Origin of the sequence: Arsukibacterium indicum, assembly GCF_019100565.1 — a bacterium.
In the GTDB taxonomy this organism is placed as follows: Bacteria; Pseudomonadota; Gammaproteobacteria; order Enterobacterales; family Alteromonadaceae; genus Alishewanella; species Alishewanella indicum.
The window spans coordinates 230687-288357 of record NZ_JAHRID010000004.1 but is presented as its reverse complement, the minus strand read 5'-3'; the positions used below and the strand labels follow the sequence as shown (position 1 = coordinate 288357).

The following is a 57671-nucleotide window of genomic DNA, read 5'->3' as shown; positions in this document are numbered from 1 at the left end:
AAGATGACCGGGTGCATCCGGCTCATGCCAGAAAAATGGCTTATATGTTAGAGCAGTATGGCCACAATTTTGAATATTATGAAAACATTGACGGCGGCCACTCTGCAGCAGCGAATTTGCAGGAAACCGCCAAAAGAACTGCACTTGAGTACACCTTCTTAAGTCAGCAGTTAATGAGTTCGCAAAAGTAACCGGATGCGCACGTTATTGACTGTTGCAGCTTACCTGCTGGCAGGCTATTGCCTGCTATGCTTGTTGTTGTATTTGCTGCAGCGCCAGTTAATTTACTTTCCGGTAACGGCTCAGCTGCCGCCAACTGAGCCGCTGCTATTACAACAAGCCAATGCCAGCGTGCTGGTAAGCCGGCAGACACGAGACAGCCAGCAGGCGCTGCTGTATTTTGGCGGCAATGCTGAAGATGTCAGTGTGTCTTTGCCGGAATTTGCGGCGGCCTTTCCCAACCATGCGATTTATTTAATGCACTATCGAGGTTATGGGGGCAGTACTGGCAAACCTTCAGAGCAGGCATTGGTTGCCGATGCGCTGGCGCTTTATGACAAGATTCAGAGCAAACATAGTGAGATTACGGTAGTGGGTCGCAGCCTGGGTTCCGGGGTTGCAGTGCAACTGGCGGCACAACGTAAGGTAGCACAACTGGTACTCATTACCCCGTTTGATAGCTTAAGAGCTCTTGCCGCTAAGCAGTTTCCGCTATTTCCGGTTAAGTGGTTATTAAAAGATAGCTATAAATCGGTTGAGTATGCGCCAGCGATTAACAGCCCCACCCTGCTGTTAGTAGCAGAGCAAGACGAAATAATAGGCGGCGCCCACAGCGAAGCACTGTATCAGGCCTTTGCGCCAGGTGTGGCGACGCTTATTCGTTATAGCGGCAACCACAACAGCTATTTGCCAGCCACTCAGCTTGCCGATTGGCTTAGTGTTGCAGCGACTCAATAACCAGTACTAATAGCCTGCCAATTCGGCATAGCCTGTACCGTTAAATCCGTTTGTTGCTTTTACCCGACCTTCCCAATATTGGGTCGACAGCCTATTTAAAGAATCTTTGGTGATGGTTTCAATCAGAATAGGTGTTGCGTCAGCCAGTTCAATTCTCCAGTGACTTGGATATTCTGTGCCATCGATCGTGATATGGTCTAAAACGATTACACGTATCTCGTGCCGGGGAATTTGAGTTGCCTCGCCGTTTTCGGCAATCCGGGTACCACTGCAGTAGTCATATTGTTGCATTGCATCACGGATACAAAATAACATTAAGCCTTGTCTGGGATCTTGCTCACTAACCAGGCTAAACCAATCCCAGCCGAGTTGACTTTTATCCAGTAAACTTGCCGACCATTCTCTGTCATACCACGCATTACCCGATACGTTGAATTGTTTGCCATTAAACGTCAACGTACCGCGTGTTTCTAAAAACGGGTAGCTGAAATAATAAGACGCATGGCCGCTAGCTGTTTTTTGGCTGTAACCATTTTCACCATGTAAGATGAGTGGGCTGTTACTCAGCGATACATCAATAGCGTAGCCGCCCTGCTCAGCTTGCAGTTGCAGCGGTAAAAAGCTTTGTTGTGTGCTTTTTAACGACCAATCATCTAACTGCGCAGAGAAAGGGTTTGCTGAAATCGCGGCTTGTCCTGCGCGGGCAAAGCGTTCAAAGGCAATATGGGTTTGCTGGTGTTGCAGCGCAAAATGGGCAAAATATAGCTGGTTGTCCCACCAGGTGGATTTAAAAGGTAATGGCAGCTTTGTTCTGAATAAAGTCCACTGCACACCAAATGCTTCACCAGTGTCTGCAGTGAGGTTTGCGGTGATGTACCACCATTCAATGCCTTGTTCAAAGTGAGGGCCATGATCTTGCGGAAAAACCAGCCCTGTTTTCTTGTCGACCGGCTCACCGCTTACTGTCTGTAATGCCTGCGAGTTTTTTGATGTTGCGGCAGGTTCACAGCCCAACAGCAATAACGTTAGAAATAACATGAAGAGAAGCAGAAAAGCGTACTTAATCATCGGTTAATGCCTTTTTGGATGCAAACTGGCGGTAAGTTGCTTAACAGGCAGATAGGCGCATACCACAGCAGCGAGCAGCAATAACATACAGGTACTTAGCAGCGCTGGCAGGTCTGCATACATATGGATAGTCCAGCCAAATGCGATAGGCATCACAAACTTTAATAAGGCAAACCCAAGGGCGAACCCTAATGGCAATGCGAACAGGCAGGTAAAACCCACTAACAGTGTTGTTTGCACCAACTTTAGTTTTTGCAACTGAGTGTCATCGACCCCTAAATTGTTTAAAGCGGCCAATTGCTTTGCATGCTGGGCACTCAAGCTCAGCAGGCTGATACAGAGGCTGACTAAAGCAATAGCGAGAATAAACCCATTCAATACTTTTGTGACCTTAAACGTGTCGTTAAACAGCCTGTTGGCTATTTCTTTAAAGCGTTTGTTCTCAGTGATAAAGCTGCTATCAATGTGATAATCGTTAATAAGCCGCTCGGTCAGTTGCGCTACTGTAATGTGCTCATTTAACGTGACAGACAAACCATACACTTGCCAGTGCAATGGGCTCGCTTGCAACCTTTGCTCTTCGATAATAAGGCTTAAAGCAGTGTTTCCATAATCGTAGGCAAAGGCCGAGATCCGACATGCAAAGATATGCTGGTTTTGCTTAAATGCCAGCATGTCACCTAGCTGGTGCTTATATTTTATGCTGGCTTGCTCGTTCGCAATACAGCCATTGTTGGCAAAGTGTCCGGCATTAACCGCGTCACCAGAAGTCAGATTAATGTGAGCAAATGACTGCTGCCCATTACCAAAACTAGCAAGCGTGGCAGGTACTTGATTTACATAACCATCGCCCGACATGTAGATGCCAACCTGTTTTATGTCAGGATCTGCCGCAAGACGCGCCCGAAGTTCGGGCTGATACTGTTCGATCTGAATATACACGTCTGCGCTTAATTGTTGTTCCAGATGGGCATTAAGTGTGTTACTAAAGCTTTCAACCATGATCTGCATGCCAATGGCACTGCCAAGCGCCACCAAAATGGCCACTATGGCAATACGCAATTCTTGCAACTGCAATTTACTGTCAGCATATAACCACTGCCACAACGGATCCCCGAACGGGTTGCTGCAGCTAAGTAAGCTTTGCAGGCATTTTGGTGTGATCAACACAAACAGCAAGATAATAAAGAAGCAAAGCAACAGTGCCTCAAATTCAGATTGCGCATTGAAATACAAGTAACCAATGGCCGCAATGACCGCTGCTAAACCTGAATAAAAGACTGAGCGGCTGTTATTTTGCAGATTGTTTTTTTGGGTCAGTAGATTTTGGGTTATTAGCATAAGTGCCATGGTGGCGAGATTAACCACAAAACCCAGCGCCAGAGTTTGCCATTGCCAGCTGATAGTAAGCGCTTGTTCCAGTTGATAAAGCCCCACCAGTGTGCGGTTGATATCAAGCACCAGGGCATTAGCAATAACAAATCCCAAAATGCTGCCCAGTAGTGCTGTGAAAAAGCTCATTAAGGTAAACTCAATGCCAATGGCGGTGCGAATAGCCTTTGGCGAACACCCTAAAATAGCAAACTGAGTAAGTAGCTTTTTCCGACCGGCAATAGCAAGCTTGATAGCATTAAAACTTAAAAAAGCCGCTACAATGTAGCCAAGCAATGCCAGTGCGGCGAGGTTAAAAAAGAAAGCCTCCGACAAGGCATCAAAGTCTTGCTCCTGAGCGGCGACTAATCTTGCATTGTCAGCCAAAATGGCTTCGATTTTGGGGATTTGCCCGGGCGTCAGGCCTATGAATTCGATAAAGCTGATTTTCCCATTAGCTTTAAGCAGCATATCAGCATAAGCAATATCGGTAATCGACCACATGCCAATGTCATCCACCAGGCTGAAATGAGGTGTATGCGGGCTATTGGCAAGCTGCAGCGTGTTACCACTAAACGCTAATCTGCTGCCATTGAGCGCTAATCTGGCGCCCGTTTTGCTGTCTATCATGATGGAGTCAAAAGCAAAAACTGTATCGCTATTACTGCCTGATTGCGTAGCGCTTGCCGGTAGCTGTTGTGTCAGCCAAATCAGGCTATCTATGCCTTGCAGATAAAGGGTTTTACCTGAAGCCAGGGTCAGCTTGCCGCGTAAAACCGGTTGGGCGTTGGTAATGCCCTGCTGGCGCAGTGTTATCCACAGTTTACCGTCGATATATTGCTGGCCCATTGGCGGTTTTGCAATATGACTGACTGTCGTATCGATCAGTGCAGAGGACTTTTGGTGACGATTTTTGGCTTCCTGGTTAAGCCCGGCAATTGCGGTAAGTAGCGCGCTTCCTAAGCTCAAGCCAACGATAAACAATAATAACAACCAGGGATGACGTCTGAAATAGGCAACATGCGTCATTAAAATAAGCTTAATTTCAGCCATTGAACTGCCCGTTAGCCAGAACTTTTACGCTATCAAAATAGCGGGTCAACTGGTGTGAGTGCGTCACCATAACCAGGTTAATTTGTCGCTCTTTACACAAAGTTGTCAGCATTTCGACAACCTGGTGAGAGCGGACCTGATCGAGGTTGCCTGTTGGTTCATCAGCTAAAATCAGTTTGGGTTGATTAAGCAGCGCTCGGGCAATACCGACGCGTTGTTGCTCGCCTCCTGACAGTTGGCTGGGAAATTTATTCAGCTTGTTACTTAACCCCAGTTGTTCAACCAGTGCGTCCAGCTCTGCAGGAGTTTGCCGGGGGAAATTGAGTTTATATTGAAATAAAATATTCTGTTTAACATTAAGACATTCAAGTAGTTGATAGTGCTGAAAAATAAGACCTATTTTACGGCGATAATGTGCAAGCTGTTGCTCGTTGTACGCAGAAATGAGCTCGTCATTGACCTCAATTTGACCACTATCAGGGCTGAGCAGGCCAGCTAACAAATGCAGTAACGTCGTCTTACCCGAGCCACTGTCACCAAGCAGGGCAACTTGCTCTTGTGCTGCCATGTTAAAACTAAAGCCATCAAACAGAGTGTGAACTTGATCGCCATCTTGGCGACGAAAGCATAAATCGGTCACGCTTATCACTGTAAGTCCTTATTGTACCTACTACAACTACTCAGTTAGTCCACTTAATCTGAAACTCAATTTCCTCACTATCGCCCTCACGCTCATGTTCAATACTAAACTTGGCGCGCACAGGCACATAGATACGTTCGCCTGCTATCTGGATCTCGAACTTTTCACCCTTTTCAATGGCATCGGCCAAACGCCGCAGCTTTTCGACAAATTCGTTATTGGGATAGGTTTTTTCGATATCTCTTTCAGCTTTCATTGTGGATCCTTATTTTGACTGGTAGCCAGAACTTACCTGACTTGATGCTTTATTGCACTAGAAGTTCGCTGTCATTGTATTTTGCAACGGCTTCTGGCAGGGTTTTAACATGACAAAAGTGATCCGCTCCGTCCTGCTTATTCTGTCAGCACTGCTTATTATGGCGGTCGGTTACCTGTGGCTGACTTTTGTTAGCCCCTTTGGTTACACGCCAACCGTTGAGCTGCCTGAAATAGACGACAATGCCAGCTATTCGGTGTTTGTTTATGGCACGCTAAAACAGCCCTGGGTGCGATACCTGGTTATAGGCCGTGCCGGCAAAGGTGTGCCGGCAACTCTGCCTGGTTACAAAAAACAAGCACTTGATATTAAGCCTGCGCCGGGTGAAGTAACTGAGGGGTTTGTTATTATGGTCAGCGGCACTGAGCTTAGAGCTCTGGATCGCTATGAGCGGTTGGGAGTGCGTTATCAACGGGTAGAATTGCCGCTTGAAAACGGAGAGACTGCCTGGGTGTATCAACTTATGGACCCAGTGGCGCCGGAACTCCCTGACCAACACACCAATTAAAGCGCTGAGCCGCCTGGTAATGGCCGCTGCAGCTGGCAGGTTAAGCCCAGAGTGAGGCCAGCGCTAAATAAGCCCGCTTCCAGCATGGCACTGACCGTGCCTGCGATACTAAAGCCCTGCGCCGGACTAAAACCATCCAGCGCCAGCAAGCCAGCGGCGGCTGTATCCGGAAATTCGGCAGCAAGTTGCGCCAGGCTTCCTGCCAGCAACACACCACCGGCCAGACTGATTAGCAATCCGGCCAGCAGGCCGGGTAACGCGGCTTTAAACACTGCAACATAGTTAAAACGGTGCCTGTTGGCGCTTCGCCGGGTTGTTAACAGTAACCAGTAGCTAACGGCTGTTGCCGCACCAATTGTTAAGCCTTCTGCAGCACCGGTAATATTGGCCGGGCTGCGCCCGACAAACAGCGAAAAAGCCTCCTGCAGCAGTAAACTGACAAAACCACCTACTAATAACCCTGCCAACCCCCCACCCAGCAATAAATAGCTGAGCCTTCGCGCTTGAAATGACCTTGCCGCAGCCAGGCCGAATGACACCGCCGCACCAGAGAGTATTGCAATTATCGTGGTAACCGTAAGAATTACCAGCAACACCGAGAGCGCCTGACTACCCGTCGCCAGTGCCTGCGCAGCGCCAACCAGGCCATACAGTCCACCACCAAGCAGCCCGGCTGCAGCAGCCCCTAATGCCCCCTGCCCGGTTAAATGCCAGAGCAGCTGGCGCCCGCCTGGTTGCTCCGACGCTTGTGTTGCTGTTGTAACCGGACTTGCGCAGGTAACGTCGGCAATAAAGCGATAACCATGTTTCGGTACGGTTTCAATAAAACGGGGTGCCGCCGCGCTGTCATTTAACTGCTTGCGCAGGCTGCGGATACATTGGGTAAGGGCCTCATCGCTTACTACCATGCCCTGCCACACCTCGTTGAAAAACTGATCTTTACTAATCAGCTTACCGGCATCCTGCACCAATAGTAATAACGCATCAAGATAGCGGGCATTCAGCACCAGCTGCTGACTACCACAAAATAACTGGCGCTGTGCCGGATCCAACACAAAATCGGCAAAATAATAACGCTGTGCCGTCATAAGACCAAACTACTCCCGGCTTATGTAGCCCGATGGGCTGCATTACAATGGCTTTATTATGCATCAGAAGACGCGCTTGCGGCGAGTATTGTGCCGGCATTTCGTAGTAACCCGGCCGCCAATAACCATAACAGCGCAAAAGCGGCATTGATAATCGGCGCCGCACCCAGCCCGGCGACCTGAATTACTACCTCTACTGCGATTTGCAAACCGGCAGTAAATAGCAACACATAGCTCATGCCCTTGGCATTAAACCGCACCAATAATGCCCCCAGTGGTACCGATGCCAGAACAATAAGATACAACTGGTTAGCCGGATTATCTTCGCTACCGATTATGCCCACTGCCAGGTTTATCCAGATCAGCAGCAACGAGGTTAATACAGTTACTACCCAACCCGCGCGAGCGGCGCCACTACGGCTAAAGCGACAGCCAAGTTCAATTAATAAGCCGGTGCCGCCAAGCAGAATACCAGCTGCCACAAAATCGAAGCCGGTCCAGTTTACTTCCGCGGTAAATCGCATGGCGATAAGCGGTAGCAGCAACAGGCTGAGTATTAGCCCCCAGCCTGCGATACGCCATGGGTTTTGCCAGAATAGTTTTTTAGGTGCAGATGTTTGCATAGCTTTTTTCCTTTTGATTGCGGAAGCTGCAGCATGACCTGGCCAGACTAAAAATACATGAGCAAAAGATGAGGAAGTGCTGAGATTTAAAATAAAAGCGTTGTATCCGGCATATATGCTGCCTAACCAGAACTAAGAGTTAAGTAACACCCACCAGGTCAGGCCTGAGACCACAAGCCACAGCAGCGGTATAATGATACTTAACCACAACAACCCGCCCCGGAACATAATCAGCAGCAGCCCCAGCGTAGTTAGCGCGGTAGGATCAGCATAAATGCCAAACACCGCTGCCTGATACCAGGAATCGCCGCTTAGCAGGCCAATAAAGGGCCAGCCAACCAGCCCGGTTAAGGCGAGCACCAAACCAATAATGACCGTTGGCCGTTTGTCGGGTGCTGTTTTAGCAAGACCTTTACCGCTTAGCGCGATACATAGCAGCAATACCGCCTCGCCGATAAAAGCATAGCCAATATAACTGCCAGCCCAGTTCAACTCAGCGTAGTGGCGGATGAAAAACGCCACACCGACGACCAGCCACAGCGGCGCCAACAACAGACTGCCGGCCCGGGCCTTGTGTTTTAACGCCAGTAACAGCACGATGACACCCAGCAACAGCGTGGCAAGATGCCAGGGCCAGTAGGTTTCACCTATCCGTTCCAGCAGCCGCAAATAAACATCATGGCTAAACGGAATAAACTGCTGCAGCTGATAGCCAGCACCGCTACTCATAGTTCCTCCGTCTACAATGCTGCAACATAACGCTGCATACGCTGCCGGCCTTCAGCGGTGGGCATTGGTCCATGACCTGCCGCCATATTCTCCTGCATATGAACAACCTGGGTGGTGGCAGGAATGGCGCAGGTAATGGCCGGATGGCTGACAATAAACTTCAGTAAAAAATCGGCCCAATTGCGGCAACCGCATTCAGTCGTAGCCCATTCTGGTAGCGGTTGATTGCGCCGCTGCAGGCCTTTGATCAGACTGCCGCCATCATATGGCCGGTTAGCAATTACCGCGATGCCCTTTTCCTGTGCTAGTGGCAGCAAACGCTGCTCCACCTCACGGTGCGTTATATTGTAAGTCAGCTGGATAAAGTCGATATCATGCGCTGTCATTATCTGTTCCAGCTCCTGATGGCGCCGGCCATGTGAAGTGGTAATGCCGATATGACCGATTTTACCTTCAGCTTTCATTTGCTGCAGTGCGGCAAGATGTTCGCGCCAGTCGGTCAGGTTATGTATCTGCACCAGATTAAACCGGTCAACCTGCCAGCGACTTTTCAGCTCTGCTACCTGCTCTTGCGCTGAGCCACCGGCCGGGCTCCAGACTTTTTCTGCCGAGAACAGGCTGTCAGGCTGGCCCAGCTTCTGCAGGGCATAGCCCATAACGTCCGGTGCCGAGCCATACATGGGCGAGGAGTCGATAAGGCCACCGCCCAGTTCAAAAAAGGCTTTAACTACCTGGGCCCGGGCGTCCAATAGCTTTGGGTCGCTACCGACATTAAAGGTACGCCAGGTGCCCATGCCGATAACAGGCAGTGTTTTGCCGGTGTTATCAAATGGCTTTTGCAAGATCCCGCTATCGTCAGGCTTTGGTAAGTTGGCAAATGCCGGCCAACTGAGCAACGGCACAGATGGCAATAAACCTGCTGTTACTGCTGCTCCAAGCAATTTCAGGCTCTGTCGGCGGTTTAGCCGGTTTGACATAGCAACCCTCCCCTTACTGTTATCCGGGACCAATAGCTCAATTAATCAACAAAGCATAACAGTAGCAGCGCAATGTCGCCAAACCACAAACTGGCAGCTGCCAGCATAGACAGTTTTTTCCGGGCAACGTACACTGGGCCAAAATTGATGACTACATAAGGCAAGCAACGTGAGCAGCGAAACATTAACTGAGCAACAACAGGCCGAAATTAAAAGCGAATTTGAATTTTTTGACCGCGATGGCAATGGCCAGATCGATATTACTGAATTTATTGAACTACTGACGGTGCTGGCGCCAAAAACTAAAGTCAGCCATGTGCAGGAGGGCTTTAAGCTGATTGATAAAAACAATGATGGCTATATCGACTTTACTGAGTTTCTGGATTGGTGGCAGCAGTGCTGGTGGGAGTATTAAGCAGCAGGCCCGCCCGCTGCTTAATACTCAGCAAATTCAGAAAAACTTCGACCAGGACAAAAATGCCGACACCCCACTATCACGGTCAGTTAACGGGCTATTACTGATACTGGTGTCATACCAATGGTGTTCAATGCCCAGCCTGGTCATGCCACCAAAAAACACCGGGGTGCTTAACGATATACCGGCGTTGTAGTTAAATGCCGATTTGGCGCTGTATGGCATCCGGCTGGAGGTAGCCTCATTCAGCCGCACGCCATAATAATAGTCGACCAGTTTGCTGTCGGCATAACTGATACCCACTTTGGGCTCCAGCAACACCGGACCAAACCGCATATTGTAACCGACTGCCAGCTTTGACTCCTGGCCGTTGGAGTTACCTAACAAATCTACTAAGGTTTCTGCCTCTACTACCCAGCTTTGCAGGCGATACTGCACACCGATACCGCCATCCAGAGAGCTTTTACGCTTGGCCATGCCTGCAAACACATTGCTGTCAGACTCATCAAAGCCGGCGAACCTGGGCGCGAGCTTAGCGCTGACACTGAAATTAGCATGCTGCAGCAGTTGATAACTGACAAAAGGGCCGTATACCGACAGCTTCTCGCCACGGTAACCAATTAGCGGCAGTGGAATAGTACGGCGTTTATAACCGCGGTAAATTTCCTGATTGATACCAATACCCACCCCATACAAAAAGCCCTGAGGCGGTTGTTGGCTATTTTGACTCTGGCCTTGCTGCGTATGGCCTGTGCTGCTATTGAACCCGGCGAAAGCCAAAAGCAACGTAATGAAATACCGACGAATTTTATCCATGTGTAAACCTTAGTTTGTGTCTGTTCCTGAACTTGCAGCGTATAACACTGTCAGGCTTAGTACTGTAGTCAAATGTAATCCGATCAGCCGGAAAACCGAATCTGCGCTGGCGGCCTTATCATTTTGACAGAAAAGGCAGCATTTTATGCGGCCAAATTGAGGTTGCGCCCTGTAAACTAGGGAAAAATAGCCAAATTAAGCCAGCACATTCTGCTACATTTTGATTAGTATGCACGCTTGCTTTCGTGCCACCCAACCGGCAGGAACTGTCAGGTTCAGCCGTCATTTTGCTAAGGGTTTATTATGTTATTTACTGGTGATTTAACTACCGACTGTCCTATCAGACAAAAAATCCGTGAGTATTACCGGATTGACGAAAATCAAATCATTAATATGCTGTTGCCTCTGGCAGAAGTGGGCGTGAAAGCACGCAGCCGCGCCTGGGAACGGGCCCGGCAAATTGTTTTAAATATCCGTAAAGATCAGGATGGCCAGGGTGGCGTTGATGCCTTGCTGAACGAATTTTCGTTATCCAGCGAAGAAGGTGTGGTACTGATGTGTCTGGCCGAAGCGCTGCTAAGGGTACCGGATAAAAAAACCCAGGACATGCTAATCCGCGATAAACTTGCTAATGGCGACTGGAGCTCGCATTTGGGCAGCAGCGAATCACTTTTTGTTAATGCCTCATCCTGGGGTTTGTTAGTTACCGGTAAAATGGTCAATTACTCTGATGTCAATAAAGCAGAGCAGTTCGGCATTCTGAAAAAGACCCTGGGCCGGCTGGGTGAGCCGGTTATTCGTAAGTCAGTTAATTTTGCCATGAAAATTATGGGCAAACAGTTTGTAATGGGCACCACAATTGATGATGCAATTGATCGTGCCGCTGACACCGAGAAAAAAGGCTATGTCTACTCCTATGATATGCTGGGTGAAGGCGCCCGCACTATGGCGGATGCCGATCGTTACTATCAGAGCTATTTAACTGCTATTCATGCTATTGGTAAAGCAGCAAAAGGCCGGGGCCCGATCAAAAGCCCGGGTATTTCAGTTAAATTATCTGCTATTCATCCGCGTTATGAGTTCAGCCACCGCGAGCGGGTAATGGCAGAACTAGTCCCCAAATTAAAAGAACTGGTCCTGGTTGCCAAAAAGTATGATATCGGTTTTACCGTTGATGCCGAGGAAGCTGACCGGCTGGATATTTCGCTGGACATAATTGAAGCCATTTTCAGCGATCCGGATTTAGGCGACTGGAATGGTTTTGGTCTGGCCGTACAGGCATACCAGAAACGCGCTATTTTTGTGATTGAATGGCTTACTCAGCTGGCCCGTAAAGTTAACCGCCGGCTGATGGTACGCCTGGTTAAAGGTGCCTACTGGGATACCGAAATTAAAACCACCCAGCAGGATGGCCTGGAACACTTCCCGGTATTTACCCGCAAAGCCTCTACCGACGTATCTTACAAAGCGTGCGCCATTAAATTGCTGGAAGCGCGTGATGTCCTGTACCCACAATTTGCTACCCATAATGCTTATACTGCTGCCACCATTTTAGAAGTGGCCAAAGGTGATAACACCGGCTTCGAATTTCAGCGGCTGCACGGCATGGGCGAATCGCTGTTTGATCAGATTGTCAGCTCAGAAAAAATTCAGTGCCGGGTGTATGCCCCGGTAGGTGAGCATGAAAATCTGCTGGCGTATTTAGTTCGCCGCCTGCTGGAAAATGGTGCTAACTCATCTTTTGTTAATGCGATTGTCGATACCACCAAGCCGGTGGAAACGCTGCTGCCAGACCCGGTAGAAACCCTGCAGGGCCTGCGCAATAAATACAATACTCAGATTAAAATGCCGATCGATTTATACGGTGCAGAACGCGCTAACTCACGCGGCATGGATTTAACCGATATTAATAGTCTGATGCCGTTCAAAGCTAACCTCGACCGCTGGTTTGAAACCCACTTAACGTCTGAAGACAAGCTGCCGGAAGGCGCCGTACCGGTAAGAAACCCGGCCAATCATCAGGAAGTGATTGGCCATGTGACAATGCACGACAGCGAACAAATGCAGCAGCTACTAAGCAACGCCGATAAAGCCTTTGCTGACTGGTCGCAAACACCAATTACCCAACGGGCGAATCTGCTTCGGCGGATAGCTGATATTTTAGAGCGTCATCATGACGAGCTGGTGGCTATTTGTATTAAAGAAGCGGGCAAAGTGCCCCAGGACGGCATTGATGAAGTACGGGAAGCCGTCGATTTCTGCCGCTATTATGCTGCCCGTGCTGAAGAGCTGGCCAAAGACGAACGGTTTGAGCCGCGCGGTGTGATTTTATGTATCAGCCCGTGGAATTTCCCACTGGCTATTTTCTTAGGCCAGGTTGCCGCTGCCATTGTTACCGGCAACACTGTTATCGCTAAACCAGCCGAACAAACCAGCTTAATTGCCCTGCGCGCCATCGAGCTGATGGGGATTGTCGGTTTACCCGAGCATGTGGTGCAGGCAGTTATTGCCCGCGGCAGCGACGTGGGTAAAACCATCGTGCCAGATTCACGCATTCAGGCGGTGATGTTTACCGGTTCAACCGATACCGGCACCCTGATTGCCCAGACCCTGGCAAACCGGAATGATATTCAGGTACCACTGATTGCCGAAACCGGCGGCCAGAACTGTATGATTGTTGACTCAACCGCCCTGCCTGAGCAGGTGGTGGACGATGTGATAAGCTCCGGCTTTCAAAGTGCCGGCCAGCGCTGCTCAGCGCTACGGGTGCTGTTTATTCAGGAAGATGTGGCCGATGGTATTATTGCGATGCTAAAAGGCGCGTTACAGGAATTGCATGTCGGCGATCCGGCATTGCTCAGCACCGATATTGGCCCGGTTATTGATGCCAAGGCACTGAAAAACCTGGAAGATCATGTTGAGTATCTGAAAGACAAAGCCACTTTGCACTATCAGTGCGATATTCCGGACAACAGTAAAAACGGTGCTTATTTCTTTGCACCGCGTTTGTATGAAATTAAAGATTTGTCGGTATTAAAGCGCGAAGTATTCGGGCCGGTTGTACATATTATCCGCTTTAAAGCGAAAAATCTGGACCAGGTAATCGACCAGATTAACGGCACCGGTTATGGTTTAACCATGGGCATTCACTCGCGGATTGAAGAACGTTGCGAGTACCTGGCCAAAATGTCACGCGCCGGCAACGTTTACGTTAACCGCAATATGATTGGCGCCATTGTTGGCGCCCAGCCTTTTGGCGGCCGCGGCCTGTCGGGTACCGGCCCTAAAGCAGGTGGCCCGAACTATTTACTGCGGCTGGTAAAAGAAAAAGCGTCGCCGGAAAACGTGCAGATGACCAACCTGACACCGGATGAGCTGGATTTACACCATACCGCCGATGCGGAAGCTCAGGTACAGCAGCTGATGGAAAACTCAATCCGGGATGAGAAAAAGTGGCGTGCCACCAAGCTGAATGACCGGGTGTCAGTGGTTCGTCAGTTACTGGCTAAAATTGCCACAGTAGATATTATCGATGAGCTGGCAGACGACTTAGGCTCAACCCTGGCCGATGCGAGGGCACAGCTGAACCGGCTGGAAAAACACATGCGTAAAGCCATTGTGTTGCCAGGGCCTACCGGTGAATCGAATACTCTGCACTATGAACCTCGTGGTTGCGTGGTGTGCTATGCCGATAAGAGCACGTCGTTTAACTTCTGGACCTTGTCTATTATTACTGCCCTTGCCGCCGGTAATACCGTTATTACTGTCGCCTCAGAGCTGTTTTATGACGAAGCCCAGGCGTTTCGCGATAAGTTTATTGCCACCGGGGTGGCAGAAGGCGTATTCCAGGTAGCCAAGCCTGATCAGTTGCAAGCCATTCTGGCCCACCCGCATTTAGCCGGTGCTGTAGTCGCAGCGCGCTCGTCGCGCTTAGGTTACTTCAGCCAGCAACTGGCCAAGCGTGAGGGGGCAATCCTGCCGGTAATCAGCGCCGAGTACTACGACACGCTGATTAAACGCTTAATCACCGAGAAAACCATCAGTATTGATACTACGGCCTCTGGCGGTAATACCTCACTGATGACGATGGTGGAAGACGACGAGTCATAAGTAAATCACTCTGACCCTTTTTCTCGGACTCAGGCGCAGAGTGACTGGTGTGCTTACGGAACAGCAGCATGGATGCTGCGCAGGCTGAAGGGGCACAAGGATGTGCTCCTTGAAGCCGGTGAAGTAAGTATCTCCAGTCACTTGGCGCCGTTTGTACGAGACTGACCTCCCGGCAATGTCTTCAATTTACTGAACGTTATTTCAACACTTGCAATAAATTACTGCGCTGATCTGTCCAGCTAACGTCAGGATTAAGCGCTGATGGCCACGGGCTTAGTGCCTGCTGAATAACCGGCTGGCTGATAAAACGCTGGTTAGCGGTAATTAACACCCACTGGGCTGCCGGGTTAATGCCCTGCGCGTCGGTTGCGATAAAATAGGCGTCTAGCCCCAGCTTTGCCGCCTGATTGCGAAGCAAGCTGGTTAAATCCAGATAATTATTGGAAACATGCACCGCCAGCACACTATCGCTTTGCAAATGCTGCCAGTACAGCTGCATGGCTTCAATAGTCAGCAGATGCTGCGGAATACTGTCGCTGCTAAAAGCGTCCAGGACCAGCACATCAAACTGTTGACTGCCTTGTTGCACCAACTCTGCCGCCAGGGTTAACCTGGCATCACCTGGTACAATGTCAACTGTCGCAGCACTGTCAGCCAGATAACTGAAGTACTTCGTCGCCACGTTAATCACAGCCGGGTTCAGTTCATAAAATGTCATGCTATCACCCGGCCTGCCATAGACCGCCAGCGCACCGGCGCCCAGCCCCACCAGGCCGAAATTCCGTTGCTGTAGCTGATTAATGTTACGGGTAGGTGCTGCCGGCAAAAAATGCTGCAGAGCAAGTGCTGCACCAGTGCCCGGCCGGTAGTAGCTTTGGGCAGTACCGGCGAGTGATGGCGCAAGATACTGGGCACCATGGCTGGTGGTGCCGTCTATCAGCTGACGTTGCAGCTGGCTATTACCGGCTTCGTCAATGATAGTAAGATCCCGCACCACCAGGCTGCCATAAAAATTACGTTCGCTATAGACATTATGCTGCCCCAGCTGCCATTCCAGGCCGGTGATACTAAGCCCGAATAACAGGCCGCCAGTTAGCCACAACCCTCGCTGCCACCTTGGCTTAACTGCAGTATCCGGCCACAGCATTAACAGGTAAATCGCCAGTAATACCAGCAAAAATTCCCAGTACTGGCTGAACACCAGCGGTGCCAGCAGGTTAACCGTGGCACTGCCCAGCACGCCGCCGGCCGCCAGCAACAGATAAAAACCGGTTAAATATTGCGGCTCTGGTTTTAAGCGCGCCAGCTCGCCATGACAGAGCATACAGCCGCTGAATAAGATAGTCAGGTACAGCAGCAGCTGGGAAATCAGATCAAACTGACGCCCCAGATAAAACAACAGTAAACCAAATACCATACTCAGACAGAAAACGTACAGCCACAAGCCGCGCTGATACCAGCCAGGCTTGTTAAATACCACAATATAGCTGAGTAAATATAAACTAAGAGGCAGCACCCACAAAAATGGTACCGGCGGCACATTCTGGGTAAGTTGCTGAGTTACCGCCAGCAGCAGCACCACGCCACAGGCCGACAGCGCCAACCAGTGCACAGTAAATTTTTTATCAAGGCGGGCACTAACAGCACGCACCGCCGGAGACAACTGCCCCAGCTCACGCCACATAAGCAGCAGACAACACAAGGCAAACAGCACAAAACCCAGCACCCAGTACTGGCGTTGCTCACTCAGGCTGAATACTGGCTCCAGAATAAAAGGGTACGCCAGTAGGCCGCCAAGCGAACCTAAATTAGATAACGCATACAACCGGTAAGGTGAGCGCAAGGGAAAGCGGCTGGCAAACCAATGCTGTAATAACGGGCCGGTGGCAGACAGCAACAAATAAGGCAGCCCGGCCAGTAAGGCTAACTGCACTAAAATGGCAGCCAGTGGCGTGTCGTCAGGGGCTGAGGCAATTCCAGCATGCCACATTAACGGTAAACTACTAATAGCCAGCACCAATAACGTACTGTGCAGCAGACGCTGGGTTTTCGGCGCCAGATAGCGGCCCAGCAGATGGGCGTAGCCATAGCCTGCCAGCAACAGACTCTGAAAGAACAGCATACAGGCCGCCCATACCGCAGCGCCTCCACCGAAATATGGCAGCAGCTGTTTAGCCAGCATAGGCTGTACCAGAAACAGCAAGGCTGCACTTAATAAAATAGTCAGGGCAAACAGGGCCAAGGCGGGCTCCACAATCAGCAATTGCATATAAAGGCGCCAAGCCTATACAAAGGGCGGCTTACAGGCAAGTGCCCGCCTTACTGGTTGAGTTTGTGGTGCAGCCACAGTTGGGGTAGACTCCATTGCTTTTCATCAGAATAACGCTGCGGAAACCGCACATTTTATAATCAAGGTTTTATTTATGGGACTGTTTAACCATGGGCAAATTTAAAGTACCTCATACCCTTACCCTGCTGTTTTCCATGATGGTGATAGCAATGATCGCCACCTGGATAGTGCCGCAAGGCGCATTTGAAATGCAAACCCTCGAATCTGGCCGCCAGGCTGTTGTACCGGGTACTTTTACCCTGGTTGAAGATAAAAACTATATGACGCCGTGGCAGTTGCTGACCGCCATACCCCGCGCCTTTGCCAGCGCGCAGGACGTGATTTTCTTTGTGATGATTTTAGGTGGCGTTTTATCAATAGCCCGCGCCACCGGTACTGTTGATGCATTGATCGGCCGGATGCTGGAACGTTTCGGTGAAAAACCACAAATTCTGATTTTCATGGTGGTGTTCTGTTTTGCCATGGCCTCCAGCTTTATTGGTACCGCCGGCGAATATATCCCCTTTGTGCTGATATTGGTGGCCTTGTGTAAGGCAATGCGGCTCGACGCCATGACGGCCGTTGGCATGACAGTGGCCGGCTACGGTATCGGTTATGGTATTTCAGCGGTGAACCCGTTTACCCTTGTTATTGCCCAGCAAATTGCGGAATTGCCAATCCTGTCTGGCTGGCCGTTGCGGGCAGCCATTTTCCTGCCGTTTGTGTTAATTGGTTTTCACCATGTCTGGAGCTACTCGAAAAAAGTACTGGCCAACCCGGAAAACTCAATGGTTGCCGATATACCTTGTCCGCTTGGCGACAGTCATGCAACAGACTACCCAAAACTGTCTGTCAGACATCAACTGATCCTGGCCAGCTTTCTGACTACTATTGGTATTGTTGCCTACGGCATCCGGGTCCATGGCTGGTATCTGTACGAACTTGGCGCCTGCTTTATTGCCTGGGGCCTGTTAACCACAGTAATCAGCCGGATTGGTGTTGATGTTGCAGCCAAAAAATTTATTGACGGCGCCATGGAGCTGACCACCACAGCTATCCTAATCGGCGTGGCCCGTGGTATTTCTCTGGTTATGGAAGATGGCCAGATTTTACATTCTTTAGTGCACGGTATGTCGCTGCCGTTATCTTATGTTGGCGCCGAAATTGCGGTAGTCGGTATGCTGATTATTCAAACCTTGCTTAACTTCTTTATTCCGTCAGGCAGTGGCCAGGCTTTTGTCACCATGCCGTTAATGGTGCCACTGGCAGATTTACTGGAAATTCCCCGTCAGGTAGCGGTATTGGCGTACCAGTTTGGTGATGGTTTCTCGAACATGATTATTCCAACCAATGCCATTTTAATGGGTATTATTGGTATTGCCGGGGTGCCTTATGGCCACTGGTTCCGGTTTTGCCTACCCCTGATGGCCAAGTTAATGCTGGCAGCGTCGCTGGTATTGGTGCTGGCCGTGGTATTTGGCTACGGTGATGATGTACAACCGCAATTAAACCAGGTAAGCAGCGTTAACAGTAATTAAATGCAAGGACAAAGCAGGTGCGCCCCGGCACCTGCTTATGCATTGACAAGGATACGCGCGGGGTTTAACGTAACGTTAACCTAAAGCGGCGGACTTTTTATATTGCTGATTTTTATCATATTATTCGTGTTCTTTTCAGCATCAGCTCTTGCAGCCCCCACGCCGGCTGACACTGAACCACCACAGCTTAACGCTGATTACAACACTCAGAATATAGCGAATCATAACACCATTGCAGATTGCGGCCTGAATGAAAGCGCCCAGCAACTGGCACTATTGATTATTCAGGATCCGCAGCAGCAACGTACCACATTAAGCTGCCATCCCCTGCTGGCCCAGGCGGCAGCAGACAAGGCCAAAGTGATGGCGCAAAAAGGCATGGTAAATCACTATGTTGGCGGCCTGGGTGCAAACCAGCGCTTGCGGATGCTTGGCTATAACCTGCCGCCGTTCTACAGCGGAGCCATTGGCAATCAGGTGGAGGCTGTTGCCGGCGGCTACAGTACGGCAGCAGAGGTATGGGAGGCGTTTAAAGCGTCAACAGCTCACCGTAGCCACTTACTTGGTGAACTGCCATTCTACCGGCAACAACTGCATATCGGGGTTGGTTTTCACTATAAATGGTCAAGCCCGCATATCGAATACTGGACGGTATATATTGCCAGAGAAGCGGTGGCTGAGGATGCCAACGTAACATGCTATGATATTGGCTGCATACCACATTAATAAGAACAAAAACGATGGCCAGAGCCCGACAAATCGCTGAATTAATCCTGCAGGGCTTCCGGAAGCATTTCAAACTGTTTCAGAATGTCACGGCGAAAGCCAAACAACGGTTTGAGCTGGCCGATTGGCGCGCTTATCAGCAGGACAGCTCTGAGCGGATTTCGTTTTACGATCAGCGGGTGGCAGAAACCGTTGCCGAACTGAAACAGGCGATGCCATCAGATTGTTTAAACGAGCCATTGTGGCAACAGGTAAAACAACAGTATTTAGAGTATTTATTGTTTCACCCGCAAGCTGAACTGGCAGAAACCTTTTATAACTCGGTGTTTTGCCGGTTGTTTTCCCGCAAGTATTACCACAACCAGAATATTTTTGTTGAATCAACGTTAAACCTGCAGCACCTGCCGGCACCGATTTCATCGGTGTACCAAAGTTATTTCCCGGCCCAGGATGGGCTGAAACAAAGTATCCGCAACATTGTCGCTGACTTTGCCTTTGCCACCCCTTTTATTAACCTTGAGCGGGACATCCGCCTTATTGTAAAAAGTTTTGTCAGCCAGTCTGAGCATGGCCGTTATCCTGTCCATCAAATCCGGTTTGATATGCTTAAATCCGTTTTCTTTCGCAATAAAGCGGCCTATATCGTTGGCAGGGTGGTAACACCCGATGGCCAGCAACCCTTTATTATTCCGCTGCTGCACCAGCAGGGTGCCGGCTTATATCTGGATACGCTGCTGACCGAACCGCAGCATATGAGTATTATTTTTGGCTTTTCCCGGGCTTATTTTATGGTGCAGTGTCCGGTGCCATCAGCATTAGTGCATTTTTTACGGGAACTGTTGCCCCATAAAACCCTGGCTGAGTTGTATGCCAGTATTGGCTTGCATAAACAGGGTAAAACCGAGTTTTACCGTGAGCTGCTCAGCCACTTAACCAGAACTAATGATCAATTCGTCGCCGCCCCCGGTATTCGTGGCATGGTGATGATGGTGTTTACCTTGCCATCATTCCCCTATGTGTTTAAGGTTATTCGCGACAAGTTTGCGCCTAGCAAAGAATTTGACCGCGCTACGGTCAAAGCACGTTATTTGCTGGTTAAAAAACATGATCGGGTTGGCAGAATGGCCGATACCCTTGAATATTCTGATGTTGCGTTACCAAAAAACCGCTTTACCGCTGAACTGTTGCAGGAACTGAGCGAAACGATTGGCCAGTCTATGCAAATTGAAGACGACCTGATTGTTATCAAGCATTTATATATTGAACGACGAATGGTGCCGCTGAATATTTATCTGGAGCAGGCTGATGAGCCGGAGAAAGCTTTTATCATGAATGATTACGGCAAAGCGATTAAAGAAATGATTGCTGCTAATATTTTTCCGGGAGATATGCTGTTAAAAAACTTCGGGGTAACCCGGCATAAACGGGTTGTTTTTTACGACTACGACGAAGTGCAGTATCTGCTGGATGTAAATTTCCGGGCCTTTACCAAAACAGATAATTTTGAAGATGCCATCAACGCAGAGGCAAACTGTTGTGCCGCGCCCGGCGATGTTTTTCCTGAGCAAATTGCCACTTTTGTTACGCCGCAACCGCATCTTCGCCACTTGCTGTTCAGCAAACACCCTGAACTACTCGATGCAGCCTATTGGCGAGCCAAGCAACAGGCAATCCGTGCTGGGAAAGTTGAAGATATTTTCCCCTACCCCGACAACCTGCGCTTTTGTCTGCGCTATGCTAATTATGACACTGTCCCTGAGGCGGATAATGATTAACCTGACTTAGCCACAATACTGAGTAGCCAATGCCAGCCAATACCACAACAGCCGAAATATATCCTGTCGACCCCAGCCAAAAGCAGCCATTGTTCCGGGCTGACAGTATTCGCCAACTGGAGCAGCGGGCAATAACCCAACTTGGCAGCGACGGTGGCTTTATTTTAATGCAGCGGGCCGCTGCAGCATTGCTGGAACTAATGCAACAGCGCTGGCCGGCGCCGCGAAATATTCTGGTGTATGCCGGCGCTGGCAATAATGGCGGCGATGGCTATCTGCTGGCCGCACTGGCCCGGGCCAAAGGTTATGACGTGCGACTTTGCCAGCATGGCGATCATAGTAAGCTCAGTAACACGGCGCAGCAGGCAGCTAAAGCGGCGGAAACCGCTGGTGTTTCGCTGGTGACGCAGTTCGCAGAAGCAGAACTTCTGGTTGACGCGCTGTTTGGCATTGGCCTGAACCGGCCGCTGGATACAGCAACTTATCAGCTGATCCGGTCGATAAATGACAGTAAGCTGCCGGTACTGGCGGTCGATATTCCAAGCGGCATCAACGCAGATAGCGGCGAGGCGATGCCCACAGCGGTAAAAGCGACGGCCACTGTCAGTTTTATTGGCCTTAAAGCAGGTTTACTAATGCAGGATGGCCTGGATCATTGCGGTCAGTTATGGCTAAGCCTGCTGCAATTGGCCAGCGAGCTGAATGAAGTTAACCCGGCCTGTCGCAGCATCAGCAGCTCAGAACTAAACACATTACTGCCCTCACGGCGTGCTAACAGTCATAAAGGCCATTTTGGCCACGTACTAGTGATTGGCGGCGACCATGGCTTTGGCGGAGCAGCCATTATGACCGCCCAGACTGCAGTAAACTGTGGCGCAGGTAAAGTAAGTTTGTACAGCCGACCTGAGCACATCAGTGCAATGTTGAGCCGTCAGCCGGAAGTCATGAGCCGCAGCCACGATTGCGCTCAGTTACTTGAGGCCGCATCGGTGATAGCCATTGGCCCTGGGCTTGGTACGAAAAGCTGGGGCCAGGCTCTGATGGCTCAGGCGCTGGCAACCGACAAGCCATTGTTAATGGATGCCGATGCCCTGAACTTTCTGGCCAGCCTGCCAGCAGCACAACAGCAGAGCTTAAAACGGCAAAACTGGGTGCTGACGCCCCACCCGGGTGAAGCGGCGCGTTTACTTAACTGCAGCAGCAAAGCTATCCAGCGGGACCGGTTGGCCGCCGTCAGCCAGTTACAGCAGCGGTTTGGTGGTGTTGTGCTACTTAAAGGGGCTGGCACCCTGATATGTGATCAGCACGGTAACACAACCTTACTGGCAGCGGCGCATCCGGCGCTGGCCAGCGGTGGTATGGGAGATGTACTCAGTGGTGTCATTGCAGCATTACTGGCCCAGGGTTTGAGTGGCCGGGAAGCCTGTCAACTCGCCGCCTGGTTACATCTGCATGCTGCAGCCCATCTTGCCCGGCAACAACCGCGGCCGTGGCTGGTGGCAACTGATTTGATAAACCAATTAAAACTACAGTTAATTAATTGATTTTTAATAAAAACAGACGTAAATTTAACCTACTTCGTGATTACCGTGAGCAGTACGCCTTGGCGCATCGTTTTCTGACAAAGTATGTTCTGATGCTGGTATCCAGTGCAACAGTCTTGCTACTGACCGCAACCCCTGGCTTCGCAGATGCGGCTTCCGACATCGCCGCACCTTATTTCCCACCAGCAAGTGAGTTTTTTGTCAGCGTAGCTGACCGCCAGCATATTCCCGACAACATCGTCACCAAACTGGCACAGGACAGGTATGGCCGTTTATGGATTGGCAGCGCGGGCGGATTAATCCGCTATGACGGTTATCGATACCGGCGATATTTGCAAGCCGGGGCTCAGCAACCAGGCAGCAACCAGACAACCGGTTCGATAGCAGGCAATTTTGTCCGGGATTTATTTCAGGCAACTGACGGTACCTTATGGCTGGCAACTGCCCCTGGCGGAATTCAGCGCTATGAAAGCGCCAGCGACAGCTTTTATCAGCCGAAAATAACGGCCCCCGGTATCTCAAACGACTTTGGCTATCAGGTGCAGGCGATTGCAGAAGACAGTAATGGCAATATCTGGCTGGCGGGTAATCAGGGGTTAGCGTTGCTGGGTCGGGATGGTCAGGTTTTGCAATTTGTACCGCCCCAGGCAGAACTTTTGGATGTCAGAGCCCTGCTCTCTGATCAACAGGGCAACTTGTGGATTGGCAGCCGCAGTGGCTTATTTCTGCTTACCCCCGGCAGTGCCAGCGTGCAGCAAATCAAAGCCCCGGCTGCAGAGCTTGGTCAGGTGCTGACCCTGGCCAGGGTAGCCAACCAGATCTGGCTGGGAACCGATAGAGCCGGCGCCTTTGTGATAAATCCAAACCGAAGCCTGACGGCATTATCACAGAATTTAACCAGCAGCCAGGTAGCGGGCCCGGTCTATGATATTTTACAAATTAGCGATGATGAAGTATGGCTGGCAGGTTTTGCCGGTATCAGCAGGCTGGCGGTTGATGACAGACGCGTGCTTGGTCGTTATCAGCACGATATGTCCAATCCGTTCAGTCTTGCTCATCAGGATGTTCGCACCCTGTTAAAAGACCATGCCGGTAAAATATGGTTAGGCGGCTATGGCGGCGGTTTACAACGATTCGATGGTCAGGATGGCGTCAGCACCCTGCGACCCAGTCTGGCAGATAATCACAGTATCAGCAGCGGTAATATAAGCAGTATTCTTGAATTAGCCAATGGCCAACTCTGGCTCGGCAATCGTGGCAACGGCATAGAAGTCATTGATCCGGTCGACGGTATTGTTGCCCGTCATCAGCCAGCACAGGATGTTCCGGGCAGGTTACAACATGGTTGGATCACGGCCATGGCCGAGCAGGCGGATGGCACTATCTGGGTAGGAGTTAATCCGGGCCAGGTGTACCGGTTTCAACCGCAAAATGGTGAGTTTAGTTTGCTGGGGCCTGAGCATGGGATCTGGCGCACCAATGTCCGGACCTTATTTACTGACAGCCAGCAACGGTTATGGCTGGGCAGTAGTACCGGTGTCGCCCTGTGGCTGCCAGAGCAGCAGCGCTTTGTCAGGATCAGACAGGATAACGGTGAACCGTTGCAGGATTACATTAACGCGATAGTGGAGGACCAGCAGGGCAATATCTGGCTTGGAACCGGGGCCAGTGGCCTCTACCTCATTCCCCCTGCTGCCGGGGCTACCCCGACCGGTAACGCCATACAGACAGAACAGATAACCAGCATTCTGGGGTTGTTACACGACAGCCAGAACCGCTTATGGCTTGATACCCCCTCCGGCTTATATCAGTTTAATTATCAGCAATATCTGCAACCAGGCCCTGCTGACCAAGACGCTGCATTTCGTAAAGTAACCTTTGCAAATTACATTTTAAATGAGGATTTTGGTGCCAATTTGCTGGAAGATCATCAGGGCAATATCTGGACTGCTAAATTTCACTATAATCCGGTCAGTGGCCTGCTTTACCCGCTAACCCCGGCAGATGGCATTGATATAGGTTCTCCCTGGTACCGGGCTTACCACAAAACCCGCGACGGTTTGTTGTTATTTGGTGGCAGCAGTGGACTGCTGGTGATTAATCCTGAACAATTCGAAACATGGCAGTATCAGCCGCCGGTTTTGCTGTCTGAGCTGAAAGTAAAAGGCCGCAGCCGGCAAATAGCACCTGATCAGCAGGCATTAACCTTACAGGCAGACGAACGCAGCTTTAATGTTGAATTCAGTGCCATGGATTTGTCGGCACCACAGCAAATACAATATCGCTATCAGCTCGAAGGGTTTGACGAAGAATGGCAGTACTCTGATGCCGGCCAGCGAATTGCCAGTTATACCAACTTATGGCCGGGTCAATACAGTCTGCGCATTCAGGCCACCAATCGTACCGGCCAGTGGAGCGAACACCAGACCAGGCTGCAATTAACAGTACTGCCGGCATTCTGGCAGCAATGGTGGTTTGCCCTGCTGTTAATGCTGAGTCTGATCCTGGCGATTTATTTACTGGTAAAAGTACGAACCCGGGTAGCACAACTACAGGCACGGGAATTGGCTCGTCAGGTTGAAGAGCGCAGCCAGCAACTGAAACTGGCGCAGCAAAGCTTACTGGAAAATGAAAAAATGGCAGCACTCGGCCAGACTGTGGCCGGGGTAGCGCATGAAATCAATACACCAGTGGGTGTCAGCATTACCGCCAGCAGCGCCCTTGCCGGTAAGCTGGCAGAATTAAAACAACACTTTGACGAGAAAACACTCAGCAGCAAAGCATTTAGTCAGTTTGTCAGCGACAGCGAACAACATTTGCAGCTGATTAACTACAACCTGCAACGGGCTGCCGATCTGGTCACTCAGTTTAAGCAACTGGCAGTAAATGAAACGGTGACAGATACGGTTAAAGTAAAACTTAAACCCTGGTTACAACATCTGGTTACGCGGCTTAATCCGACAAGCGCCGCTATTGGCATAGTACTACAATGTCCTGATCACCTGACGCTGAAATTGCGGGCAAGCGCTCTGGCAACGGTATTAACCCATTTACTGGAAAATGCGCTGTTACATGCTTTTGAACCGGATGCCAGCGGCGAGATCAGACTGGAGGTGCAGACCAAAGACCAGCAGTTGTTACTTAAGGTTTGTGATAATGGCAAAGGCATTGATGAAAGCATTCAGGATATTGTATTTAATCCATTTGTTACCACCCGCCGGGCAAGTCACAGTAAGGGTCTGGGCTTGCACCTGTGCTACAATCTGGTCACTCAGGTGCTGCAAGGCAGTATCGAAATGGAGACTGTTATCGGCAAAGGCACAGAGTTCAGGTTGATTCTGCCGCTGATAGCGGATAAAAACCCCTAATGCCGCACATTCTGAATGTTTAAGTGAGCTTGCAATGAAAATATGGGTTGATGCCGATGCCTGTCCGGTAGTGATTAAAGAAATTCTATTCCGGGCTGCCGTAAAGCGGCAAATCAACACGGTACTGGTTGCCAATCAAATGATCCGGGTGCCACCTTCGCCTTTTCTCAGCAGCCTGCAGGTGGCGCATGGCTTCGATGAAGCTGATAATGAAATAGTCCGGCGCTGCCAGCCAGGCGATTTGGTTGTTACTGCCGACATTCCGCTGGCTGCTGATGTCTTAGCAAAAGGTGGCCATGCCCTTAACCCGCGGGGCGAGCTGTACAGCACCGACACCATTAAACAAAAACTGACCATGCGTGATTTTATGGATACCTTGCGCGGCAGCGGCGTACATACCGGCGGGCCACCACCACTTAGCCAGAGCGACCGCCAGGCTTTTGCTAATCAACTGGATAAACTACTGCAACAGCACCAGCAAGCTGGTTAACGCCAGAGCTAGGCAGGCCAGGCAGTTAGTAACTGCTTACTATTAAACCGGGTTAATTGCTGATTGATCGGATCGGTAAAACTTAGCTGTTTTGCCAACAGCTGCAGTGGCGTCGCAAACTGAGGCGGCTGCTTTGGCAGCAACTGCGGGTAGTAATTGTCATATAAAATAGGCATGCCCAAACTCAGCATATGTAAACGTAACTGATGTGTTTTACCACTATGCGGCGTTAATTCAAACATACCCAGCCCGCCGGCTTTAGCCACCAGGGTAATATCAGATACCGCATTAACCTCGCCCGCTACAATGGCATTGATAAAGCGCGGCTGACTTTTTTCAATCCGGTTTGCAATATGCCAGTGCTGCGGCAACGCCGCTTTTTGCGCATCAGCTGTTAATCTTGCCACGGCCTGATACTGCTTCTGAATAGCCCCCTGACTAAACAACTGATAGTACGCCGGCCGGCTATCCGGGTTTACTGAAAACAACACCAATCCGGCGGTATCCCTGTCCAGCCGGTGCACCGGCACCATATCAGTAATACCGGTTTCGCGCTGTAAGCGGGCCAGCAGGCACTCGTTAACGTAGTCGCCACCCGGGGTTACCGGTAAAAAGTGCGGTTTGTCGGCAACAATAATATGTTCGTTCTGAAAGATAATATGATGGACCAGCGGAATCACCGGCTCTGCAGCAACTTCGCGGTAATAGCATAGTCTTTTACTTGGCGAGAAAGGGGTGGCCGGCGTTACCGTATCGCCATTAAACCAGTGCACTTTGCCTGATGCCATCCGCTCGCGCCATACCGCTTCACTGATAAACGGAAACTGGCTGCACAAAAACTGCAGCACGCTATCCCAGCCCCCATTAATCGCTGGCAAAGTAATTTCAGAGGCCTGACGGGCTATCGACATAACGTGTTCCGGCAAAAATAAGCGCTAGATTAACACAGCTGCCGGATAAATTGGGCTATTTGCCTGGCCAGCCAGAGCGGATCATCCAGCGCAATATCATGACCGGCCCAGCTATGCTGCTGATGAGCGGCTTGAAGATAATCTGCCAGCGCCACTGAGCATTGCGGGTTAACCAGTTTATCGGCCTGACTACTGATAATCAGCGCCGGACAGGCTGGCTTAGCCTTCAGGCTGAACCGGCTGGCAGCCAGTAACTGACGCAGCGCGTTGCCAGCTGACACTGGTCGTTGCTGCTGCCAGGCCTGCCACTGGCTGACGATCTGCAGGTCCTGATACGCACGGGCGGTGGTCAGCGCTAAAATACGCTGCTCGCGCTTATTGGCTGATAGCAAAAACAAGCCGGCCAGCGCCGGGTAATTCTGCCAGCGCAACCGCTGATAAAACGGCGCCAGCGGCCTGGCACTGCTGTTAATCAGGGTGATTGAGGCCACTTCTGCCGGAAAAGCCAGCGCCCAGTCTGCCGCCAGCATGCCACCTAATGACAACGCCACCAGATGCACTTTACCGGTAAACGTAGAGTGGTTCTGCAACTGGCTGCGAACTGACTGCCGCAATTCCGTAACAGTCGTCGGCGAACGTAGCTGGTACAGCTCGCCGCTGCCGGCAAAGTCAAAACCCAGCACCGGGTTAGCCAGCTTGTCAGCCAGCATTGAGCTGAACCGGCCCCAATGGCGCTGCTCGCGGGTTAAACCACGCAGCAGCAATACCGGCGTGTTATCGTTGGTTACGGATACCATAGCCTCACCGCTGCACTATCCAGTTGCTGTCGATTGGTTAACGGTAACCAGTTCTGATAAGACAAGGAAGCATTAATCAGAAAGTTAATCAGGATCAGATGACTGCGCAGCACCCGTTTTACCCGATGCGGTTTCACCGGATGAAACATGCCAAGACTGGAGAGCAACTGAAACGGATTTTTCCGCACCCAGTTCCATGAGCCCATTTCAAGAGTTAGTGGCAACATCGTTGTGTGTTGCGCCAGCGCCTGATCGTACAGATAATCCCATAAATCGCCATGACATAAATAATGCTGTGATTGCGGTTCAAAAATATAGTTCTGATGCGGATAAGTCTGAAAAAACAGCTGCCGTAAACGGTACATCTCAGCCAGATGCGATATGGGCTGGCGGGCACTTTTTGCATAGGGAAACCAGATCCGGTCGGTGCGGCCAAAGCCGGAATGACAATCCAGTACCAATGAAAACGGCCGGGCAAACAACTGGCGGGTGATAAAATTTGCCAGCGCCTGGCTTTCCGTTTCCATTTTATCCAGCCTGCCGCGGTGCCAGGGTATGGCCCGGCTGAAGCGCTGGCCGCCGACCAGCCAGGCCGCACCCTCCTGGCACTCTACCGGCGCATTGCGCATTAAATCAACGCAGTTACCGTTTGCCCGCCAGCCGTTTGCCATGCCAGCAGGGTTAAGCAGCGGCACAAAATAAATACAGCAGTGTTCAAGAGTATGTTGTAAACATTTGTCCCATGGAAGGCGCTGCAACAGGGTTTGCAGGTAGGCCAGCACTACCTGGGTGCCTATCCGCTCCAACCCGTGGACACCACCAACCAGCACTACCGCCGGTAGCGACGGTTCAGGGTTACCCAATGCCAGCGCATATACCGGCAGTTGCTCCGTCATATGCGGCACTGTTGCCAGTATTTCACAGCGCAGCGCCTGTGGCGCACTGGCAATTAATTGCTGCAGCTGTTCAAGCTCCGGCAGCATATCCTGCAGTTGCAACTAAACCTCTTATAAACAACAATATTAGCGATAACACAGCATATCTGATGTCTGGCGGCTGAACATGGCAGTTTTATGAAGATTTTCTCTGGTTTTACCCCGGATTTTCATCCGCTTATCCACAGCGCGCAGCAAAATCAGCCGTGGCAATTATACTAATGACTGATTAAGCCTGTGGGGCCGGATATGCCGTTAGTCTGTCGTGGAACGTTATTACGCTTTAATCTGTACTACTGGTTAACCATTTTAGTGCTGGGCCTGCTTGCGTCCTGGCAGGTTGCCGTTATATCAGAAAAGCCCTATGACTGGACATATTTACCGATGATGCTGGCCAGTAAACTGGTAGCCATGCTGCTGACAGCGGCACTAGTTATCTGGAGCCATCAACAGCTTGCCCGCCAGGCATTTAGTAACTTACAGTTAATTCTGGGTGTTGCTCTGGTTGCGCTGGTTTATATTCCGGCAGAGAATGCTTTCTGGCTGCTGTTGTGGGACAAAGAAGTTGTCGATGCAAGGCTGCTGATTGGCAATCTTGATACCTCAGTACTGGCATTTTTTGTCTGGACAGCCTGCTTCCTGACGGTATTATTGTATCAGCAGCAGCTGCAGCGGCTGGCCCAGACCACCGAGCTTAGCCAGAAAATTCAGCAGCTGGAACTGCAGGCATTAAGCCAGCAGCTGAATCCACACTTTACCTTTAATGCGTTAAATTCGGTTTGCGCTTTACTGGAAGCTGAACGCTACGATGATGCCGAAACGATGTCGGAGCAACTGGCGACATTTTTACGTTATTCGCTGAGTAAATCACCCGACAGCCTGGTACAACTGGCTGACGAGCTGGCCGCTATCGATGCTTACCTGCTGCTGCAGAAAACCCGCTTCGGTGACAAACTGAAAGTTAACTGGCAAATTGATGAACAGTTAAAGCGGCAGCGGATCCCAGCCTTATTGCTACAACCTCTGGTAGAAAATGCCATTAAATACGCGGTTGCCACCCGCAAACAAGGTGCCACCATTACCATTGGCGGTAAACGACAACAGGACAGCCTGCAACTGTGTGTCAGTGATGACGGCCCCGGCTCTCAGTTACAAGCTGATTGCGGTGGTGCCGGTGTTGGCCTGGATAATATTCGCAACCGCCTGTTACAACATTTTGGCGATAAAGCCCGGCTGGAAATTGGTGCCAGTCCTCAGGGCTTTGCCGTCAATATTTGCTTACCATGGCAAACGGCATGACAGCAACCAGCGCTGGACAGCAGCGCATGGCGAGATTCTGGTACTGGCATCTGCTGTACTGGTTAAGTTATCTGCTGGTTAAGTTTACCCATCTTAGCGTGCTGGTACCGCTGCAGGATGAGTCAAGCTGGCCTTATATTTGGATATACTCGCTGGTTACCCTGCTGAATATTTTACTTACCGGCATCCTGGGCCAGCATGAACTGGCACAGCAACGACCGTTGCTGGTTCAGTTAAAACGGCTGCTGCTGGTGCTGCTGCCCTGGTGGCTGCTAATGGTGCTGCTGCGCCAGTATCTGATTACAACTTATGCTTCCGATATGCTGCAGGACGTAAGCTCCAACCTGAAATATTTTCTGGCATTTAACCTGGTGTTACTGCCGTTAGCCGGCTGGCTGGCAGTATTTATGCTGTTGAAAACTAACCAGCTGCATTTCGCGGGGCTGGTTAAGCAGCAACAACTGGCAAAACAGGCGCGCCAGGCCAGATTAAAAGTACTGCGTTACCAGCTGAACCCGCACTTTATGTTCAATACCCTGAATGCACTTAACGCCCTGATAGTGCAGCGCAACGGCCACGATGCCGAACAGCTGATCCAGCATCTATGTGTTTACCTGCGCCACTCGCTGAAAAATCAACAAGATGAATTTATTCCGTTACAGCAGGAACTCGACGCACTAACAGCCTATATGACAATTCAGCAAGTCCGCTTTGGGCAAAGGCTGCAGATAAGCTGGCAATTGCCACAACCGTTACCTGAGTTACTGATACCGCCACTGTTGCTGCAGCCACTGGCGGAAAATGCTATTCAGTACAGTGTTGCAGAAACTGCAGGCGCGCTTTGCCTGCTGGTCCGGCTGGAGCAGTCTGCCACGCACTTACACATTACCCTGGCTCAGCAAGGCGCTGAGCACAACGCTGGCTGGGCTGACGCGCAGCGACCTGTCAATTTAACTAACCTGACAGAGCGGCTGCAGCTGCTTTTTGGCCAGACCGCCAGTTTAACCCTCAGCTACAACGCAACGGGCTTTTACAGCCAGCTTAACATTGCCACGGAGGCCCTGCATGAACCAGCCGCTTAGAGTGATTATTGCCGATGATGAACCTCTGGCCATCAGCAACTTAAAAGCCAAATTGGCCTCATACCCGAACCTGGATATTGTCGACTGCTTTGACAATGGCGATGACACCTTACAATTTTTACAAACCGCACCGGATATCGATGTGGTTTTTCTGGATATTCAGATGCCAGGGGTTAAAGGCATTGATATTTTGCAGCAAACCGGCAAAGGTTCTGCCATGGTACGGCCACTGTTTATTCTGGTTACCGCATACGAGCAATTTGCGTTTGCCGCGTTCGAGCATTTTGCCTTTGATTATCTGCTTAAGCCGGTGTCGCGTCAGCGCCTGGCCCAATCGCTACTGGACGCCCGAACCGCGCTGGATAAACAACCAGAGCAGCCACTACAGGCCCCTGCCAGTAAACTGGCTTTTAAAACCGGTGGCGCCACCCTGTTACTGAACGAATTTGAAATTCTGCTGATAGAAGCAGCCGGCAACTACATGTGCATTTATACCCTGAACGAAACGCTGGTGATCCGGGAAACGATGAAAGACTTACTGCAACGCCTGCCGGAACAATTTGTGCAGGTACATCGCTCCACGTTGCTGAATCTGCATCATGTTCATAAACTGCAACCCCATAATAACGACTACCAGTTTGTGCTCAGCAACGGCAAATTGGTCAATGGATCAAGACGTTATAAATTAAACTGGGCCGAACAGCTAACCGCACTGCCACAGCACTGAGCACTGCGTAAACTATTCGTTCACCGGTTATCCCTTTTTACCGTCAGCTGGTCACTTGATAACAACTGTCCTTCCTCTTAACCCAAAGCAGCGGCGCTGTCAGCGGCGCTCTGCCAGAATCAAACCATGGCATACGCCATTAGCAAAAAAGAGGACAGAACCATGAAAACAGCACTTTTTTTCGCAGTATCGCTGGCAGCGGCCAGTGTGGCAGTACCAGCATCTGCCGATGAGTTTATTCAGGACCGTTATACCCGTAATGCGTTAGTGCAGGTTTGCACCGAAACGGCCGATGACAATCGGCGGGGTTTAACCAAAACTCTGCGGGAATATCGGATCAGCAAGCAAAATGCGGTGGAAAAAGTTGTTTGTAACGGCAAAAACTTAATGGATTTTGCCAGAATAAACGAAGCGTTCAGAGTTGCTGCTATGCTGCAGCCTTATGAAGACCGGATTAAAGGCCGGGTAACCATTCACGATGTAGCAGCCCCGGCACCGAATTAATGCCAAAGCAGAAAATCAGCGCGCAGTTACTGCCAAAAGCCGCTACAATAGCGGCTTTTTAATGGCTGGTAGTTTTTCAGGATGTCGCAACCCTTGCCACCTTCGCGCAATGCAGTGCTGGAGCTCCGGACAGAGCAACTGGCACAATCAAAACGGGTATTTAACGCCCGCGGTAGCAAGGTGGTACGCTGCGAGCATTGCCTGCTGCCTGCAAGCGAATGCATTTGTGCAGCTAAACCGCTAGCCGCTGGCAGCTGTGCCTTTTGCTTTATTATGTATACCGGCGAGTGTTACAAACCCAGTAATACCGGCCGGCTGATCTGTGATGTTATAGCCGATAACCATGCCTTTGTCTGGGACAGAACCCAGCCCAATCCGGCGCTGCTGACGCTGTTAACCGATAGCCGTTATGCGCCAGTATTGGTATTTCCGCAGCAATACGCCGCAGCAGAGCGTTGTTTACAAGATAGCACCGAGCTTCACCAGGCAACTGAGGGTAAAATTCCTCTGTTTGTCATGCTGGATGGCACCTGGCGCGAAGCGAAAAAAATGTTTAAAAGCGCCTATCTGGCTAAGTTACCGGTACTGGGTATTCAACCGGAACAAGCGTCGCGCTATGCGCTGCGCGAAGCAGCCCATTTACATCAGCTTTGCACGGCTGAAGTTGCTATAGCAGTACTGGCAATGGCAGGTGAGCACGATGCCGCCAGTAAACTTGGCGATTACTTCAGTGAGTTTCGCCGTGCCTATCTGGTAGGTAAACCCCATTTAAGCTTAAGCGACCCCGCTTAACGCAGTGACTAAAAAGGCCTTTAATATGAGCAACAAACGTGATGTTATTCTTACTAAACAACCGGTTGAACTGTATAAAATTTTAAAGTTTGAAGGGCTATGCGACAGTGGCGGTGCAGCAAAAGCTGCCGTGGACGCGGGCCTGGTAAAAGTAAATGGCATAGTGGAAACCCAGAAACGTAAGCAGGTAAATGCCGGTGATATTCTGACTTTCGGCAACGAAACCCTGGTGCTGATTTCAGGCTCCTGAACGGACAGTCAGCCTGAGCATCGGCTTGCTAGCTACTGGTATTAATGCAATCGCGGCCTTCTGCTTTGGCGCGATATAATGCGGTGTCGGCAGCACAAAGTAGCGCCATGCTGGTACGATACTGGCCGTTTACTTCGGTGGCTACACCCTGGCTTACTGAAACACTGGTTGTTACAGGTAAACCGGCGTCGCGAAACTGTAACTGGCGCACGGCCTGCTGCACTTGCCGCGCCACTTTTATGGCACTAATTTCATTATGGTTAGGTAAAATCAACGCAAACTCTTCCCCACCGTAACGCGCTGCCAGTTTGGCATCAACCGGCATGGCCTGCACTATCGCTGCCGCAACCTTACGCAGGCAGGCATCGCCCTGAATATGGCCATAACTGTCGTTAAACTGTTTAAAAAAGTCGATATCAATAATCACCACACTTAACGGTAACCTTGCTTCAGTGCATTGCTGCCACTGCTTGTGCAACTGCTCATCAAAACCACGGCGGTTAGCCAGGCCGGTTAACGCATCTGTAGTGGCTTGCAACCGCAGTTGCTCGCATTCTGCTTTATAACGGCTTAAATCGCGCATTACCAAAACCAGCCTTGCTGCCGGCTCCGGCAAAAATGACACTGACAGTTCGATATCTTTTACCACGCCATCAGCGCAGCGCAGCGCCATTTCGCTCGGCCCTGCCTGCAACGACAACACCCGTTTCGCCACCAGCTGCACCAAACCCTCATACTGCTGCTGACAGCGGCTGGTTAAAAACTCCGGCCACTGCCGGCCAATTAACGGGGTACCAATGCAATTTAGCAACAGCGCGGCTTTAGCATTGGCACATTCAATGGTGCCGTCGGGGCTGACAATCAGTACCGCCTCGGCCAGATACTGGACAAAACTACCAATATCCAGACCACTGGCCACGCCATTTTCGTCATCCCACAGGCTGTCATCATTCAGGGCCAGTGGTTGCAGTTTGGTTTTATTGTGGGCAGTTTTCATCGGCGTCGTTCACTCAGTTGGCTTAACTGCTGCCAACTTTAGCCTTTACTTCGCGCAGGAACCTTCTGACAACCTTCTGATTTATGTTGTTGAATTTACTTAACTTAACAAAGAATAATTACTAAATATAAAAAAGCCCGCGGACGGGCTTTTTTATATTTATCTGCTAATCTCAGCTGTTATTGTGGTGGTACATTTTTAACTTCAGGATCCGGGCTTAAGATCATCAGGTTGTTTGTCGTGTTTGTCAGAACAAACTGGAATTTACTGCTGCCAGCTGTTTGGTCAGTATCAACCATTTGCAGTTGCATGCCATCAGCTGACAGGTTAACACTGTCGATCACACCATCAAAAGGTGTGGTAAAACCGGCACCGGCAAATTTCAGGCCTTTGCCGGTATTATCGATCAGCTGATAAGTTATGGTTTCGGCCTGTGTCACAGTCACATCACCATCAATTGGCTGACCGCTACTGTCTAAATAGCTGAATTGAGGTTCACCGTTTACCAGATTAACCGTAACCTGGATTAATTCTGCAGCCTGTGAATTGGCCATATGTTTTTCCTTTTTTGTGTTTTATAGTTGAGTATTAAAAATTAAGCATTAAAAGTTAAAATTCAGGATGCCATGTTGCTTTAATAGCATTACAACGCCGGACTGATTATCCAATGTCCCCAGACAGTCCAGCGCTTTAACATAGGGAATGGTAAATTCAGGCTCTTTGTTTTCCTTGACGATATCTGCAAGATCGACCAGCGCATTTTGACAATACGTTTGCGCTTGCTGCCAATCGGTTTTGGACAGCGCTTTTGCCAACAGCAGATAGCTATTTGATCTGGCAACAATAAAACGAAGATTACTGCTATTCTCTCTGATCAGTTCCTGATACGCTGCAAGTGCTCGCTGGCCATAGTTGATACTTGATTGAACATCTCCTCTGGTAAGTAACAGTTCTGCAGCAGTCAGCCATTGCCTGGCCAGTAGCAGTCTGTCTGTCAATCCAGACAAATCTGAGCCGTCCTGTTGTAACAACTCAGCCAATTGTGCCGGACTTTGCGTAATATGTTGCACAGAGTCATCTGACGAAAACTTCAGTGACTGATAAAAAGCATAGTATTTGTTGTTCCGCCAGCGACGGCTGTCGGGGTCTTGCGCCAGAGCTCTGTTGATAATCACAGTAGACGCCGTAACATTCCTTAAAGCTTCTGAATTCTGCCCCAGAAAGCCCAGTAAATTGGCAGACAGTTGGTAACTACTGACTAATATCTCCAATAAGTAGAGTTCTGCATTATCGCCAGCATCCAGCATCGCTTGCTGAATATCGTTATGCACAGATATTGCTGTACTGATATCGCCCTGTGCCAGCGCCGCACTGGCCAGCCAGGAGCGTGTGTTAGCAATATCTGCCAGTAGTTTTTTATTGTCAGGCTGACTTGCCTGCACCATTAATCTTAATTGCAATGACTCCTCAAAATTCTGCCGCGCTTTATCAAACTGCTGGCGCTGCATCGCCAGTGACCCCAGCGAATTGGTGGCGTAGGAGAGCTCCATAATGGCGTCTAAATCATCTGATGCCAGTTCATACATCCGCTCACTGTACTGGTAATAGCGCTCAAACTCCGGCTGGGTAGCCTGCCAGTTACTGGCGTCATACTGAATTTGCCCAAGCCAGAAGGCATTGGCGCCAAGGGTTTTTAACAACTCTAAATTCTCCGGCTGTTGCAGCAATACTGCCTCCAACTGCACCCGGGCGGCTTGTAATGCTGCTACTGCTTCATCGGTTTTACCGCGCGAGTAGGCCACCTCGCCCATCGCTTCCAGCGTCTGGCCATGCTGCAGTCGCGCTTCGGTACTTAGTGCCGAATCATCAGCTGAGTAATCGGTAAAGTATTCCAACGCTTTATTGCTGATACCGTCGAGTAAGTCCATCCGGCCGATGCTGCGCAGCTTATCGGCAAACTCCCCGACCATAAACCCCAGCAGGTTTTCTGCCGCCAGCCGCTTTTGCTGCGCCTGCTGCTCAGCATTAAAACTGCGCACACTCATCGTCGCGGCAGTAACGGTAAGCAGACATAACACGACAAGCGTGCCCCGACGGGTCCAGCGTTTTAACCGCGCTTTAGCGCTTGATGCCTGGATAAACTCGGCTTCTTCTTTATCCAGCTGAAACAGCTGGTTTTGCTGAAGCAAAAGCGCTTCCTGCAAGGGTTTGCCTTCGGCCAGCAGATAAGCGCTGTTTTGCTGTTCGCTGCGCCAGCGCTGACTTAAATGCAGCAGCCGGCTTTTTACACTTAAGCTGTCAAAGTGTTCATTTATCCAGGCAGTAGCTCGTGGCCAGCGGCGCAGCAGTGCTTCGTGGGCAATACTGAAACAGGGCTCACCATGTTGCAGATGCGACACAAATAACCGCTGCTCGATCATGGTATTTACCAAAGCCCGCTCAGCATCAGTGTCAAGCTGCTGCAACCGGGCGCTGCGGCTGGTAATACTTTGCTCATCTTCCCGCAAGGTTACCAGCAACGACAATACCCTGGGCAAGCTGTCCTGCTCTGCTTTATTTAAGCGGTTAATAGCCTGCTCGGCATTTTTACCTATCGCCCCTTCAATCCCGCCTAATGCCTTGTATACACTAAAGCGCAGCTGGTTATCGTTGCTGCGCTGTAAATACAACTGCTGCAGCGTGTATTGCAACATCGGCAAGGCATCGGGGTTACTGGCCGCTTCGCTGCATAGCAGCTCATCTAAGGGGGTGGCGGTATCGGGATCAGTAGCAAAGTTTAAACCGGCAGCCAGTGCCGGTAAGCGGATCATCTGCAATAGCTCAGCGCGTCCCGGCGGTGCCAGGTCAAAATGGGCGCCGCGGGCTTTACCTGCCATTAAACTGGGATAAGCGACTAAGTCAGGATAAAACTCATTGCGACAGGCGCTTAGTATCAGCACTGCAGAACTGCTGGCCAGTTGCTCCAGCAACCCAACAAACTGCAGGCGCTCATCCTCGCTAAAGAGCGGTGACGATAACAGCACTTCTAAGCGGTCGACAAACAGTGCAAAGCGCCGTGTTTGCTGCCGGTTAGAGTCCAGCAACTTTTTACACTGCTGAAGCAGCGGCTCTGGATGCTGAAGTTTTTCTGCCAGGCTGGCGGCACTGTCACCGGTAAATACCGGCTCGTCATTCAGCTCCCAATCGAGCAGGCTACTGGCCAGACTGCTGAATAATTGATTTTTACTGACATCAGCTAAATCCAGGCTGCTGTACGACACCACTTCAACGCCATTAAAGCCGCCCGCTTGCATCAGGTTGGGCATTACCCCGGCATTAATTAACGACGACTTACCACTGCCACTTGGCCCCAGCAACAGACAAAAATCGCGGCCGAATTTTATTTGCTGGGCAATACGGCTGAGCAAGGTATCAATTTGCGCGCCGCGACCAAAAAACACGCTGGCAAAACGGGCGTCATAGGCCTGCAAGCCGGGAAATGGTGAGCCCTGCTGCCAGCTTTGCTGACTAACGCTCTGCTGCTGGCCCAGCGGAAAACGTACCTCGGCCGCGGTGCGGTAGCCGCGTTTACGGATAGTTTCAATAAATGTTGGATTAGTAGCGTTGTCGCCCAGTGCTTTACGCAGCTGGGTAATGGTTTTATGCAGCGGGTTATCACCGGTATCGGTATCCGGCCAGCACTGCCGGACAATATCTTCACTACTGTGAACCTCGGCTGGTTTGCTGCACAGCAATACCAACACATCCATGGCTTTGGGCTCAAGCTGATGCACCTTTCTGCCTTTACGTAAGGTATTGGCAGCGGGCTCTACCTGCCAGTCACCGAAAAAAAATGTGTCCGTCATTTTGGTTTTAATTACTTACCATCCAAACTCTGCTGCACAACATAGCATGTGCTAAGCGATTAGTTTAGAACTTGTTGCCTGCGGCAAAGGTTTACTCTGCTGCGCTAAAGGTCGGTTAGTTAATAACGAAGCCACTCAGGGTTAAAACCAGGCCAGTGTTGCTGCAGAACCTGCTCACTATTCTGATATGGCAACTGCTCGGGTGTTAACACAATACCGTATTCGCGGTGACTTAAGTTCAATGGCTTACCCTGTAAATCAGTCGAACCATACTCACGCCAGCCGCGGGTGCTGTCCGGCACTGCAGGGTTGGCTACCGGCTCGTTATTGACCGGCCCGGCCCAGCCAGCTGGCGCAATATGACCACCTAACTGGTTGTTTAGCATCAATACCTGATCAAAATAGGCAGGCCGGCCGGCACTGCGGGCTAAAAACGTACTACCCGGCCGGATCCGGTTGCCGGTTGGCCCCCGCTGGCTGGTAAAGCGGTTGTTGATAAAAATAAAGCCCGGCACATCACTACTTATGCTGCGGGCCTGCAATATGTAACTACCGTCAACATACTCTGAATCTGGCTTTGCAACAGAATTGCCCACAGAACGAATTTCATTTTGTTCAAACAGGCTTAAATAATTCTGTCCCCAGATAAAGTCGACATTACCGGCTATCAGGCAGCGGTATAAGTAGGATGTACCTTTTAACATCAGCGTATCCTGCTCGCTGATAAAATTGCTGGCTACTGCCAGCAATTTTCCTGTACCGTTAAAATATACGGTTTCGGCCTGATTGCGTACTCCCTTTTGCCGTTGATGTAAGTTGGTTATGCTTAACTGCTTTAATGTCAGCTGGCCAACATCTTCTGCCAGAAACAGACTTCGCCCACCGGCAGTGTGGCCAGCCACAACAGCCACCCCCTGTCCCAGGCCACTGTTAAGCGAATCATAATTGCTAAACTCAATTTGCGACATTCCGGCCCCGGCACCTTCCAGTGTCAGGTTTGCAACACCATACAGATAAAGCGGTTCGAAATAACGCCCGGCGGCCAGCTTTATGGTGTGCACCTTGTCACCGTCATCCGCGTTCATCACAAAATTAAACGCACCTTGCACAGTACTAAAATCTGCAGCTGCACCTGCTGCCACCTGCATCACACTGCGGGCCCTTGGCTTCGCTTTAGTGCTGAACGACCAGTTGGCATCAAAACCTACTCCGGCAAATGGCTTGGCTGGATCAACAAAACGAACGGTATCTGCTGCAATCACAACCTGATAACGTTTACCCCATTCAAGTCGCTGACCGTGCGGTTTAATCAGTAACGTATTGCCATTACGCCAAAGCATTTCCCGATTAATCGCCCGCAGTTTGCCCGCACTTTTTTTACCAAACGTATCGCTTTCACCATTAACGCGAATTTCATCCACTAATAGCCTCTGGTTGTCAGCCAGCACCTGATAAATACGCACCGCACCGCTGTCAGCTATAACAAAAGGTTCAGCCAGATTGATGCGTAACAGGGTGTCTGCCGGCACCTTTGCATTGATCGCCGGATAGGCATCAGTCAGCAAATCCGGCCTGGTTTTTGCGGGAAAAGTCAGCGCAGGCAATACGTTGATATGCAACTGTTTAAACACATGAGGCTGAGATTTACTGCGCAGCAGCACACCAGCCTGGCCTGGCTGTCTATAATTAATGCGGAATGTTGCAGCTTGCTGGCTTAGGGTAATCAGTTCCGGAGTCAGATTTATCAGTTCAATGTCGTCGCGTGTCGCGCCGCTGACCTGCCATTCAATCTGCTCACTGCTTTCAAATTGGTAACCTGACAAGGTCTGATTTTCCCGATGTTGCAGGTTTATATGCGGTGACGTTGTCTTGGTTGATGGCACAGCAGGTTTGCCAACCCGCAGAAAATCCAATTCAAACGAGCGATTAAAACTCCAGATCCCTAGCTGCTCAATTTTCTGGTTACCGATACTGTCATCGCTCAACACAAGCTGACCATCCAGGTACAACTGCAGGCTACCGCTACGCCGCTCCGCTCTGAGTAAATACCACTGGCCATCGATGTCATCCTGCTTACCCAGAATTAAAGATGCCGGCTGTTGTGCTAATACCTGAACATCATTGCCCTGTATCGTTGCCAGTTCTAACTTTGAGGTATAGATACTGGTGCCGACAACAAAGCCTGCACCATAGTGCGTGTCACTATCAACAACTTTCATCGTCAGAAAAAAGCTGTGACGGTCGGTTGTACTGTTAGCAAACGGCCGCACCAGGGCTTCGTAGAAAAAATCACTACTGTCAAAATTGCCGCTTTGAAAATTGTTGGCGGCATCAGTGTTAATCGTTAACACCTTGCCGCCAATCCGCCCCGCCTTATAAACCAGCGTTTGCCGCTTTAAATTATGACTAAACTGGCCATTTGGCTGACCAGGCGCTGCGCCTTGCCCGGCCAGCAACGACAAACCAGTAGCAGAGTCAGTAAATGACTGACAAAAGTTATCTGACTGGTCTGGCAGACACTGATACTGCGGGTAGTGCTGCAAACTGAGTTGCTGCGCCAGTATTGGCGCCGGACAAAACAGCAATACGAAAGTCAGCAGGCTGTACTTTAACAAACAACAATAAAGCATCTCAGGGTATGCTGAAAAACACCGATGCAGCATAAACCACTGTCTCATACATTGTTGCTGGATAAATTGTTGTTGCATAAAAAGTCAGTCCAGGATGAGGCGTTAAACTTGCGGCATTGGCATGCCACCGGTGGCAATGTTATAAACGATAACGCTGGTCAATACAACAAGCCTTGTATTTCAGTTAACAGCTTACGCCAGATACAAAAAAGGCAGCCTTACGGCTGCCTGGGGTCAAGTGACCACGTAGCGGAACGGTTAACTCAGCTTACAACCTGATAAATCAGGCCAATGCTTAGAACTGGTTCATGGTGTTATGTTTGCCACCGGCTTTTAATGCTGCCTCACCCGAGAAGTATTCTTTATGATCATCACCAATATCTGAACCCGACATATTCTGGTGTTTAACACAGGCAATACCCTGGCGAATTTCCTTACGCTGCACGCCGGCAACATAGCCCAGCATACCAGCTTCACCAAAGTACTCTTTGGCCAGATTGTCGGTTGACAACGCCGCAGTATGGTAGGTTGGCAGGGTAATTAAGTGATGGAAAATACCGGCATCGCGCGCCGCATCAGCCTGGAAGGTACGAATGCGCTCATCTGCTTCCTGCGCCAGTTCGGAAGTGTCATACTCAGCGCTCATTAGTGCTTTACGATCATACTGGCTGACATCTTTACCTGCTGCCTGCCAGGCATCAAATACCTGCTGGCGGAAATTCAGGGTCCAGTTAAACGACGGGCTGTTGTTGTAAACCAGCTTGGCATTTGGTACCACTTCGCGAATACGGTTAACCATTTCAGCGATCTGACCAACATGAGGCTTTTCAGTTTCAATCCACAGTAAATCAGCGCCGTTTTGCAGCGAGGTAATACAATCCAGCACTACCCGATCAATACCGCTGCCCTGTTTAAACTGGAATAAACCACTGGCTAAACGTTTTGGTTTTAACAGTTTGCCGTTGGCCTTCACTACCACGTCACCATTGGCAATGTCGTCTGCACCGCTTATTACATCGCCATCTAAAAAACTATTGTATAAGTCGCCTAAGTCACCCGGCTCATTGGTTACTGCAATCTGTTTGGTTAAGCCTGCGCCCAGAGAGTCGGTTCGCGCTACAATAATGCCGTTATCAATACCAAGCTCTAAAAAGGCATAACGCACGGCATTAATTTTTGCCAGAAAATCGGCATGAGGCACCGTAACTTTGCCATCCTGGTGGCCACATTGTTTTTCATCTGACACCTGGTTTTCAATCTGAATAGCACAGGCACCCGCTTCAATCATTTTCTTAGCCAGTAAGTAGGTGGCTTCAGCATTACCAAAACCGGCATCAATGTCGGCAATAATAGGCACGACATGGGTTTCAAAATTATCAATTTTTGCCTGAATGTCAGCTTTTTTAGCTGCATCGGTCGCCTCATCTAACTGGCGGAACAAACCACCTAATTCACGGGCATCGGCCTGGCGTAAAAAGGTATACAGTTCTTCAATTAAGGCCGGTACAGAAGTTTTCTCGTGCATCGACTGATCGGGAAGTGGCCCGAACTCAGAGCGCAGTGCCGCAATCATCCAACCGGATAAATACAGGTATTTTTTCTTGGTAGTACCGAAATGTTTCTTAATAGCGATCAGTTTTTGCTGGCCAATAAAACCATGCCAGCAACCTAATGACTGGGTGTACTGGCTGGCATCAGCGTCATAGGCTGCCATGTCGGCCCGCATAATGTCGGCAGTATACTGAGCAATGTCCAGCCCGGTTTTAAAGCGGTTTTGCAATTTCATCCGCGCGGCATATTCCGGGCTGATAGCATTCCAGGCAGAACCGGCCTTGTTACATACATTGTCGAAGTGTTTGATGTCATCTTGATAAGCTGTCATGGCCGTTTCCTTTTACTAAAACTGTTGTACGGGTTGTTGGCATTCACTATAGATAACAAAACGACAATTCATCTAGCTGATTTTAATTATGCTCGTCATTTTTTCAGTGAATGTAGTTTAGCTATTGACTGCGCTGTGCTGGCTAATGCTATGATTCAATTCAGTGATAGTTTAAGGCTAAGGCATTTTGCAGATGAATATTAATAAGATGGATTTAAACCTGCTGGTTTATTTAGATGTGCTATTGCGCGAAAAGAATGTCACCCGCGCGGCAAATCAACTGAATATTACCCAGCCTGCGATGAGTAACGGCTTAAAACGGCTGCGCGATTTATTAAATGATCCTATTCTGGTTCGCACTTCAGATGGCATGGTACCAACTGAACGCGCCCGCGAATTGGCGCCCGTGGTGCGTGGCGTATTGCTCACGTTGGAAGAAACGCTGCAACCTAACAAAGATTTTGAGCCACTGAACAGCCAGCGGGTGTTCCGGATTATGGCCAGCGATTACGCTGCTTCGACGCTCATACCGGCATTATTGAAGAAGATGCGCGTACAAGCTCCGTTAACCAGCCTGGATATTATGACGCCGTCAGACGTCACCTTTCATGATGTCGAAAACGGCAAAGTGGATATGGCAATTAACCGCTTTGATCAACTGCCACAGTCGTTTCATCAGAAAACAGTATGGCGTGACAGCTTTTCCTGCCTGATTAATGCCAGTGATCCTATTGTTAAACGCTTTAACCTGGACAGTTATTTAAAGGCTCAGCATATCTGGGTTAGTAAAACCGGCTTTGGGGTTGGCGTTGGCATGGATCCAAAAGACGTGCAGAAACTGGGCTGGGTAGATGAGGCCTTAGCCAAGCTGGGTAAACAGCGTAATATCTCAGTATTTACCCGCAACTACCATGTGGCGATGCATCTGGCCGTGGGTATCGATTTAATTGCCACCCTGCCCAGCCGCGCCGCGAAGTTGTATGAAAATGACCCGACAATGGCCATTATGGACCCGCCTTTTGCTATTCCGTCAATAGAGTTAAAGATGATCTGGAGCCCGCTACTGCACCAGGATGCCAGCCATATCTGGTTCAGAAGGCTGATTGTTGAAACAGCAGATGAGTTAAACTAACGCGGGGTGTTGCAGCTGTTCTCCCCCCACATGCCGGATACAACACTCTTCCTCACTCGCCGGGGCAACTCGCCCGTTGCCTTGCGGCAGGGGCTCAGACACTCCCCGACTCCTTCAAATGAGGTTCTATCCTCTATTGATTAAACGGAATTAAAAAAGGCGCTGTCAGCAATGGCAGCGCCTTTGGTTTGGTTTACTCAGGTTAATCAAGCAGCTGATAAGCCGGTAGTGTTAAAAACTCTACCAGTTCATCAGCTGTGGTAATGTCCAGCAGCAGTTGCTTCGCCCGGTCAAAGTTTTGACTCTGCCAGGTCTCCGCCCCTACTTCCTGCAACACTACTTTTGCCTCTTCCTCTAAAAAGTCGGCAAACAGGGTCTTGGTAATTAACTTACCGTTACTTAAACTTTTACCATGTTTAATCCACTGCCAAATCGACGTGCGTGAAATTTCTGCTGTAGCCGCATCTTCCATTAAGCCGTATATCGGCACACAGCCTTTACCACTGATCCAGGCGGCAATATATTGCAGTGCCACCCGGATATTAGTACGCATACCCTCTTCGGTACGCTCGCCATCGCACGGCGCCAGCAACTCAGCAGCGGTAATTTCTTCATCCTGCTCGCGGCTAACAGCCAGCTGGTTTGGTTTACCGTCAGTCAAATATTTGGCAAACACGGCATTGGCAGTTGCAGCCAGGCCAGGGTGTGCCACCCAGGTACCATCGTGGCCATTACTGGCTTCAAGCTCTTTATCAGCGGTTACCCGCGCCAGGATTTTTGCGTTTTCGTCTGCGTCTTTGGCCGGAATAAAAGCTGCCATACCGCCCATCGCTAGCGCGCCGCGCTTATGGCAGGTTTTAACCAGTAAACGCGAGTAGGCATTTAAAAATGGCTTGGTCATGGTTACTACCTGTCTGTCAGGTAACACCCGGTCCGCATGGTTATTTAACGTTTTGATATAGCTGAAAATATAATCCCAGCGGCCGCAGTTAAGCGCAACGATATGATCTTTTAAGCTATATAGAATTTCATCCATTTCAAACACGGCAGGCAGGGTTTCAATTAACACCGTGGCGCGGATAGTGCCTGTGGCCACCTTAAATTTCTGCTCGGTAAAGCTGAATACCTCATCCCACCACTTAGCCTCAGTATAGCTTTGCAATTTTGGCAGGTAGTAATAAACCCCGGAGCCATTTTTCAGACGGGTTTGCCAGTTGTGGTAAAAATACAAGGCAAAATCGACCAGCGAACCGGGTACCTGCGCACCATCGACTAACAAATGCTTTTCCCATAAATGCAGACCACGTACCCGGGCAATGAGCAGAGCCGGGTTATCTTTTAGCGCATAATGCTTTGTGCTTTGTGGATCGGTATAACTTATTGTACCGAGGTTGGCGTCACGCAGGTTAATCTGGCCTTCTATAACTCCGGCCCAACTGGGTGCCTGTGAGTCTTCAAAGTCAGCCATAAACACTTTTACATCGGCATTTAAGGCGTTAATAATCATTTTGCGGTCAACAGGGCCGGTGATTTCCACCCGCCGGTCCTGCAAATCAGCCGGGATTGGCGCTACCTGCCAGTCAGAACCGCGAATGGGCGCAGTTTCCGGCAGGAAATCAGGTAAGGCACCGCCGTCAAACTTCTGCTGCCGGCTTATTCTGTCGGCCAGCAATTCAGTTAACCGCGGCCGGAACTCACGCACCAGCTCAGTGACAAAAGCACAGGCATCGACCGTTAAAATTTGTTCATACTCGCTGTTAAGCTGGCCGGTGATAGTTAAACCCGCCCGGGTAATAGTGTCAGACATTTCCAGACCCTTTGTTGCTGTTGCTAGTTGTGCCCTAACTATAAGCCCTTTCTCACTATAAATACCATTAATGGCTAAAATGCTTAGCATCACCTAAAGCAATAGTCTAATCGCTAAACATTTGAAAATCATGGCACGACTTGTGCTTTATAATTGGAGTGTAACTGCGTTTGTCAAATTATCGCCGGAGGTGAGCATGGAATTTATTATGTTGTTGCTGGTAGCACTGGTAGTGCTGGTAGCTATGGTTGCCAGTCGCTTTATCGATAACAGTAACCCGTTTCAGGTGCAAAAACGCAGCAGTTTATTCAGTCCGGTTGAGCGCTCGTTCCAGAACCTGCTGGAAAAAGCGGTTGACGGAGAATACAAAATTTTAAACCGGATAAAACTTGCCGACGTCATCGAAGTAAAAGAAAATGCTAATGAAAAGGCCCGGCGCAGCACTCTGGTAAAACTGAATGCCAAGTATCTGGATTTTGTATTGTGCGCTGCGGATGATTTGCGGGTAATAGCAGTGCTGGATTTAGTTAATAACAGTAATAAAGATGGCCACAAAGCGGCACCTGACTGGTTTGTCAGCGGTGCGCTGGAAGCCGCCGGCATACCCTATTTACGAATAAAAATTAAGGCCGGTTATACCTCAGCTGATCTGCAGCAGGCGCTGGCACAACGCCTTGGTAAACCAGCGGTTAAAGTAGAGCCATTATATAAAGGCCTGGTCAAAAAGGGCCCGACCCGCCCGGTGCGCTCTTACAAACCGGCGCAACCCGCTGGCACTGCGCTAACCCCGGTGTTATCGCATTCACAAATTAAAGCGCAGCAAACTGCGCTGATACAGGCTTCTTAACGCTTTGGAGAAATGAGTCACTCCGCGCTAAGTTGGAATGCCGCCCGCTGCAACGGGCGGCATTCATTTATCTGAATACTACCAAAATTTAAAATACGGCAAAAAAATGCCTAAAGTATTCTGGCCAACTGCCGATACAGTGCTGACGTATTGTGAATAGGAGGTACTATGAGTCAATCCGTTGGTGCTCTGGCAACTGCACAGGGCTTTGAAGTACTGGGCGCTGTGATGGCGAAAAAGCAGCAAAACCAGCAAGCGCAGATGACCAACATGTTGGTCCAGAGTGCGATGCAAACGGTTGAGCAAACATCAGCAGCATCACCAGTAGGCAATATCGGTCAGAATATTAATATCAGCGTTTAGCTGAATGGTGCTCTCCGGTATTTATCAAGGCCAGCAATTGCTGGCCTTTCTTATTGCTGATTACCAAAATAAGCCATGCTGGCAAAAACTTGCATTAGTCCGGATTACACTTAAGCTTAATTATAAACAGCCGTAACAAACCATGGTTCCTGTAACTGTCAAAGGAGCATAACTGAAATAGCCAACAACATTTAAGTGAGGCCTCCACCATGTCTGCTTTTTCAACTCTTTCTAAAAATATGAGCGTACGAACCAAGCTTCTCACTGGTTTCGGTCTGGTATTGATAATTCTGATAATAAGTTCCGTATTAAGTTACAACGCCCTGGGCAGTATGACTGGCCGGTTTCAGGTGGTAACGAATGTCAGTGAGACCAACCTGCTGGTCAGTGAAGCACGCCATCAGGATAAAAATTTCCAGATCCAGAAAGATCCGCAATATCTGCAGCGGGCGCTGGACATCAGCAACCAGGCAAAACAGTTAGGTGAAAAAACCCTGCCAATGTTTACTACAGAGGAAAGTGCTGCACTAATGCGGGAAATGATAGGGAATATCAATACTTATCAGCAGCAGCTATCCCAGATGATCAGATTAAATGGCCAAACCAATCAAAGTGAGCTGCCTGCCATTGAGCAGCAAATGGTAGCCGCGGCGCTTGCTGCAGACGATGCAGGCACGCGTTCTGTCGCCAATCAGCTGCAAATTCTGGAGCAGGAAACTGGCCAGCTGAAACTGATGATCATTATTGCTGCTGTTATCGCTATTATCATTGGCTTTCTCGCAGCGCTTATTATTACCCAGATGGTTGTTGCACCGTTACGGCATGTGGTACAGGTTGCAGAGAAAATTGCCGCCGGTGATATCACTGAAGACTTGCCGACCGACCGCCAGGACGAACCTGGCCAGCTGATGCAGGCTATGCAGAAAATGAGTGTCAGTTTAAGGGCGTTAATTAATAATCTAACCTCGGGGATTGCTCAGCTGGCAACCGTAACTGAAGAGATGGCAGCCATTTCTGAACAAAACTCTGCCGGGGTGAGCAAGCAAAAAGAAGAAACCGAACAGGTGGCGACCGCCATGAATGAAATGGCCGCCACGGTGCAGGAAGTGGCGCGTAGCGCAGAGGATGCATCCACTGCCGCCACTGAATCATCTGGCCAGGCAACAGTTGGCGAGCAGGTGGTACAAAAAACCATTCAGCAAATTAAAGCGCTGGCGCATGAAGTTACCACTTCAGCAACTTCGCTGGGTGAGTTAAAAGAGCAAAGCAATAATATCGGCTCGGTACTTGACGTTATTAAAAGCATTGCTGACCAAACCAATCTGTTAGCATTAAACGCGGCGATTGAAGCAGCCCGAGCCGGTGAGGCGGGTCGCGGCTTCTCAGTGGTAGCAGAGGAAGTCCGGGCGCTGGCATTTCGCACGCAGGAATCAACCGGACAGATCGAGCAGCTGATCAGCACCTTGCAACAAAAAGCAGAAGCGGCCGTCAGCAACATGCATAAAAGCTCCGGGCTGGCTAACGAAACCCTGGAAAGTGCAGATGATGCCGGTGATGCTATTCAGGCCATTAATACTGCAGTTACCAGTATTCAGCAGATGAACCAGCAAATTGCTGCAGCTGCGCTTGAGCAAAGTACCGTAGCTGAAGAAATTAACCGCAGTATTTTCAGTATTCGCGATGTTGCCGAACAATCGGCCACCGCAAGTGAAGAGACTGCAGCCGCCAGTAATGATCTCAGCCAGCTGGGTACAGAGCTGCAACAACTGGCCAGCCAGTTTAAGGTAGCGTAAGCAATAGCTGGTTAAAACTGGCTGCTGGTAGTATTTACCAGCAGCCAGTTTTAGCTGTTACCTCCTGCCAGTTTCATAACATTAACGCTTAAACCGCACCACCAGCTCGTGCAACTCACCGGCAATTTTCTGCAATTTACGGGTGGTGCTGGCAGAGCTGTCTGCCTCACTAAGACTACTGTGAGCCAGCGATGAAATATTCTCAACCTGGCGATTTACATCCTCGGCAACATGGGCCTGCTCTTCCACCGCTGCGGCCATTTGAATTGACATAGCCGCAATAGCGCCCACAGCATCTGATATCCCATTTAACATTTGCTCAGTTTCTTTCACCTGTTGTAAGCCGGCTTCTGCACCATCACGCCCTTGCTGGGCCACTTCTACCGCGGTGTTGGCTCTGGCGGTAAGCTCAGTAATAATGCCGTGAATTTCTTTGGTAGAGTCCTGGGTGCGGCTGGCCAGATTGCGCACTTCATCGGCGACCACAGCAAAACCACGGCCCTGTTCGCCGGCCCGCGCAGCCTCAATCGCTGCATTTAACGCCAGCAAATTTGTCTGCTCGGCTATTTGGGCAATAATTTGCGCTACTTTGGCAATTTTCTGGGTTTGCTCTGCCACCTCAGTTACCGAGTGACTGATGTTACTGACGGTATCGCGCAGTGTTTCTATTGACTTGCGGGTGGTAGCGGCCGTTTGCCGGCTGCGCCCGGCCAGCTCGTTCGATTGTTCAGCCCGCTCAGCAGTTTCCTGTACGTGCGATGACACGTCAGCTATGGTTGCCGTCATCTGATGCATAGCTGTGGCGGCTTGCTCGGTTTCAGTTTGTTGTTGCTTAATTTTTGCTGTAGTAGACTCGGCCTGCGCCAACCCCTGTTTAGCCTGGCGGGCGACATTAATTGCTGAATCTTCTATCCTGGTAAGTACCGCGCCCAAATGCGCTTTTGAACTCATAATGGCAACTTTCAGCTCACCAATTTCCGGATCATCATCGGTAAAGGTCATAACGGCCAGTTCGTGTTTGAAGGCATTACTGAGCAGCGCCTTCACGCCGGCCATTGCCCGCTCACGCCATATATTGCTGAGTATCGCATAGCCCAGCAGCGTGCCAAGCAGCGCCAGTAACACCCAAGCGGTTGATGTGAACGCGTATAGCAAACCACACACTATTAAACCGGCCAGCAGCAACCAGGTGTCTGGCCGCAGATGCCAATGATGTTTTTTAAAGTTACCGGCATTAATGGCCTGGTAAAGTTTTTCAGCCCGCTTTATGTCCGTGCGGTCCGGACAGGACCGAACCGACTCATAGCCTATTACCTTACCGTGCTCAGTTACCGGCGTAACATAAGCATCTACCCAATAATAATCGCCATTTTTACTGCGATTTTTTACCAGGCCCATCCAGGGCTTACCGGCTTTTAAATGTTCCCACATTATCTGATATGCCAGAGGTGGCATATCAGGGTGGCGAACAATATTGTGAGGTTGACCAATTAGCTCTTCCCGCTTAAAACCACTGATCTCTACAAAGGCATCATTGCAATGCAAAATTTTACTGTTTAAATCGGTGGTGGTAATCAGCTTTACATCTTTACCAAAGGTCCGTTCGTTATTCGTTACTGGTAAATTGCGGCGCATAGAATTAGCTATCCATATGTAAACACTTAACTAAAGATAGCTGGCATCAGTTGAATGGCAATACGGTTAACAATTTAAAGATTAAAAAGTTAAAGATTACAAATTAGTCTGTTAACTTTTATCCTGCTTTTCCAGAAAGTCACGGAATTCAATAGTATACAGCTTAATCAATACATGGGTTAACGCGAAGATAATAGGGCCGTAAATCAGGCCGATAATACCGAAAAGATGCAAACCGCCAATCAGCGATAAAAACAGCACCAGGGTACTCATATTAGAGGCACCCTGCATCAACACTGGCCTTAGGAAGTTATCAATTGACCCGACAACTATTGCCCCCCACAGCGTTAAAAATAGCGCCCAGGGCCAGTCACCTGTCAGCAACAGGTATAAGGCAGCCGGCACCCATATTAATGCCGCGCCCACTACCGGAATAAGTGACGCAAACACCATTATGGTGCCCCAGAACAGTCCCGGCATCCCAACAATAGCCATACCAATACCACCGGCAACACCTTGCGCCAGTGCTGTCAGAAAAGTACCCATAACTGCAGAACGTGCCACCAAATTAGCTTCTGACAGCAATTTTTCTTCCTGAGAACGGGCCAGTGGTAACACCCAATGCAGAGATTCGATAATTTTTTTATGGTCACGCAGCAGAAAAAACAGCACAAATAACATCAGGAAAAAACTGACAATCATCCCCGTCACATCACCAACGACTTTAGTACTCAAATCGAGCAATTCTTTACTAAAACCAGAGGCAAATGCAGTGAATTTTTCAACTATTCCTTCGATGCTGAAATCGCTTGCAGGTAAAAAATTATTCAATTTTTCGATCGTATTTTGAATAAAAGGTTGTTGCAGTAAGGCTTCAGCCCCACCATTTTCAACCCATTGGTAACTCTGTTTGGCAAAGGTAATACCCTGCTGAACAATCGCCATCAGGACAAAGGTAGCCGGCACCAGGATCACCACCACCAGCAACGAACAGGTTAAGGTAGACGCCAGGTTAGGCTTATCAGGAAATTTAGCGACAATACGCTGATGCACAGGAAAACACAGCAAAGACAAGACAAAAGCCAGCACTATAGGCCCAAGATAGGGCGCTATCAGCAAATAGCTGGCATACAGCGCCAATAACAAGAAAACAATAAGTACCCAGTGCCCTGGCTCAATTTTAACCTGATTGCTCAACGGAAAACTCCCTTTATCAAAAGACGCCCAGCCGTTGCTATGGCGCTACCTGTTGTAAAATTAAGCCGCAAATATAAGCACCATAAGTACCCAGGCCATAACCCAGAACCGCCAGTAACACCCCAACCGGCGCCAGTGACGGATGAAATGCTGCGGCCACCACCGGAGCAGATGCCGCGCCACCTACGTTCGCCTGACTGCCGACAGCCAGATAAAACGTTGGGGCTTTAATTAGTTTAGCCACCACCAGCAATAGAATGGCATGAACCAGCATCCAGATTATCCCAACCAGAAACATCAGTTTATTGCTTAAAATAGCCGTAACATCCATTTGCATACCGATGGTTGCCACCAGAATATACAAAAATGCCGTGCCGACTTTGGATGCCCCTGCCCCCTCCAGTTTGCGGGCAGGAGTCAGTGACATCAACAAACCAACCGTAGTGGCAATAACCACTAACCAGAAAAAGCCACTGGTTAAACTGTAATCGGCCAGAGAGGGTGCAACCCGACCAATCCACGGGGCGATAACGTCTGCCATGGCATGGGCCAGGCCGGTAACCCCAAAAGCTACTGCGACAATCAACATAATATCCTGAATGGACGGAATACGGGAGTTTTCAGCCTGATACTGTTCTATTTTTTGCTGCAAATGACCAATAGCACGGGTATCGGCTCCGTTCGCGGCGTCAATTTGTTTTGCCCGGCTGGCCATAAATAACAACACCGCTAACCAGACATTAGCGACCAGCACATCGACCGTTATCATCACTGAAAATAAACTACCATCGACTTCAAATACCTCTTTCATCGCCGCCTGATTCGCGCCGCCGCCAATCCAGCTGCCGGCAACTGTTGTCATGCCGCGCCAGACATCCCCGCCCAGTTGCTCCGGAAAGAAATAGCCAACGCTTAACAGAGCGATAGGTCCGCCGATGATAATGCCGAGGGTACCGGTAAAAAACATGATCAGTGCTTTTGGCCCAAGGCCAAGGATAGCTTTAAAGTCGACACTCAGGGTGAGTAAGATTAAGCTGGCAGGCAGCAGATAACGAGAGGCCATCTTGTACAGACCTGATGCTTCTCCATCAATAATGTTAAAACTATTTAATAAAGACGGAATAAAGTAACAGAGCAACAGGGCTGGCACGTACTTGTAAAACCCCTGGCAAGTGCGGTTTGCACTATTACTGGTGTAAAATACCAGCCCCAGAATAACAGCCAGTAAGCCAAGAACCACTGCATCGTTTGTAAACATGGGAGGTTGAGACATATCGTGTCCTGTGTCATTTTATTGTTGTTTTGGCAGCGGCAAGGCGCCGCTTTTTCATCAACCCGAACTGTGTGCAACATAGCACAGCGCACCCGTTGGAGAAAATAGCCTGCTGCCCTGTAAATTGCAGATAATTCAAGCAAGTGATAATAAAACAGAAGGAAAAACCATGGTTAAGCCTTTACCCCAACCGCTGCAGCAGCGAAAACTGTCTGCCGCAAGCTATGTCAGCACGGCTTTGTTGAGCGCGGCTCTGTTCAGCCCCGTACTGACAGCAAAACCGATTACTCTGGAGCAAACGGTATCCGTACAAAGTGTAACGGAACTTGCGATCAGCGCCGATGGCCAGCAAACAGCCTTTATTCGTAATCGCCCACGCAACCCGTATCAGGACGACGATGGCAGCAGTTATCGTGAACTTTTTATGGTAGATAAAAGCGGCCAGGAAACTTCTTTTATTACCGGCGACGTCCGGGTAGCAAACCTTAAATTCAGTCCTGACAACAGAACGCTTTATTTCACCAGTAAACGTGGCAAAGATAAGTTCGCCAGCTTATATAAAATTGCAGTTAATGGCGGGGAAGCAACTCAGGTTTACAGCCATGGTAATGCTATCGCCAGCTATGATATCAGTCAGGATGGCCGTAAAATCGCCTTTATTGCGAAGCCTGCCGAGCCGACATCAAAAGAGCAGTTAACCAAAAAAGGGTTTAAAGCTGAGGTATACGAGGAAGAGTCTGAATTAAACCAGTTGTGGCTGGCAGATCTGAACACGCCGGACATTAGCCCAAAAACCATTACCGTTGAAGGTAACGTTTTGTCTGCAGATTTTGCACCAGACAATAAGCATATCCTGATCCGTACTGCCCCTACGAGCCTGATTGACGACAACTATATGGCAAGTCGTTATCAGCTGATTAACCTGGCCGGCGACACCGTGCAGCAATTTGTGACGGCCGGTAAGCTTGATAAAGCCGCATTTTCTCCCGACGGCAAAAAACTGGCCATCATTGGCAGTGAGGATATTCACGATCCATCAGCCGGTCGCTTGCTGCTGGCCGATGTAGCAACCGGTAAGCTTAGCGAGATTTTGCCTGATTATATGGGGCACGTGCAGGATATTGCCTGGCGCAGCAATACTGAGCTTGATTACTTGGGCCATGTTGGCACCGAGGCCGAAATAGGCCGGCTGAATATCCGAAACAGTAAACGCAATATTATTGTCAAAACCGGTAACGGTATTGCAACCCGGCTGGCTTATGCTAACCAGAGCGAACATGCCAGAGTATTGCTGAATAAAGCTGCGCATCCAAATGAAGTTTATGCACTGAGCAAAAACGGCGACTTAAAACGGCTGACCAACTCTAACCCCTGGTTGGCGGAAATCGACATGCCAAAGCAGCAAACATTGCGCTATCAAGCCGCAGATGGTCTGGATTTAGAAGGCATTTTGGTGTACCCGCTTAATTACCAGGAAGGACAGCAGTATCCGTTGGTGATGGTAGTACATGGTGGCCCTGAAGCCCATATTTCTAACGGCTGGCTGGACCGCTACGCCAGCCCGGTAAAATTAATGGCGGCAGAAGGCTATGTCCAGTTTTTCCCCAATTACCGTGGCAGTACCGGCCGGGGTGTGGCGTTTTCAAAGCTTGGTCAAAATGACTACGCCGGCAAAGAATTTGATGATTTGGTTGATGCCAAAAAACATCTGGTTGCCAGCGGCCTGGTTGATACCACAAAAGTTGGCATTACCGGCGGCTCTTATGGTGGCTACGCCTCAGCCTGGGCAGCCACCAAACAAACTGAACATTTCGCTGCCAGTGTAATGTTTGTTGGCATCAGTAATAACTTGTCCAAATTTGGTACTACCGACATTGCCAATGAAATGCATCTGGTGCATGCCCGCAGTTATCCATGGCAGAAATGGCAGTGGTATCTGGAACGCAGCCCTATTTTCTATGCTGAACAAGCCAGAACGCCTATTTTAATTATGCACGGCAAAGAAGATACCCGGGTTCATCCCAGCCAGTCGATGGAGCTGTATCGTTACCTGAAAACACACGGGAATGTACCGGTGCGTTTAGTATTGTATCCTGGCGAGGGCCATGGCAATCAGAAAGCAGCAGCCCAGCTGGATTATGGTCTGCGCTTAATTCGCTGGATGGATCACTTCTTAAAACAGGGTAACACTGCATTACCGGATCACCAGCTTCCGCACGCCGATAAAATTAAAGCAGCAAAAGAGTCAGAAGATAAACAGGTAGCACAAACCAATAATACCGCAGCCTGATAGATTATAGATTTTGTGCCTGGCAACAGGTTAGCTTGAAAACGCCAAAGCACTGACATAACGTCAGTGCTTTATTCTTTTAATCGCAATGGTTGCTGTTCAAAATGCACACCGTCCCAGCCAGTTCGCATAAAATTACGGATATTCTGATGATCTTCCCCTTTTGGGTTTGCCAGCACCGTCTGATAATAGTCACCGAACAAAAACAGGGTCTGCGGCTCTGACAGCTGATGCAGGGCGCCAAACGCCAGTATCTTACAGCTTCCGGTATTTTCACCTGCTGCATTGTGCAGTTCACCATTTTTGAACGCACAGGGCTGAAAGTGATACATCTGATCGATAATACCGGTACTTTGCTGAAAACTGATGGTTTCAGGCTCAGTACTTAACTGAATAAAAAAGCTCTCTAACATTGCAACCCCTGCATTATTCCGGCCTCGCTGGCCACTTGTTATCCTGCCCATGGCATACAGCACCTGATATTAAGCCGCTGTGTCACGAACTGCAATAAGACAAAAGCCGCAATAACACTAATTTACTTTTTAGTTCCGGATATGGCCAGTTTTCTGAGCGGCTGTTGTTATACTCCTGCTACCTGAAAGCAAAAAGCCACTTTTATGTTAACTGATGCAGTGTGTCAGCAAGCGAGGCTGGCAAGAGACGCACGATTTGACGGCCTGTTTTTTACTGCTGTAAAAAGCACGGGCATTTTTTGCCGGCCAATATGCCCGGCAAAAGCACCGGCCGAGCGGCAAGTTTGCTATTATTTTTCTGCAGCTGCCGCCAGTGTGGCAGGTTTCAGACCATGTTTACGCTGCCGGCCAGACAGTGCCCCTGGCTCAGCGGCATGGCAGGGTACTCACACCACCCTACACCGGGCAATGCGCTTAATTGACGAAGGTGCCCTGCAACAGCAGAGTCAGGCTGAACTTGCAGCACGTCTTGGTATTTCAGATCGCTACCTGCGCAAATTATTTCAACAGCAAATGGGGTTAACCCCAACTCAGTATGCGCTGAGTCAGCAAGTGCTGTTTGCTAAAAAATTGCTGCATGAAACTCAGTTAGCTATTACCAATATTGCGTATCAGGCTGGCTTTCAAAGTGTTCGCCGTTTTAACGACGCTTTTGTTAAACAACTCAGGCTCAATCCTTCCGCTATCCGGCGCCAGCGTGAACATGTTGCAGGGAATAGTCTGCAACTTGAACTTAGCTACCGGCCCCCACTAGCCTGGCAGCAGATGCTGGCATTCTGGCAGGCCAGAACCTTAACCGGTATAGACTGGGTGGAGGGCAACTGCTATGGCCGCACCTTCAGCTATTTGCAGCAACCTGGCTGGTTTGAAGTTTCGCCCCAAACCGACAATAGCCTTGGTTTGAAGTTACACTGGCCGGGCTCAACAGGGTTAGGGGCATTAGTTCAGCAGCTGCGCCGGTTACTGGATTTAGACGCTAACCTGCTACAAATTGAGCAGCAACTGGCAAACCATTCTTTTTTCAGCAGAGGATTAATCAATGGTCTGCGGATTCCGGGGCTTTGGAGTACCTGGGAGGCAGGTGTTCGCGCTGTCCTCGGTCAACAGGTTAGTGTAGCGGGTGCCCGCACCCAGCTTAACCGGCTGGTGCAGGCACTGGGTGCTCCCATCAATGCCGAAAAACGGCTATTCCCAAGCCCGCAGGCCGTGCTTGACAGTGACTTGCAAATGATAAAAGTACCGGCGTTACGCCGGCAAACATTAAGGGATCTTGCAGCTTTTGTGCTTGCGGAGCCTGACGCGGCACCTGAGAGCTGGCTCAGTATTAAAGGAATTGGCCCATGGACCGTTAACTATGCCAGAATGCGTGGCCTGGGCGACAGTAATATCTGGCTGGCTGGCGATTTAGGTGTCCAGAAAGCGCTGGCCAGAACCAAAAATACTAAGGTAAATAATGACAGCCTGGCGCCATGGCGCAGCTATGCCACCTTTCAGCTGTGGTTTCAGACCGGAGATTAATATGTTTCAGCAAACGATCGACAGCCCGTTAGGTCCGGTGCAGATTTGCGCTGATGATCATGGCATCTGCAAAATTAATCTTGGGATAGTAACGCCAGCGCCAGATCTGCCGTCCACACTGACAGCACAGGCCGCCAGTCAGCTACAGCAGTATTTTGCCGGCACTTTAACCCAATTCAGTCTGCCTCTGACTGCCACCGGCACGGTATTTCAGCAACAAGTGTGGCAGGCGCTTTGCCGGCTACCGTTTG

Annotated in this window: 47 protein-coding genes (2 of these 47 running past the window's edge); 24 read left to right on the top strand and 23 right to left on the bottom strand. The window is 49.8% G+C overall.

What is annotated here, in order from left to right:
• Both KQY15_RS11055 and KQY15_RS11050 read left to right on the top strand, forming a co-directional pair.
• Positions 1-191: the final stretch of a prolyl oligopeptidase family serine peptidase gene (locus KQY15_RS11055; RefSeq protein ID WP_217669254.1), read on the top strand. The gene continues 1963 nt to the left of window position 1, outside the view; the window shows 191 of its 2154 coding nt (coding positions 1964-2154); its start codon lies off the left edge, out of view; its stop codon occupies positions 189-191.
• A gap of 4 nt (positions 192-195) precedes the next feature.
• Positions 196-957 (top strand): alpha/beta hydrolase, encoded by a 762-nt coding sequence (locus tag KQY15_RS11050; protein ID WP_217669253.1) that lies wholly within the window; start codon positions 196-198, stop codon positions 955-957.
• Between the two features lie 6 nt (positions 958-963).
• On the opposite strand, the gene KQY15_RS11045 is transcribed toward KQY15_RS11050, so the two are convergent.
• The 4 genes from KQY15_RS11045 to KQY15_RS11030 are packed head-to-tail and all read right to left on the bottom strand — an operon-like array spanning position 964 to position 5345.
• Complete coding sequence (locus tag KQY15_RS11045; RefSeq protein ID WP_217669252.1) at positions 964-1995, bottom strand: lipocalin-like domain-containing protein; 1032 nt, start codon at positions 1993-1995, stop codon at positions 964-966.
• Between the two features lie 33 nt (positions 1996-2028).
• Entirely contained in the window at positions 2029-4449 is a 2421-nt protein-coding gene (locus KQY15_RS11040) for an FtsX-like permease family protein (RefSeq protein WP_217669251.1), read from the bottom strand.
• Positions 4442-5098 (bottom strand): ABC transporter ATP-binding protein, encoded by a 657-nt coding sequence (locus tag KQY15_RS11035; protein ID WP_217669250.1) that lies wholly within the window; start codon positions 5096-5098, stop codon positions 4442-4444. Before KQY15_RS11035 ends, KQY15_RS11040 begins: the two co-directional genes overlap by 8 nt.
• A 31-nt stretch (positions 5099-5129) precedes the next feature.
• Positions 5130-5345: an amphi-Trp domain-containing protein gene (locus tag KQY15_RS11030; protein WP_217669249.1), complete on the bottom strand. Its 216-nt coding sequence runs from the start codon at positions 5343-5345 to the stop codon at positions 5130-5132.
• A gap of 109 nt (positions 5346-5454) precedes the next feature.
• Between KQY15_RS11030 and KQY15_RS11025 the strand changes: the two genes are divergently transcribed.
• Positions 5455-5913: a gamma-glutamylcyclotransferase family protein gene (locus KQY15_RS11025; RefSeq protein ID WP_217669248.1), complete on the top strand. Its 459-nt coding sequence runs from the start codon at positions 5455-5457 to the stop codon at positions 5911-5913.
• Here the strand turns inward: KQY15_RS11025 and KQY15_RS11020 are convergent.
• The 4 genes from KQY15_RS11020 to KQY15_RS11005 form a co-directional block, all read right to left on the bottom strand.
• Positions 5910-7001, bottom strand: coding sequence for a winged helix-turn-helix domain-containing protein (locus tag KQY15_RS11020; RefSeq protein WP_217669247.1), 1092 nt, complete (start codon positions 6999-7001; stop codon positions 5910-5912). The two genes, KQY15_RS11025 and KQY15_RS11020, sit on opposite strands and share 4 nt — an antisense overlap.
• A gap of 56 nt (positions 7002-7057) precedes the next feature.
• A complete protein-coding gene (locus KQY15_RS11015) occupies positions 7058-7624 on the bottom strand; it encodes a hypothetical protein (protein WP_217669246.1) in 567 nt (188 codons plus the stop codon).
• Positions 7625-7756: 132 nt separating this feature from the next.
• A complete protein-coding gene (locus tag KQY15_RS11010) occupies positions 7757-8353 on the bottom strand; it encodes a DUF6064 family protein (RefSeq protein WP_217669245.1) in 597 nt (198 codons plus the stop codon).
• An 11-nt stretch (positions 8354-8364) separates the two neighbouring features.
• Positions 8365-9330: an aldo/keto reductase gene (locus KQY15_RS11005; RefSeq protein WP_217669244.1), complete on the bottom strand. Its 966-nt coding sequence runs from the start codon at positions 9328-9330 to the stop codon at positions 8365-8367.
• Positions 9331-9499: 169 nt separating this feature from the next.
• Between KQY15_RS11005 and KQY15_RS19165 the strand changes: the two genes are divergently transcribed.
• Positions 9500-9745, top strand: a complete 246-nt coding sequence (locus KQY15_RS19165; protein ID WP_217669243.1) for an EF-hand domain-containing protein — start codon at positions 9500-9502, stop codon at positions 9743-9745.
• Positions 9746-9781: 36 nt separating this feature from the next.
• Here KQY15_RS19165 and KQY15_RS10995 read toward each other — a convergent pair whose 3' ends face one another.
• A complete protein-coding gene (locus tag KQY15_RS10995) occupies positions 9782-10561 on the bottom strand; it encodes a MipA/OmpV family protein (protein WP_217669242.1) in 780 nt (259 codons plus the stop codon).
• A gap of 303 nt (positions 10562-10864) precedes the next feature.
• Here KQY15_RS10995 and putA point away from each other — a divergent pair, with 303 nt between their 5' ends.
• Complete coding sequence (gene putA, locus KQY15_RS10990) at positions 10865-14671, top strand: bifunctional proline dehydrogenase/L-glutamate gamma-semialdehyde dehydrogenase PutA (RefSeq protein ID WP_217669241.1); 3807 nt, start codon at positions 10865-10867, stop codon at positions 14669-14671.
• A 196-nt stretch (positions 14672-14867) separates the two neighbouring features.
• On the opposite strand, the gene KQY15_RS10985 is transcribed toward putA, so the two are convergent.
• A complete protein-coding gene (locus KQY15_RS10985) occupies positions 14868-16940 on the bottom strand; it encodes a spermidine synthase (RefSeq protein WP_217669240.1) in 2073 nt (690 codons plus the stop codon).
• Positions 16941-17110: 170 nt separating this feature from the next.
• On the opposite strand from KQY15_RS10985, the gene KQY15_RS10980 reads away from it, so the two are divergent.
• The 6 genes from KQY15_RS10980 (at position 17111) to KQY15_RS10955 (ending at position 26441) form a co-directional block, all read left to right on the top strand.
• Positions 17111-18538: a YfcC family protein gene (locus KQY15_RS10980; protein WP_217669239.1), complete on the top strand. Its 1428-nt coding sequence runs from the start codon at positions 17111-17113 to the stop codon at positions 18536-18538.
• Positions 18539-18640: 102 nt separating this feature from the next.
• Positions 18641-19264 carry a CAP domain-containing protein gene (locus KQY15_RS10975; RefSeq protein WP_254795643.1) on the top strand — a complete coding sequence of 208 codons (624 nt, stop codon included), beginning with the start codon at positions 18641-18643 and terminating at the stop codon, positions 19262-19264.
• A gap of 14 nt (positions 19265-19278) precedes the next feature.
• Complete coding sequence (gene aceK, locus KQY15_RS10970) at positions 19279-21039, top strand: bifunctional isocitrate dehydrogenase kinase/phosphatase (protein ID WP_217669238.1); 1761 nt, start codon at positions 19279-19281, stop codon at positions 21037-21039.
• Positions 21040-21068: 29 nt separating this feature from the next.
• On the top strand, positions 21069-22583 hold the full coding sequence (locus KQY15_RS10965) for an NAD(P)H-hydrate dehydratase (RefSeq protein ID WP_217669237.1): 1515 nt from the start codon (positions 21069-21071) through the stop codon (positions 22581-22583).
• A gap of 59 nt (positions 22584-22642) precedes the next feature.
• Positions 22643-25951 (top strand): sensor histidine kinase, encoded by a 3309-nt coding sequence (locus KQY15_RS10960; RefSeq protein ID WP_217669236.1) that lies wholly within the window; start codon positions 22643-22645, stop codon positions 25949-25951.
• 34 nt (positions 25952-25985) lie between these two features.
• Complete coding sequence (locus KQY15_RS10955) at positions 25986-26441, top strand: YaiI/YqxD family protein (protein ID WP_217669235.1); 456 nt, start codon at positions 25986-25988, stop codon at positions 26439-26441.
• Positions 26442-26449: 8 nt separating this feature from the next.
• Here the strand turns inward: KQY15_RS10955 and KQY15_RS10950 are convergent, their stop codons facing one another.
• From KQY15_RS10950 to KQY15_RS10940, 3 genes are read right to left on the bottom strand one after another with little or no spacing between them, the layout of a single operon-like run.
• Entirely contained in the window at positions 26450-27352 is a 903-nt protein-coding gene (locus KQY15_RS10950) for a pseudouridine synthase (protein WP_217669234.1), read from the bottom strand.
• Between the two features lie 29 nt (positions 27353-27381).
• Positions 27382-28149, bottom strand: coding sequence for an alpha/beta fold hydrolase (locus KQY15_RS10945; protein WP_217669233.1), 768 nt, complete (start codon positions 28147-28149; stop codon positions 27382-27384).
• Entirely contained in the window at positions 28137-29147 is a 1011-nt protein-coding gene (locus KQY15_RS10940) for a M14 family zinc carboxypeptidase (protein ID WP_254795642.1), read from the bottom strand. Before KQY15_RS10940 ends, KQY15_RS10945 begins: the two co-directional genes overlap by 13 nt.
• Before the next feature lie 186 nt (positions 29148-29333).
• On the opposite strand from KQY15_RS10940, the gene KQY15_RS10935 reads away from it, so the two are divergent.
• From KQY15_RS10935 to KQY15_RS10910, 6 genes are all read left to right on the top strand, one after another.
• Entirely contained in the window at positions 29334-30383 is a 1050-nt protein-coding gene (locus KQY15_RS10935) for a sensor histidine kinase (RefSeq protein ID WP_217669232.1), read from the top strand.
• Positions 30380-31465: a sensor histidine kinase gene (locus KQY15_RS10930; protein WP_254795641.1), complete on the top strand. Its 1086-nt coding sequence runs from the start codon at positions 30380-30382 to the stop codon at positions 31463-31465. The genes KQY15_RS10935 and KQY15_RS10930 overlap by 4 nt, the downstream gene beginning before the upstream one ends.
• Positions 31449-32192 carry a LytR/AlgR family response regulator transcription factor gene (locus KQY15_RS10925; RefSeq protein WP_217669231.1) on the top strand — a complete coding sequence of 248 codons (744 nt, stop codon included), beginning with the start codon at positions 31449-31451 and terminating at the stop codon, positions 32190-32192. Before KQY15_RS10930 ends, KQY15_RS10925 begins: the two co-directional genes overlap by 17 nt.
• A 162-nt stretch (positions 32193-32354) precedes the next feature.
• Positions 32355-32696, top strand: a complete 342-nt coding sequence (locus tag KQY15_RS10920) for a DUF3718 domain-containing protein (protein WP_217669230.1) — start codon at positions 32355-32357, stop codon at positions 32694-32696.
• A gap of 81 nt (positions 32697-32777) precedes the next feature.
• Positions 32778-33488: a tRNA-uridine aminocarboxypropyltransferase gene (locus KQY15_RS10915; RefSeq protein ID WP_217669229.1), complete on the top strand. Its 711-nt coding sequence runs from the start codon at positions 32778-32780 to the stop codon at positions 33486-33488.
• Positions 33489-33513: 25 nt separating this feature from the next.
• On the top strand, positions 33514-33738 hold the full coding sequence (locus tag KQY15_RS10910) for an RNA-binding S4 domain-containing protein (protein ID WP_217669228.1): 225 nt from the start codon (positions 33514-33516) through the stop codon (positions 33736-33738).
• Between the two features lie 28 nt (positions 33739-33766).
• Here the strand turns inward: KQY15_RS10910 and KQY15_RS10905 are convergent, their stop codons facing one another.
• The 5 genes from KQY15_RS10905 to KQY15_RS10885 all read right to left on the bottom strand — a co-directional run bounded on the left by KQY15_RS10905 (position 33767) and on the right by KQY15_RS10885 (position 43092).
• Positions 33767-34735 carry a sensor domain-containing diguanylate cyclase gene (locus KQY15_RS10905; protein WP_217669227.1) on the bottom strand — a complete coding sequence of 323 codons (969 nt, stop codon included), beginning with the start codon at positions 34733-34735 and terminating at the stop codon, positions 33767-33769.
• A 179-nt stretch (positions 34736-34914) separates the two neighbouring features.
• Complete coding sequence (locus KQY15_RS10900; RefSeq protein ID WP_217669226.1) at positions 34915-35289, bottom strand: DP-EP family protein; 375 nt, start codon at positions 35287-35289, stop codon at positions 34915-34917.
• Positions 35290-35337: 48 nt separating this feature from the next.
• Entirely contained in the window at positions 35338-38580 is a 3243-nt protein-coding gene (locus KQY15_RS10895; RefSeq protein ID WP_217669225.1) for an nSTAND1 domain-containing NTPase, read from the bottom strand.
• 119 nt (positions 38581-38699) lie between these two features.
• Positions 38700-41258 (bottom strand): pectinesterase family protein, encoded by a 2559-nt coding sequence (locus tag KQY15_RS10890; protein WP_217669224.1) that lies wholly within the window; start codon positions 41256-41258, stop codon positions 38700-38702.
• 247 nt (positions 41259-41505) lie between these two features.
• Positions 41506-43092 (bottom strand): isocitrate lyase, encoded by a 1587-nt coding sequence (locus KQY15_RS10885; protein ID WP_217669223.1) that lies wholly within the window; start codon positions 43090-43092, stop codon positions 41506-41508.
• A 193-nt stretch (positions 43093-43285) separates the two neighbouring features.
• Between KQY15_RS10885 and KQY15_RS10880 the strand changes: the two genes are divergently transcribed.
• Complete coding sequence (locus tag KQY15_RS10880) at positions 43286-44224, top strand: LysR family transcriptional regulator (protein WP_217669222.1); 939 nt, start codon at positions 43286-43288, stop codon at positions 44222-44224.
• 202 nt (positions 44225-44426) lie between these two features.
• On the opposite strand, the gene aceB is transcribed toward KQY15_RS10880, so the two are convergent.
• The gene (gene aceB, locus KQY15_RS10875; protein ID WP_217669221.1) at positions 44427-46031 is read right to left on the bottom strand and encodes a malate synthase A; all 1605 of its coding nucleotides are present in this window, start codon (positions 46029-46031) and stop codon (positions 44427-44429) included.
• Between the two features lie 196 nt (positions 46032-46227).
• Between aceB and KQY15_RS10870 the strand changes: the two genes are divergently transcribed.
• The 3 genes from KQY15_RS10870 to KQY15_RS10860 all read left to right on the top strand — a co-directional run bounded on the left by KQY15_RS10870 (position 46228) and on the right by KQY15_RS10860 (position 49034).
• On the top strand, positions 46228-46878 hold the full coding sequence (locus KQY15_RS10870) for a DUF2726 domain-containing protein (RefSeq protein ID WP_217669220.1): 651 nt from the start codon (positions 46228-46230) through the stop codon (positions 46876-46878).
• 168 nt (positions 46879-47046) lie between these two features.
• A complete protein-coding gene (locus KQY15_RS10865) occupies positions 47047-47241 on the top strand; it encodes a hypothetical protein (RefSeq protein WP_217669219.1) in 195 nt (64 codons plus the stop codon).
• A gap of 332 nt (positions 47242-47573) precedes the next feature.
• Positions 47574-49034: a methyl-accepting chemotaxis protein gene (locus tag KQY15_RS10860; RefSeq protein ID WP_254795640.1), complete on the top strand. Its 1461-nt coding sequence runs from the start codon at positions 47574-47576 to the stop codon at positions 49032-49034.
• An 81-nt stretch (positions 49035-49115) separates the two neighbouring features.
• Here KQY15_RS10860 and KQY15_RS10855 read toward each other — a convergent pair whose 3' ends face one another.
• From KQY15_RS10855 to KQY15_RS10845, 3 genes are all read right to left on the bottom strand, one after another.
• The gene (locus KQY15_RS10855) at positions 49116-50669 is read right to left on the bottom strand and encodes a methyl-accepting chemotaxis protein (RefSeq protein ID WP_217669217.1); all 1554 of its coding nucleotides are present in this window, start codon (positions 50667-50669) and stop codon (positions 49116-49118) included.
• Between the two features lie 111 nt (positions 50670-50780).
• Positions 50781-51866 carry an AI-2E family transporter gene (locus KQY15_RS10850; protein WP_217669216.1) on the bottom strand — a complete coding sequence of 362 codons (1086 nt, stop codon included), beginning with the start codon at positions 51864-51866 and terminating at the stop codon, positions 50781-50783.
• 37 nt (positions 51867-51903) lie between these two features.
• The gene (locus KQY15_RS10845) at positions 51904-53139 is read right to left on the bottom strand and encodes a DUF819 family protein (protein WP_217669215.1); all 1236 of its coding nucleotides are present in this window, start codon (positions 53137-53139) and stop codon (positions 51904-51906) included.
• Between the two features lie 169 nt (positions 53140-53308).
• Between KQY15_RS10845 and KQY15_RS10840 the strand changes: the two genes are divergently transcribed.
• Complete coding sequence (locus KQY15_RS10840) at positions 53309-55429, top strand: alpha/beta hydrolase family protein (RefSeq protein WP_217669214.1); 2121 nt, start codon at positions 53309-53311, stop codon at positions 55427-55429.
• A 71-nt stretch (positions 55430-55500) separates the two neighbouring features.
• On the opposite strand, the gene KQY15_RS10835 is transcribed toward KQY15_RS10840, so the two are convergent.
• Positions 55501-55842, bottom strand: a complete 342-nt coding sequence (locus KQY15_RS10835; RefSeq protein WP_217669213.1) for a HopJ type III effector protein — start codon at positions 55840-55842, stop codon at positions 55501-55503.
• Positions 55843-56046: 204 nt separating this feature from the next.
• Here KQY15_RS10835 and KQY15_RS10830 point away from each other — a divergent pair, with 204 nt between their 5' ends.
• Both KQY15_RS10830 and KQY15_RS10825 read left to right on the top strand, forming a co-directional pair.
• Entirely contained in the window at positions 56047-57420 is a 1374-nt protein-coding gene (locus KQY15_RS10830; protein ID WP_217669212.1) for an AlkA N-terminal domain-containing protein, read from the top strand.
• Between the two features lies 1 nt (position 57421).
• Positions 57422-57671 carry the 5' portion of a methylated-DNA--[protein]-cysteine S-methyltransferase gene (locus tag KQY15_RS10825; RefSeq protein ID WP_217669211.1) on the top strand. Its footprint extends 227 nt past the window's final position, so 250 of the gene's 477 nt are visible here — the first part of the coding sequence; the start codon lies at positions 57422-57424; the stop codon falls past the right edge of the window.

Coding starts and splice junctions, on each gene's coding strand:
- KQY15_RS10880 (WP_217669222.1), top strand. CDS start 43,286: ATGAATATTAATAAGATGGATTTAAACCTGCTGGTTTATTTAGATGTG.
- KQY15_RS10905 (WP_217669227.1), bottom strand. CDS start 34,735: ATGAAAACTGCCCACAATAAAACCAAACTGCAACCACTGGCCCTGAAT.
- KQY15_RS10830 (WP_217669212.1), top strand. CDS start 56,047: ATGTTAACTGATGCAGTGTGTCAGCAAGCGAGGCTGGCAAGAGACGCA.
- KQY15_RS10925 (WP_217669231.1), top strand. CDS start 31,449: ATGAACCAGCCGCTTAGAGTGATTATTGCCGATGATGAACCTCTGGCC.
- KQY15_RS10910 (WP_217669228.1), top strand. CDS start 33,514: ATGAGCAACAAACGTGATGTTATTCTTACTAAACAACCGGTTGAACTG.
- KQY15_RS10920 (WP_217669230.1), top strand. CDS start 32,355: ATGAAAACAGCACTTTTTTTCGCAGTATCGCTGGCAGCGGCCAGTGTG.
- KQY15_RS11020 (WP_217669247.1), bottom strand. CDS start 7,001: ATGACGGCACAGCGTTATTATTTTGCCGATTTTGTGTTGGATCCGGCA.
- KQY15_RS10915 (WP_217669229.1), top strand. CDS start 32,778: ATGTCGCAACCCTTGCCACCTTCGCGCAATGCAGTGCTGGAGCTCCGG.
- KQY15_RS10985 (WP_217669240.1), bottom strand. CDS start 16,940: ATGCAATTGCTGATTGTGGAGCCCGCCTTGGCCCTGTTTGCCCTGACT.
- KQY15_RS10935 (WP_217669232.1), top strand. CDS start 29,334: ATGCCGTTAGTCTGTCGTGGAACGTTATTACGCTTTAATCTGTACTAC.
- KQY15_RS10965 (WP_217669237.1), top strand. CDS start 21,069: ATGCCAGCCAATACCACAACAGCCGAAATATATCCTGTCGACCCCAGC.
- KQY15_RS10865 (WP_217669219.1), top strand. CDS start 47,047: ATGAGTCAATCCGTTGGTGCTCTGGCAACTGCACAGGGCTTTGAAGTA.
- KQY15_RS10945 (WP_217669233.1), bottom strand. CDS start 28,149: ATGGTATCCGTAACCAACGATAACACGCCGGTATTGCTGCTGCGTGGT.
- KQY15_RS10870 (WP_217669220.1), top strand. CDS start 46,228: ATGGAATTTATTATGTTGTTGCTGGTAGCACTGGTAGTGCTGGTAGCT.
- KQY15_RS10955 (WP_217669235.1), top strand. CDS start 25,986: ATGAAAATATGGGTTGATGCCGATGCCTGTCCGGTAGTGATTAAAGAA.
- KQY15_RS11045 (WP_217669252.1), bottom strand. CDS start 1,995: ATGTTATTTCTAACGTTATTGCTGTTGGGCTGTGAACCTGCCGCAACA.
- KQY15_RS11025 (WP_217669248.1), top strand. CDS start 5,455: ATGACAAAAGTGATCCGCTCCGTCCTGCTTATTCTGTCAGCACTGCTT.
- KQY15_RS11010 (WP_217669245.1), bottom strand. CDS start 8,353: ATGAGTAGCGGTGCTGGCTATCAGCTGCAGCAGTTTATTCCGTTTAGC.
- KQY15_RS11050 (WP_217669253.1), top strand. CDS start 196: ATGCGCACGTTATTGACTGTTGCAGCTTACCTGCTGGCAGGCTATTGC.
- KQY15_RS10930 (WP_254795641.1), top strand. CDS start 30,380: ATGACAGCAACCAGCGCTGGACAGCAGCGCATGGCGAGATTCTGGTAC.
- KQY15_RS10860 (WP_254795640.1), top strand. CDS start 47,574: ATGACTGGCCGGTTTCAGGTGGTAACGAATGTCAGTGAGACCAACCTG.
- KQY15_RS10840 (WP_217669214.1), top strand. CDS start 53,309: ATGGTTAAGCCTTTACCCCAACCGCTGCAGCAGCGAAAACTGTCTGCC.
- KQY15_RS10950 (WP_217669234.1), bottom strand. CDS start 27,352: ATGTCGATAGCCCGTCAGGCCTCTGAAATTACTTTGCCAGCGATTAAT.
- KQY15_RS11005 (WP_217669244.1), bottom strand. CDS start 9,330: ATGTCAAACCGGCTAAACCGCCGACAGAGCCTGAAATTGCTTGGAGCA.
- KQY15_RS11030 (WP_217669249.1), bottom strand. CDS start 5,345: ATGAAAGCTGAAAGAGATATCGAAAAAACCTATCCCAATAACGAATTT.
- aceB (WP_217669221.1), bottom strand. CDS start 46,031: ATGTCTGACACTATTACCCGGGCGGGTTTAACTATCACCGGCCAGCTT.
- putA (WP_217669241.1), top strand. CDS start 10,865: ATGTTATTTACTGGTGATTTAACTACCGACTGTCCTATCAGACAAAAA.
- KQY15_RS11040 (WP_217669251.1), bottom strand. CDS start 4,449: ATGGCTGAAATTAAGCTTATTTTAATGACGCATGTTGCCTATTTCAGA.
- KQY15_RS10855 (WP_217669217.1), bottom strand. CDS start 50,669: ATGCGCCGCAATTTACCAGTAACGAATAACGAACGGACCTTTGGTAAA.
- KQY15_RS10980 (WP_217669239.1), top strand. CDS start 17,111: ATGGGCAAATTTAAAGTACCTCATACCCTTACCCTGCTGTTTTCCATG.
- KQY15_RS11015 (WP_217669246.1), bottom strand. CDS start 7,624: ATGCAAACATCTGCACCTAAAAAACTATTCTGGCAAAACCCATGGCGT.
- KQY15_RS10885 (WP_217669223.1), bottom strand. CDS start 43,092: ATGACAGCTTATCAAGATGACATCAAACACTTCGACAATGTATGTAAC.
- KQY15_RS10900 (WP_217669226.1), bottom strand. CDS start 35,289: ATGGCCAATTCACAGGCTGCAGAATTAATCCAGGTTACGGTTAATCTG.
- KQY15_RS10890 (WP_217669224.1), bottom strand. CDS start 41,258: ATGAGACAGTGGTTTATGCTGCATCGGTGTTTTTCAGCATACCCTGAG.
- KQY15_RS10835 (WP_217669213.1), bottom strand. CDS start 55,842: ATGTTAGAGAGCTTTTTTATTCAGTTAAGTACTGAGCCTGAAACCATC.
- KQY15_RS10995 (WP_217669242.1), bottom strand. CDS start 10,561: ATGGATAAAATTCGTCGGTATTTCATTACGTTGCTTTTGGCTTTCGCC.
- KQY15_RS10845 (WP_217669215.1), bottom strand. CDS start 53,139: ATGTCTCAACCTCCCATGTTTACAAACGATGCAGTGGTTCTTGGCTTA.
- aceK (WP_217669238.1), top strand. CDS start 19,279: ATGGCCAGAGCCCGACAAATCGCTGAATTAATCCTGCAGGGCTTCCGG.
- KQY15_RS10895 (WP_217669225.1), bottom strand. CDS start 38,580: ATGACGGACACATTTTTTTTCGGTGACTGGCAGGTAGAGCCCGCTGCC.